The following is a 57,671-nucleotide window of genomic DNA, read 5'->3' on the forward strand; positions in this document are numbered from 1 at the left end:
GTGTCAGCGCTCCCATAGCCGCCAATAATTGGTGAACGGCAATGTAATGTGTGCGATTTGCTTGCACAAGTGCTAGCTGAGCATCCAGTAATTCTTGTTCTTGGTCCAACAAATCGAGTGTTGTTCTGAGCCCAACAGCCAATTCTTGTTCTGCTCCATCAAATGCAATCTGTGCAGCTTCCACTTGTTGTTGAGATGCTTCAATTGTGCGCTGGGATGCTAAAGCTGAATGCCAAGCCCGAGTAACCTGCACCAAAACAGATCTTTCAGCAGCACGATGCTGTAAACGCAATTGATCGCGCTCCAAAGCCGACGCCCGGATTTGTGATGAAATACGGCCACCTGTATATAACGGCAGCGTCAACTGAGCCACAACAGACGCGTTCTCATTGTTAAACGTATCGTCTTGATAAGTCTGACTTAGGCCAGCGGCGCCCACAATAGAAATGTCAGGACGGTTTTGCCCTTTAGCTGAACGCAACCTTTGCTCGGAAGCCTTTACGCTTGCCTTTGAAGCCACTAAATCAGGATTATATTCCATCGCAGCATTTATTGCGTCATCTAGGCCCTCTGGATAATCAGGTGTGAAATTCACCGCTTCTAACTGAGTCGGCCACCGCCCAACCAATTCTTGGAACACTGCGCGATTAGCAACAAGATTAGCTTGCGCAGTAGAAAGTTGGGCTTTCGCACCAGAATAACGCGCCTGCGCTTGAGCCACATCAGTACGTGTCACTTCACCAACTTCAAATCTATCAGAAGCCGCTTCCACTTGGCGCACCAATACACTCACATTGTTTTTACGGATATCTACTTCAGCTTCACTAGCAAGGACATCCATATAGTTTGTAACGACGTTTAAGATCATATCTTGCTCAAACGCGAACAATTGACTTTCTGCCTGCGTGACGCCGGCCGCTGCCTCGCCTATTGCAGCATCATTACGGCCACCATTCCAAAGACTTTGACGAACCTCCAAACCAAAAGTGGTTTGAGGTGCCTCAAAATCAGCAAACGCAGTTCTACCATTGCGTGAAATTGCGTATCCAGCAGAAGAACTCACACTCACTTGAGGCCGTTTAAGCGCGTGCGCCTGAGACAATCTCTCATCAGCAATCATACGAATTTTGCGCTGCGCAAGTATAGAAGGATTACGCTGGTAAGCAGCGCTTATTGAATCAGCAAGCGACTCAACTGTTAAATCAGGATCACTATCAGAAGAATTTAACTGCGCGTTGTCAGCATCAACTGACGAGACCACATATTCTCCCTCTGCCCCTAACAAAATATCATCAGGAGAGGTCGCTGCATTGTCCTGAGCAAAAGAAATTCCACTGCTCAAGACAGCTGATGTAATTAAAACTGAAATCAATGTATTACGCACAACAATCCTCAACTATATAAATCCACAGCTGCTTTGAACAAACTCAAAACACAACCAAGAGTATATCGGGACAATATTAATCCACCCTAACGAAAATACATGAAGAGTGCGCCAATAAATTCATCCAAAGTAAATAGTACTAAAAAACGAAGGATTCAGCCTTCTCAAAGCCAGGTAATGCAGGCGGCGCAGCATCGAACACGCTCCGGCAAGCAAAAGAATCACCCGAACGAGTATATATTCTTGCTTGGCTTAATTTGCCTTCGCGTACGATCACAGCAAGACGACCATTTTGCTTGAGCTGATCTTTCCATTCTTGTGGAATGACTTCAACTGATCCATTCACAAAGATAACATCAAACGGGCCTTGAGATGCCAAACCTTTTGAAATGTCACCGGCAACAACGTCTGCATTGTCTATATCGAGGCTATCCAAACGTGCAGATGCAGCTTCAGCCAATGCTTCGTCTGTTTCAACACCCACAACAGCTGCTGCAAGTTTCGCAAGTATCGCTGCTGAATACCCACTACCAGAGGCAACATCCAAAACTTCATCATCTGCTTGAATTTTAGCGGCTTCAACTAATTTAGCAAAATCACGTGCGCGCCACATATAACGTCCCTGTGACGTTTCATGCTCAAATTCTGCATAGGCTAGAGAGTGGCGTGACTTTGGCAAGAAAACCTCGCGCGGCACATTTTGAAGTGCGGCGTGGATACGGCGGTCCGTAACATCGTTAGGGCGAACCTGAGTGTCGATCATGGTTTCGCGTGCGACAGCATCGTTCATTGCAGCTTCCCTGTATATCTGTTTGAGCTGGCTTAAATCTATTGCGCAACATGTTTAACAACATGTGGATAGTCGGCTATTAGCATAGGATGACAACTTGGCAATGCGACGAATAGTTTTATTCGCTGTTAGCCGCCCTTCCAAACGCAAATTAGAACAATAAACTATCTTTATGCGTATGAAGTAAGCGATCAAATTCGAAAGAATTTCTGGAACAAGCGCGGCAACATATTTTGAAACTTTAAAGGCGCATCCGTCACAGCCAGACACACACATGCACTATCCTGCATTGCAATAGGTTGGTGGGGCGCATCATGCCCAACAGTCTGCATATCCCCTAAATTAAACGCCTGATCACCGTCATAATATCCACCGGCAACAACTTGCGTAAGTTCTACGCCATTATGCCCATGTGAAGCAGCAGCAACGCCAGCTGGTATATAAAGAAGGCGGGCTATCAAACCATCTTGTTCATGCAGAATTTTCTGTTTAACCCCGCCGCCCATAGTGGACCATTTAATATCCTTCAAATCACCCGCGAGCGAGCGCAAGGGTTCAGGAAAGACAGGAGTTTCATTTTCAAGCGTTACGAAATGAGTCGGTTTAACGTCCGAATCCGAAATTTCAGCTTCATCCATATTATCCAAAAGATCCATCGCACTGAGAGACACGGTCTCAGTTGAATTTTCTTCCATGGATACGGCCAACACATCTTCAAAGAACGCAACACGCTGACGGCAATGGCTACACATCGCTAAATGAGTCGCGACAGCAAGACTCCAACTATAATCGAGATCTCCAGCAGCGTAGAGATACAAAAAATCGTCATTTACATGGTGAGAAATTTTCATATCGATCCCTCTCCTAAATCTTCATCTATCAAGGCGCGTAATTTGGATAGCGCTAATCTCATGCGTGATTTCACAGTTCCCAAAGGCGTCTTCAAACTTTCAGCAATTTCAATGTGAGTTTCGTCAGAAAAGTAAGACCGTTGCAGCACTTCTTTTTGGCTTTGAGGCAATTTATCCATCGCGCGCTGTACAGCTAATGCGCGCTGCTTACCCGTAAGTACATCATCTCCAGTCAATATCGGATCGGGATGAAACGCAGGATCATTGACATCGGGTTCTGGTCGGTTCTGCCGCCGCAATAAATCTATGCGCTTATTTCTTGCTATCGTAAAAATCCAAGTCGATACAGCAGCTTTATCCTCACTATATTGAGAGGCTTTGCGCCAAACAAGAACAAAAGTCTCCTGAACTATCTCTTCTGCCATCTCATTAGACGCGCCATATTTTAGCATTTGAGATTTCACACGCGGCGCAAAATGGTCAAATAATCTAGAAAAAGCGTCTCTATCTTTAGATTGTCCGACAAGCAGAAGGTCTTGAGACCAATTAACGGATAATTCGCGCTCTACCAAGATTTGCCTCTCTTGCTCCAAAACCAATTGGCTCTCACCTACTTCACGCACAACTTGCATTCGACCAGAGCGACGCGCAATGGCAGAATTGGCTGGTTTGCGTCGAATATGCAAGCGCCGGTGATCAGTCTTTCGGATTGGATTAAGAGTATTCATAACAGCTAATACGAGGGAGAGGCTGGGCCGGATCACTTCTTTTGTATTTGAATCCACAAAATTTCTCAGTGATCCAAACAACATTCCCTGTCGTATCAATTCCAGAAACAAACTTTAAAACCAGATTTTGGATGCGACATGGCTTACGACACAACAAAACCTCAAAAGCCGACAAGCTCAAAGAATATCGCAATTATTGGCGGCGGAATTTCTGGCTTGGGCGCTGCATGGAAACTTTCCCAAAATCACAATGTCACCCTGTTTGAAAGTGAAGCTGAATTGGGTGGCCACGCCCGCACCCGCATGGCCGGTCCAAATAGAGATATCCCGGTTGATACCGGATTTATGGTCTTTAATGACGCCACTTACCCAAATCTCATAGACCTATTTAAAACCCTCAACATTGCCAGCACGCAAACAAGCATGTCCTTTGCTGTTTCCTTGGATGATGGCGCTTTTGAATATGGTTTATCCAATCTTGGCCGTGTTTTTGCTGACCCTAAAAATGCAATAAGCCCTAAATTTATAGGCATGTTGCGCGACATTCTAAAGTTCAACAAACAGGCGACAACCCAAACTTTAGATCCCAATCTGACACTGAAAGAATTGCTTGATAATGTTGGTGTAGGTGAATATTTCCGCCAGCGTTATCTCTATCCTTTAGCTGGAGCCATATGGAGCACCGCTCGACAGGACATGGAAGCCTTTCCGGCCCAGAGTTTTGTACGTTTCTTTGAAAACCATGGTTTATTATCGGCCCATAACGGACCCAAATGGCGCACAGTCATCGGCGGCAGCAAAACCTATGTTGATAAACTTCATGCCGCCTTAGAAGCTAATCAAGTTATTATAAAAACGCACACGCCTATCGCTGCGACAGGCCGTTCCCCTCAACCTTGGATCAAAACAGAATCTGGTGAAACCGAACGCTTTGATGAAATCGTGTTCGCTTGCCATTCCGATCAGGCACTTAAAATAGCGTCTGACTCCTCTCATGAAGAGCTAAACACCCTATCTGCCCTGAGATACCACCCCAACAAAGTCTATCTCCATGGTGACACATCCCAAATGCCCAACCGCAAATCGGCTTGGTCTTGCTGGGTTTATCGCGGCGACACAAATGCTGATGAAACAAATGGATCTTTCACTTATTGGATGAACCAATTGCAGCACATCCCCGACGAAACACCCGTATTTGTGACGCTCAACCCCAAACAACCTATAAACGAAGACCTTATCTATGATGAAACAGAGCTGTGGCACCCGCAATTTGATGTGAAAGCTCTCAATGCTCAAAACCAATTAGATTCAATTCAAGGCAAGAATAATTATTGGTTTTGCGGAGCCTATACGCGCTATGGTTTCCATGAGGATGGATTGATCAGCGGTTTGAATGTCGCTCAATCAATTCAGGCAGCTAGCGCCATTGAGGTGACATAGCTGTGCAATTAGCCCCCAACATATCAGAAAGATCAGCAAAGCTTTTAAAGGCCAATGTTTTCCATAGCCGAAATGGAAAAGTCAAAAATGCTTTTAATTATAAAGCTGATTATGTCTTGTTTCCCATTTCAAAAGCAGACCCCAATCTCCCCTATGGACTGACACGCAACAAATTTGGGATATGGGCCATTAATGATGTGGATGTCGCAAATGCAAAATCCACACTATATGATTATTCCCAATCACTCATCAAAACATGTTCCATTCCAGCAAAAGCTGCTGCAATCGTTGAACTTTTAACAATGCCCGCTTTTCTAGGGTATAGTTTTAATCCAATCAGTTTTTGGTTGTTTAAAGACAGCGAAAAAAACCTTCGCGCAATTGTTGTCGAAGTGACAAATGTCGGCCGCGACCGCCACTCCTATCTTTGCAAAATGCCGGATTTCGAACCCATAAGATCCACCGATAAAATCACAACTGACAAACGTCTTCATGTGTCTCCCTTCCAGACTTTAGACGGCAATTATCGTTTTCATTTTGACGTCACATCAGATTATTTCAGTGTTCGAATTCAGTATGAAACACCTAATGAAGATGGTCTCACCGCCACACTCCAGGGTGAGTTTCTTGCGTTGAAAACCCGCACAATTTTATCTTCCTGCCTCCGCCTACCTTTAGGCGCTTTGCGAGTCATGAGTCTGATCCATTGGCAGGCAATCAAACTAAAAATCAAAGGTGCGAAATTTCGCCGCCGCCCGTCTCCTCCAACACAGGAATTGTCTCAATGATTTTTTCTAAATCGAGTTCAGAGAAAAAGTTTTTCCAATTATTGGAGAACATCCATACCGGAACGCTAACAGTCGAAATGCCTGATGGTAAAACGCATATTTTCGGGCAAGGCCTTCCTGCCGTATATTGGCAGATAAAACATTGGGATGTGCTGCCTGCTTTAGCTTTGCGCGGTGATGTTGGCCTTGGTGAAACATATGCGCAAGGTATGTGGGACACACCAGATCTTGAAGCGCTATCCACTTTGGCATTGCTCAATCATGATGTAATCAAAACACCTTTTGGCGGAGCCACATTCCAACGCCTTTTATTTATTGCAACTGACAGATTTGCACGCGCAAACTCCAAAGCTGGCTCTCGGCGTAATATTTCCGCGCATTATGACATATCAAACGATTTTTATAGCCGTTGGTTAGATCCTAGCATGACTTATTCCGCCGCGCTTTATACTGACGAAAACCAATCGCTTGAATCAGCTCAAAATGCCAAATACGACCGCCTCATAAACGCGGTCGCAAATTCGGGTGAAAATACATTGGAAATTGGCTGTGGTTGGGGCGGCTTTGCACAGCGATCACTTGAGACCAGTGATAATAAGCTAACCGCTGTTACCATTTCAAAAGAACAACATCGCTTTGCAAACGACCGCATAGCCAAGCATGGGCTGGAAAAACGCGCCGATATCCGCTTAGAAGACTATCGCGACATTAAAGGCAAATTTGATTCAATCGTGTCTATCGAAATGGTAGAAGCTGTTGGGCAACGCTATTGGCCCACCTATTTTAAAACCATAAAAGATAAACTCGCTGACAATGGTCGCGCTGCCTTGCAAGCGATTATTGTCGAGGACGACACATTCGATATTTATCGCACCCGCACCGATTTTATTCGCCAATACACATTCCCAGGCGGCATGCTGATTTCACCCGGTGAGATTAATCGTCAGGCAGAGCGCGTCGGGCTTAAAACAGAAAATCTCTTCCGTTTTGGAAAAGATTATGCACGCACGCTCAGAGAATGGCGTTCAAAATTTGAAGATTGCATTCCTGAACTTCAGTCAGAAGGCTACAAGCCCGAATTCCTCAGAGGATGGAAATATTACCTAGACACATGTGCAGCCGCTTTTGAGCAAGGAAACCGGACAAATGTCGTTCATGTGGAGCTGACACATGCTTAGTCTTTTTCCAATTATTCTAGCTTTGCTCATATCTGATCCAGCAATATCAAAACCCACAACTTCAGACATGAAACTTGTCGGCACGGCCAAATATTATTTTGGGCCTTTCAAACTCTATGACGCCGCTCTTTTGTCTAAAGATGGTCGCTATTCCAAAGAAAACCGTTTTGATCTGACTTTGACATATGCACGTGACATCTCAGCGACCAAACTAGCCAATGCATCCATTATCGAAATGGCCCGCCTAACTGAAAAAACAGAAGAAGAGCTGGAACACTTACGTTCTCCGCTAGAATCTTGTTTTGGCGATGTGGAAAAAGGCGTCGTCATAACGGGTCAAAAACTCTCGGCAGATAAAACCAATTTTTTCAAAAATGGCGAACTGACCTGCCAAATGCAGGAGTCAGATTTTAGCGATGCCTTCTTTGCTATCTGGCTCGATCCCAATGGCCGTTACCCATCTAAAACTTCAAGCCTAATCGGCAAATAGTTTTCAATAATTCAAAGGCTGCTCCATGACCTATTTTTCGACAATTGTTTTCATTATTGTATCCTTGTTTCTACTCTCTGGCTGTGTCTGGGGGTTTTCTCACCAAAAGCCCGCTGATTACGCAGAAGCAACACCTGTCTTTGATCCCAAGACAACACTTAAAGGAGACTATCTCTCCGAAGGTTTGATCTATGATTACACAGGCAAGGTCGTCTCTCGTTTCAAAGCCCGCATGACAGGTAATTTTGACGAAAATGGCGGCACATTAGCTGAGCACTTCATTTATGCATCTGGCAGAGAAGACAGACGCGAATGGACACTAAAATTTAAAGAAGACGGCGGCTTTACCGCAACAGCTCCAGATTTGGTTGGCGAAGGCGTTGGCATTGCTTCAGGCAATAGTTTGCAAATGAAGTATAAGCTGAAACTAGCAGAAGATGCTGGTGGACATGTCCTCAGCGTCACTGATTGGATGTATCTCACAGATGAAGGCACTATCATCAACCGATCTCAAATGCGAAAATTTGGTATCAAAGTGGCTGAACTTGTCGCTGTTTTTAAACACAGAGACATCGCCGAAGATTCGGTTTTCTACAATAAAGGGGATAATAATCTGGAGGCTGCTGAATGACACAGTCAACCTCTTGGGAAGGCACACACTATTGGATAATTGGCGCAAGCGCAGGCCTTGGTGAAGCATTAGCAAAACTCTTATCAGCTGATGGCGCAATTCTCACCCTTTCCGCTCGCAATGAAGACGCCTTAGAAAAACTGGCGAATAAACTACCTTCACCAGCGAAAGCCGCACCATGTGATGTCACTGATAGTAAAAGCATTGCATCGGCATTTGAAACGGTGATCCAAAATGGAGACCTTGATGGCATTGTGTTTTGCGCAGGACAATATGCACCCATGACGGCGCAAACTTGGGATGTTGAAAATGCTGCATCAATCTGCGACGTCAATTTCACGGGGGCAATCCGCGTTCTAAGTCAATACCTGCCCTATATGAACAAACAGAACTCCGGCCATATTGTGATGATCGGTTCGCTTTCTGGCTTTAAGGGTATTCCAGCTAGCTCAGCCTATGGTGCCAGCAAAGCGGGCGTGATGCATTTGGCCCAAGGTTTAAGAGCTGACTTAGACCCAGATAAATTCAAAATACAGCTCATCAACCCCGGTTTTATCAAAACCCGATTGACTGACAAAAACGAATTCAAAATGCCATTTATAATGTCACCAGATGAGGCCGCCCAACGCACAAAATCTGCGATGGAAACGAATCGGTTTCAGACAAATTATCCCAAACGGTTTGCACTTATATTTCGTTTGCTAGGTCTGCTACCTAATTCACTGTATTTTCCGGTTGTTCAGAAATTTTTTAAAACCAAATAGAATTTGTGATTGCTCACACCCCTATCTGAAACACATCTGAACCAATTTACGTCACCGTATTGTACCAACAACACCGCCAAACACAGAAAATCAACACAACCCCCTCACAAATTCCACAATGGATAGAGACTGGTTCGACACAGATTTAGCAATTTTCAGTATAAAACTGGATAAAAAGCCTTCACTAATTAGTAAAAGCTGATAAGTAAGCTCCCTCACTATCGATAGCTTCTGTTGTCGAATCTTGATTGGCAACTAAGTTGCTGGTCAATATAATGATTTCAATGGTTAGGCCGCGTGGCGGAGTGGTTACGCAGCGGATTGCAAATCCGTGTACTCCGGTTCGAGTCCGGACGTGGCCTCCATTGTAAATCTTCTATGCGTCATTTGAAATTTTAACGCATTCCAATCCCGCTCAATCTAATTTTCCATTTATCAAGCTAATCTTGCAGCTCTTGTTTTGACATAAAACAAGAAACTCAAGCTTATTTGCATATTCAAAAAACTGCACAGGCTTCAAAGTTAACAAATAATTCTGAAAACTGATAAAATTAAAACGAAATTTTAGGGAAATTCAATAATTTAACCACTCATTAACCCAAATGGAGCATATTGCCTATGTCTTCTCTGAAGACACCCACCATCACCCAACGCCTTGACGGGAGCTTTTTCTAGCTCCCGTTTTTTTTGTGCCGTTTTTAGGTGAAAATCCAATTTTTTTTAAAAGAAATGCATTTTGAGGCAAATTAGGGATTGCACATATTTGGAACGCTAGATATACCGCGTCCTCTAACGTTGTTCCGCGATAGCTCAGTTGGTAGAGCAATCGACTGTTAATCGATTGGTCGCAGGTTCGAGTCCTGCTCGCGGAGCCATTCCCTTTCAGATTTTGAAAGGATGATTTATCTCTCCCTCAAAATCTATCTTTGCGGCTTTGGTTTAAAAACAAATAGCATTGTCATCGTAAAATTGAATACCAACCCAACCAAAGTGCCCGGAATAACAGCAAGTAACGGCCCCCACTCTACATATTGCTGTACATCAACAACTTCATCTAAGCCAGTTCCTAATGCCTGAATCCAGTCTTTAAATGGAGACAGATAGACGAATGCTAAATAGGTGAGATAATTCGCTGCGCCGCCTAATGCATTTGCAGAGAAGAATCGAACGAATCCATTGATCCAATTTATTTGCTTTGCCTCACTGGCGAAAACAAATTGACGGTTTAACGAATATGTCGCGCAAACAGCGACCAGAAATGAAATAATGCGAGCATATATTGGGTTAAGAAGGTTCAAAACAGCAGACAACACAGCAATGTCTACAAGCAATCCAACCAAACCAACCATGCAAAAGCCAAATAGTTTCCGCAGTGTTTGCCTAATCGCCTGTTTCATCAACAATACCCAATCTTTGAACTGCCTTAGAGGTATTAAATACTACGCGGCGAAGTCATTTGCTTTCCACTCACGACGCTAGTTTCTTCTATTTGAAAAATCTTGTGTCGTTTGCGTTCTGAACTCTTGAGATTACACTACACTGTCTTCAACGTGCCAGTAAGCGCTCGCTAATTCATGATCAAGGAACAGGTCGCATGCACCGGAAACATACCCGTAATACCAAACGCTATTCCAAATTATTGCTATCAGCCTGCACAACCCTATTTATGAGTGGATGCACTAGCGTAAACACTAATCTAGAAATGCAATCTCCGCAGACTGAAGCCAGAAAACTACATGATCAATTTGTCGTCATGGACACGCATTTAGATACGCCCGCTAATCTTGCAAAACCCGGCTTCGATATCACCCAACGTCACGACCCTATTTTAGATTATTCTCAAGTCGACCTCCCACGAATGGTTGAAGGCGGTTTGGATGGTGGTTTCTGGGTTATTTACACACAGCAAGGCCCGCTAAACGATCTTGGTTACCAAACAGCGAGAGATCATGCTCTCATGCGCGCCATCGCCATACAGCGCATGTTAGCCGCTTATCCTGAGCATTTTGAAATAGCGACGAAGTCCAGCGATGCTGCTCGCATAAAATCAGAAGGAAAACGCATTGTTTATCAAAGCATAGAGAACTCATACCCTCTGGGTGAAGATATTTCCTTGCTGCGTACATTCTATAATTTTGGTGTCCGTATGGTTGGTCCGGTCCACTTTGCTAACAACCAATTTGCAGACAGCGGTACTGATTTAACGGGACCAAAATGGAATGGTCTTTCTCCCTTAGGTGAAGAGCTTGTCAAAGAAGCAAACCGGCTTGGCATGATCCTCGATGCATCCCATGCGCATGACCTCACATTTGACGATATGGTAGAGCTGTCCGCAACGCCTATAATCCTCTCTCATTCCGGCACCAAATCCCTGTATGACCACCCGAGAAACCTTGATGATGAGCGGTTAAAAACACTAGCGGCATCGGGCGGAGTCATTCAAATGAATGCGCTAGGCGCATATCTAAAAGAACTGCAAGAGCAACCTTTCCGCAAAAAAGCTTATGCCGATCTACGTGAAGAATCAGCATTATACGGCTCAAACCCAACACCAGAGCAAAGCGCACTTTTACTAGAAAAACGGCGCAAGATTGATGCAGAATTTCCAGCTGATATGGCCGACTTTGAAGACTTTGCAGAGCAGCTTTTATATGTCCTAAAGCTTATCGGCCCTGATCATGTAGGTATTGGTGCAGACTGGGATGGTGGCGGAGGCGTGATAGGTATGCGCGATATCGCAGCCTTTCCCCTCATCACAGAACGATTATTAGCTGAGGGATATACTCAAGAAGATCTTGAAAAGATTTGGGGCGGCAATGTCTTGCGTTTAATGGAAGCTGCTGAAGATTATGCCGCGTCACTAAAAAACTAGCCATTTTAAAAGAGCCAAACAAAACAAAGCGTTTGGCTCTTTTTATTGTCTTTAATTTCAGCTTAGAAGGACACGCTCAACTCGCCTGTCAGTAGTTTAGCTGTCACATCACGAAGTATAACATCCATTGGTTGATCTTCCGTGATGAATGGCGCAAGAGCGCGCACCTTTTCAACTTGGGCAAGGACACGCGGACCAACCATCAGCTCTGTTAACTCACCAGATTTTAAGCGCAATTCAATCGCTTGAGTGGCTGCCATCATATGCGCAGCGGCAACTTGCGCTGTCAGCTCGTTCACGCGCAATGCATCACGCGCTGCAATCGTGCCCATGCTAACCTTATCTTGGTTATGGCACTCAGTAGAGCGAGAGAAAACAGACGCCGGCATAGTAAGTTTACACGCTTCAGCAGTCCACGCAGACACACCAATCTGAACTGCTTTAAAGCCATGATTTATAGGAGCACGTTCTCCAGTTGCACCCGACAAATTAGACGGCAAACCATTGGAATACCGCGTATCTACTAACGTAGCGAGTTGACGGTCCATAAGATCAGCAAGATTGGCGACTTGTGTTTTTAGCGTATCTGCCACCATACACACATGCCCACCATAAAAATGGCCGCCATGAAGAACATCACCCGTCTCGGGGTCAAATAGTGGGTTATCATTTGATGAGTTGATCTCAGTATTGAGAACTGATTCCAGCATTGGCATCGCATCTTGCAACACACCAATCACATGCGGTGCACAGCGTGTTGAATAACGATCCTGCATGCGGACCGCTTCATGGTTTTCCTGCATGGGGGCAAGATCTTCACGAATGCGCTGGGCCACTAACATCTGACCTTGATGCGGCTTGGCATTAAACAAGCGCGCATCAAAGTGGCGCGTATTTCCTAGGATACTCAGGGAACACATAGATGTTAGCCGCGTCGCCGCTGCCATTAATCGTTTGGATTGTTCTAGCGCGATACCAGCAAGCGCTGACATCACAGCCGTACCATTCATGATCGCAAGTGCTTCTTTAGGCTGAAGAATGATTTCCTGTAGCCCTTCTTGCGCAAACGCTTCACGCGATAATTTAATCTCACCTTTGTGCAAAACATCGCGCTCACCCGCCAATGCACCCGCAATATAAGAAAGCGGCGTTAGATCACCTGAAGCTCCCACTGATCCTTCAGAAGGAATACACGGCAAAATATCAAGTCGCAGCATATTGGCCAGCAACTCAACCAAGTCCATAGACACACCAGACCAACCGCGCACCAATGTCACCAAACGCACAGCCAGCGTTGCACGTGTTTCTTCTGGCGTTAGAAAACGCCCCATGCCGCAGCCATGAAAGCGCGACAAATGCAATGGCAGCTCAGCGACTAATTCAGGCGGGACAGCGCGAACAACGCTATCGCCATAGCCCGTCGTTACACCGTAAATTTTACCATCATTCTTGAGCAGATCAGTGACGTGTTTGGCTGAAGTATTGATCACAGCCAACACATCAGGATTCGTTGAAAGGCGTGGTTGAACCCGCTGCGACGCTAAATCATCCAGAATTGCCGTGTCCAATTGCGCTTCACCAAAAGTGAAACTTGGAAAATCACCAGTATCAGCAGCCATCGTCTTATTCCATTCCCTACCCAAAACACCCTAAATCTGAATGTGATGGGGTATTCTTGCTCTACAAATCAGCACACCCAACACAACGAGGCTTCCCATCTCTGTGCGATGTACGAAAGTTCAGCGCTCTTCATACGCCTGAGAAAGAAAAAAGAACACCCCATCAAATTGATATGGGTTTGGATTTTCCAACTAAGTTAAATTTTGACAGAACACATTCAAAATCAATGAAATTTGCCTTGTTCTTGCCCTGCTCTCCAGCCAAAATAAACAATTAAGATTTTAAAAATCGGGATGTAACCATGAAGCCCCATCGATCCAAACGATTCATTCTTGCAGCAATAACTAGTGTTATCGCCAGCTTAACATCCATGACCGCCACGGCTGAAACAGAGCTTATTTCTGTTGAAGATGCTTATGAAAAGTCCATCAATGGTGAAGTTATTCTCGTCGACATACGCACACCACAAGAATGGACACGGACTGGCACCCCATTATCGGCCCGTCTTGTAACGCTGCAAAGCGAGAGATTTTTATCAACAATCAATGCTCTACAAGCGGAAAGGCCCGATGCTTCAGTTGCACTTATCTGTCGCTCTGGCACCAGATCGACACGCGCAGCCCAAATTCTGGAAGAAGCTGGCATAAAGCATATTTACAACGTCAAAGAAGGTGTTGAAGGCAGCCCAAATGGAACAAGCTGGATATCCAAAGGTCTGCCACTTGATCGCTTCCCACTTGAATAATGTTGGCTAACCTATCGTTCCAGATGAAAGTTTATCTTCACCGCGCTTGAATGCGAAATTTAGTTTTTCAGTCTCAGGCTTAAAACCCAGTGTTAGAATTATATCATCATGTGGTTGGATAACCTGTTGAAATTTCATGCGATTGACGTTGAAACTAGCCGGTGAGGCTGCCCAAATTTCTTCAGCAAGACGCGCTGCAATGTGTGTTTGGGCAACTCCCGGCAATATAGGATTTTCTTTAAAATGTCCCTCAAACCAAGGCAGATGTGGTTTAGCAGTGAAGCGAATTTCTGCGTCAAACCCATCAACTTGAAGAGTTGTGGGAGCCAACACTTCCAGCAACCGCACGCTTTCAAATACGCTTTGCATTTCCGCGACAACCCGTTTGGATTGACTGTTTGTTGGAATATGGCTGACAAAACGCATACGTTTTGGCCATTCGGCAGGCTCTAAATTATCACTCAATAATTTGCGCAGATAACGCGACATTTTGAATGAGCCTAGCTTTCCTAACTCAAGCTGGCCTTCTTGAGTAAGGCAGACTAGAGAACTCAAGCGATCTCGGCCATTTTGAGAAGTCATTATGACGGCGCAATCACTCACCATCGGGTGAGACAACAATACCTCCTCGACACGTGGAAGAGATACGCGCTTGCCCTCAACTTTCACAATCCGATCAATACGTCCCAAAAGAACAAACCGACCGTCTTCGCTAATCTCGACGCGATCTCCCATTTTCACGGGCTCAGCATCAGGAATAAAGGGGGATGTCACCATCAGCTCGCCTTGATCGCCCAAACTTAGTTTTACTCCGGCGACAGGCGTCCACGGTTCATTTTCAACGTCACGCTGACGCCAAGCAACACCGCCCGTCTCAGTGCTGCCAAGAATTTCCAGCGGTTGCACACCAAATAAATTCGCCGCCGCAAACGAATCATCAGCTTTAAGCGGACCGCCAGAAGAAAGAATATAGGCAGGTTGCGTTTGCGATATCGCACTTTTCTCCGGCAGACGCGATAAATGCGCCGGGCTAGAAACGATGAGGGTTTTAGGCGATACGACATCCATCAATGCTTCCCAAGAGAGAGCCATATCATCTTGGGCTGTGATGTTACCCAATACAGGCAATGCCAATCTAAATATCAAACCATAAATATGCTGATGTGAAACACTGCCGACTATATGGTCAATGTCATTGGCAAACCAATCAACCCAAACTTTAGCTTCAGCTTCTACTACGCTTATCGGTTTCACAATTTGCTTTGGTGCACCTGAAGAACCTGACGTAAAAAATGTAAGTAGCGGGTCATTTTCATTTGAGGGCGCAAACTCTGCATTATTGCTCAGATCGGCCCAATCAAACATTAGCGCGCCATCAACAGCATCACTCATCAGTTGATCGCCTGTTGCGCCGATTTGAGCAAGATAATCTGAACCTGCTTGAGGTAAAACAATGAGGTCATTTCCAGCCAGCACCGCTGCAATAAACGCCGCGCAAAACACTGACGCCGAACGCGTATAAACATATGTTTTATCGCTGGTCGCTTTTTGCTGTTTTGCAAGCAAACTCGCCATTGATCTTATCTGGCCATAGGTGATGTCACCATGAGAAACAGACCGAAAAACAACTTGCCCCGCATCCCTAGCAAGAAGTGCATCAATAATTTTCGTCAAAACCTACGACCTCATGCTTTATTCGGCTTTTCGAATAAACTTGCGATAAACTAATTCACTCAAGAATAAAATGCCCATCAACGCATAGGCAATTGCACCATTATAGATCGCCCACACCTCGGTGCTGGCATACAAAACTGTCCATAAAGCGACGACTAAATTCAATGCGATAAACACACACCACAATATGGTGACTTTGTAGGTGTATCTGACAGCATGAGGCGGCAAATCAGGTTCTGCTAAACGCGCAAACCGTTCAATCATAGATGGCGGTCTTATCAGTGAAACTAAAAACGCCACCAAAATCGCACCCCCCATAAAGACTGGATAGAGTCGAATGGATAATTCCTGATCATAAACTGCTGTGACACTGATACCGATAATTGCTGCTATGCTTGCGACAATCATAGATAATGGCGCAGATTTACCACCTAACCACAATCTAAATGTCAGCGCGAACACCAACGCTAAGATGAGCCAAATCGGAGAAAAATGCTTTAACAGCACAACTGCAATCAATGGATAAATTATCATAAGCCCAGCTATAATGACACTGGCAAAGCGTTTCATAAATTTCCACTTTCAATCTTCAACATAAAAGCCGGAAACCTATTCCAACACTGATCCTTTATCCCTAGCGGATATGCAAATAATCAATCAAAAAACTATTTGTCTGTAAGTTCGATGACAAGACCAACAAGATCATCAACAGTAACAACATTTTCAAACTGCTCAGGTGAAACTTTCTGACCCGTCGTTTCTTGAAGTTGAACCATCATATCAACTGCATCAATACTATCCAAACCAAGGTCATCCATAAGCTTAGCTTCAGGTTTGATTTCAGCTTCAGAAATTTCAAAAATCTCAATCAGGTTTTTGCTAATTTCAGCGTAGGCTTCATCTTTAGTCATACGTCTCAAACTCCTATCGGCGCATTTCAATTAATTCGGCCAATAGGCGAATATTTTGAAAGTATTTTTGAAGCTTTTCGTCTTTGGGCTCAAGCTTTACACCATATTTCTTTTGAACCGCGACGCCCAATTCTAATGCATCAATCGAGTCCAAAGCGATGCCGTCATCGGAAAATAGATCATCCTCTACACCAATTTCATCTTCTGTAAGATCTTCCAAGTTCAGCACTTCAATAATCAATGCTCTTAATTCGATTTCAAGCTCTGTCATACTTGAAGTTCCTTCTCGATCTTATTTTGAACGTCTAAAGCTAAACGCCTAGCACCAATAACAGCACGGTCATTACCATAATCGACGGCAGTATCAATGACGTCATGGACGCGAATTATCCAGTGCGACTTTTTGGCGGGAATTGAATACCAAGGCTCACCTTTTCTCAGGCTTGGCGGAGTGACTTCTATCGTGACAACCAGTACTGGCGCTTTACTCTTCAATGCCACATAGGAAAAACCGCGTTGGTATTTAACTTTCTGACCAATGGGCGTACGAGAACCTTCTGGAAAAACACACAGATTCGCTCCTTCACTCAAGGCATCTGAACACGCTTGGATAAGCGCCTCAGGATCACCTGTATTGGGAATGTAATTAGAGGATCTGATAACGCCTCCCATAAAAGGATTAGTCGCCACACTATTTTTCACCACAGCGCGTGTCCGCCGCATGAAAGCCATCATAAACACCACATCTAATAAAGACGGATGATTCGCTACGACAACTGTCCCACGACAGTTTTTTAGCTTTTCAGCACCATGTATTTCATATGATACTGTACCCATTAATTGCATAAATTCGATAAACAAACGAAACGCCCAATGGACAGAAGCTTGGGAAATTTTAGCTCGTTTATCGCTATCCCACACAAATAATCGCATGAGCGGAAAATAGACCAAGGCTAGAATTAAGCCACCAATACCAAAAAACAGAAATGACAGACCAGTCGTTACCAACCGGATTGACCGCCCTATTGTCCATGGCGCTTTCGTTCTTGGTCCAATATCTAAATTTTCCATTGGATCTCACTCAGCCCATCATTTATCGCCTCAAGACATGAAAGTGCGCCAGCACTACCACCTTCAATTTGATGAGATGGTCCACTTTCACCAATGGTGACTTCTTCCAGCAATAACGCAAACTGAACATCTTTATCTGTATCGCCAAATTCAGCATATTCCTGCGTCAGATGGCAATCAGAATACATAAATACGATGGAGTTAGCGCCACCTTTGATGCGCGCGTAACATTCTGTCAGTCCTTCCAAAAGAGATCTCTCACCAGCGGCAATTGCTGTGTGACCACCATGATTTTTCGTCAACTGACTGGCAACGCCGACAGCAGCATTATGCACTGACAATGAGAATGATGTTGGAGAAAGTGCTTCATCTTGGTTGATGAATTTAAGCAGCTCAAGTGTGTTCGTCATAGCCCCATAGCGCGATGCTAAAACAATCGCACTATCGCCCAAGCCATTTTCTTGACTTTCATCCAGCCCCATAAGGCATGCTGCCACGCCGCGCTCAAGGTCAGATAATCGCCTAACTGCTCTTTTCGGCAATTGTGTAAATGGCTTTAAACTTCCAAAAGGTTTCAAAACTTCTTGTTCTCTAACAAGACCGCTAAAACCCTTCACTGCCAAGTGTACATTCATTCTCATCCGCCCGGTTTACAAGCGAAACGCTTGCCAAGACACGTTGTACCCCACATCATGTCTTTCGTGTCTATGGGAATAGCTTGTCCCCATCAACTCAATCCCCTATTGCTATAGAGACGTGCGCTTGCTTGCAAGAAGATGAGTCAAATCTGATGAAAGTATATGTTGGGTTATGCCTCTCAAACCAGCTAACAACACGCCATGGCGTTAAGCTACAGCGCCGCTGGACAGATATTGCACAAAATGCAGCAACGTCTTGCTTGTCCAAACCGGAAAGAAACAATGTGAGTCGATCTCATTGCCGCGGCATTTGTGGTGCAGCTGTGATTGGGGCTGATCAACTCATAGGTTTTGATATTGAATATACGGATCCGCGCAGAAATTGGCCCGCCATACTATCGCGTTTTTGTGATGATAAAGATCTGACATCCTCATCAGCCCAAGCATTGTGCAAAGGTTGGACGTATCTAGAAGCCTATTTCAAAGCATTTGGTACATACCCAGAGCCAAAAGAATTGTTGGAAGTCATCAATGCGCCGAATGGCGAAACAGAAGGTTTGACTTCCACACACTTTGGTTGGCGGTATCACATGCCAATCGCAGATGCGTTTTTCCTTACAGTGCTAGGCCAAGGACATATTAACGGCATTGAAATTCTGCCAATTATTACTGCACCTGATTTGGCTTAGGATATTTATTGCTCATCAAACGACGCATCATCCGTACCGGCACGCGAATAGGGGCTTGTATGGCTAGTCTTGTATGCATGGCAGTGATACGCACATTATCCCATAGCATGCGGAAATTAGACACATTTTTTTCTGGATAAATCACTTTGGTCGGATGCTCGACAACTCTTAATCCACGCCAGTTTAATTGGACCAGCATTTCAGTATCAAAATCCATGCGAGCCCCAATAAATTCATGACGAACCACATGCACAGCATCACTCACAGGATAGACACGAAACCCACACATTGAATCGTTAATTTCAAGAGAAAGTGTTTCTATGCGTACCCAAAAATGTGTAATTTCACGTCCAATTTTGCGTCCCTTAGGTATGGAATGATCATAAACTGGGACACCACAAATCACTGCTTCAGGATTTTGTTTGGCTAAAAGTATGAGGTGTGGCAATTGACTAATATCATGCTGACCATCTGCATCTATCTGAAGCGCATGGCTCCAGCCTGCTTTTTGAGCCGCAAGAAAACCTTGCTTAACTGCGCCTCCTTTCCCTCCATTTTCTTGTAGGCGAATAACGTCCACCCCGCGCATAGGCTCTCGTTGGGATTCAATGATTGCCGCTAGTTCAGGTGAATTGCCATCATCAATGATTATTACAGGACAATTTTGTGCGACCAATTGATCTACAATCGCAGGCAATGCTTTGACATGACGATAAGTTGGAACGATGGCTCCAATCTGAAATTCTGACATCATATCAAACAATACCGATAATTATGACTGAAATTTAAGGTTGCTTAGACAAGGAGATCGTCAATTTGCCCCCATCTTGTCAAGATTGAACTCTATATACACATATAAATCAGAAGTAATAACGGTAGACCCTATGAAAATTTCATTCAAAACTCTTGCTACAAGCATTTCTTCAATGTGCGTTGTCATGGCCGCAGCAGCCCCTGTTGCACACGCAAAATCTGACATTCAGCTTTATTCAATTGAAGAACTCCTTGCGAGTGAAGATTTTCAAACAAGACTTGGAGATTTTAAATTTACGTTCGGAAGTGAAGTCCTTGGAACTCCACTGGGCATTGCCAACGTTAAACACGCTACCAATGGCATCGGAAAAACAGATAAAAGCGCATGCCAATGGGCGATGATATCTGCTCTACTTGCTTTGAAAGAAGAAGCCCAAAAACTAGATGGAATTGCTGTTGAAGCAATAATGTCGACAGCAACAAGTGCAGATTATGTTTCAGCAACACACTATCAGTGTCTAACAGGGCACACAAATTCCCGTGTTCTGCTCAAAGGAACAATTGTTGGACTGAATGAATAAACTTAACAGCGCAAAGATTTGCCTTTAACATGCCGTTTTTCCAGCTTATAAGCTGGTTTAGCACAATTGAATATCTATCATTGTTAAATTTTGGGGAAATGACGTGTCCATAAAATCACTTGTATTAGCCACATCTGCAGTCGTTCTTTTTTCTGGAGTGCCAACTGCTCAAGCTGCCTCTAAACCTTATGTTTTCTCTGTTGCTGACTTCATGGCGAAGGAAGAAAACAAATCAGCGCTTGATGGTTTTCAATTTGTTTGGGGTAAATCAGCATCAGGGTCCCAGATTGGCGACGTATCAACTGGTGGACGCCCTGCAAACGGGTTTCACAAAGATATTCAAGCATCATGTGAACGCGCTTTGCTCAACTCCTTAATTGCAATGAAAGATCTTGCGATTTCAAAAGGGGCTAGCAAAGTAACAGGTATTCACTCATCTCAAGGTACTGATTTCAACCCAGCAACTGAGTATGTTTGTTACAAAAATAAATTCGTCGCAAAAACACCTCTAAACGGAACAGCTTCGAACTAAGTCATTCAAAAATAAATAAATTTAAGCCCCAGCATACATATTTGCTGGGGCTTTTTTATCAATTTGAACTACATATCATCATTGCGAGCGGCGCGTTTGCTTTTGAAAGCTTTCCAGACAAAAGAGACACTCGCTGCATGGGTGAAATCTTCTTGCAATAGAGGACTATCTTCATTGGCCGCACCGGAAAATGAACGGCCTTGATATGTCAGGAATATTTGAAAGTCATCGGTAAGTTCACGTGTCCAAGATGCTCGAAAACCGGTAGAGACATACCCTGCTTTCCCTTCATGATAACCTCGATCAGCCGTCACAAATTGCGGACCGACTCCATACCAGTAATCATTCAGGCCCTCATCACCAAAAGTCGCAAATAGTGTGGTTGACCAACCGGAACGCAAATCTCCACCATATTTGCGTTGATACACTAATTGTGGCTCTGCAATGTAACCAACATGTTCAATTCCTGTGAAGTCAGTGGCAGCCACGGCACGAATTGGTGTGCGCAATTTGAGGCTTTTGCGTCCATCTACTGTCCAACCAGTGTCGGCAAAATTCACAATCAGTTGCGGACCAATCTGCAAAAGATAATCAAGGTCCGGCATGCCTTCTCGCGCCCCACCTTCTGTGGAATTCGCCGAGTAAACAGCATCAAGAGATAGATCCAATTCAAAGCGCTGATTTTCAGCTGCGATTGCACGCGCAACACCATATTCGCCAAAGCGGATTTTTTCACCGCGATAAATAACTAAGGGCGCTACAACACCATTACCTGAATTATCAGATGCACCTGGATAATCTGGGCCATATAATCCCGTTCCGCCAATGCGCACTTCCCATAAGGGTTCGTCGGGGACATAATTATTTTTTTCTTCGACTGTTTGAGCAGATATACTTAAATTACCCGACACAAGCATGGCGGATGCGCAAAACAATGCGCCTGAAATAAAAACCTTCGATGTCTTCGCCATGTTTTCCCCTTGCAAACATTCGTTTTTTTATTCGTAATTGGCCACGACCAAAGACGTATTTATGCCGCCAAAAGCAAAATTACTTGATGAAAATGCATTCTTGGAAACCCTACGTGTTTCACCCTTCACATAATCAAGCTGCGCACATTTGGGGTCAACATTTGAGAGATTTGCAATCGGGGAAATCAGCCCCTCTTTGAGTTGCTCGATACCAAGCCATGTCTCAATTGCACCACAAGCACCGAGTGTGTGCCCAAAATTTCCTTTGAGTGTATGAAAAGGCACTTTGTCACCAAAGACAGCATGCGTCGCATGGCTTTCTTCTACATCTCCCGTCGCTGTTCCCGTTCCATGCCCTGAAACGAATGAAAGATCGTCCGCGCTCATGCCTGCTTGGGACATGGCTTGAAGCATCACAGTCTCCTGCGTTTTACGATTTGGTTGAGAAATGTGCTGTCCATCGCAATTGGTCGAGAAACCTACAATCTCGGCTACAGGTTTTGCACCGCGTGCAAGCGCGTGCTCTAGCTCTTCTAAGATAAGGACTCCAGCGGCCTCACCAATGACCAAGCCATCACGGCTTTCGTCAAAAGGACGCACAGCATGTTGTGGATCATCATTGCGTGTAGAAGTCGCATATAGGCGGTCAAATACCATCGTCATAGTCGGACAAAACTCATCCGATCCACCTGCCATCATCAAATCTTGCGCGCCAGATCGGATCGCTTCAAACGCATAGCCAATGCCTTGCGCGCCAGATGTACAAGCAGAAGATGTTGTATAGACACGCCCTTGCAAGCCAAAATACACACCCATATTCACGGGCGCTGTGTGGCTCATCATTCGAATATAGCTGGTTGCGTTTAAACCTCTTGCTTTTCCTTTTTCGAGGAACTCGACAAAATCAAGCGTGGCCGGCGTTGACCCATAAGACGAACCAGCGGCAACGCCCATGCGACCACTTTTAACCACCGGATCGTCGGTAAGACCGGCATCTGCAAGTGCATGTTCGCCTGTTTTGACCATCATCACAGCAAGGCGCCCCATGGAGCGGCGAGCTTGTCGCGGATAGGCTTTTTCATGCACAAAATGATCGGCAGGCCCACCAAGGCGCGTCGACATGTCAACGAGGTATTCCCACTCAGGCATATAGCGAATACCCGTTTGGGAAGCATTTAATTTGGGGCTTATCTGGGCAAAACTATCACCAAGTGACGTCATACCTGCCATACCTGTTACAACAACGCGGCGCATTAGATCAGCCCTCCATTCACCCCAATCACCTGTCGGGTAATATAGGCCGCTTCAGGTTGAAACAAGAAAGCAACTGTTGCAGCAACTTCATCGACAGACCCCGCGCGTTTCATCGGGATAGCGGCCATTACTTCAGGGCGAACATCTTCTGTCATGGACGTTTCAATAAGGCCCGGAGCAACTGCATTGACCGTAATTTTGCGGCTAGCTAGCTCCACTGCCAATGCTTTGGCTGCACCGATCAATCCAGCTTTTGCCGCTGAATAATTTACCTGTCCACGATTTCCCATAACACCAGAAACAGACGCCATCACAACAATGCGTCCACCTTTGCGCTTACGCACCATTGGCATGGTGAGGGGATGCACAACATTATAAAAACCATCCAACGTCGTGCGGATCACATCATCCCAATCATCGCCTTCTATGGCAGGAAATGCGTTATCTCGGGTGATACCGGCATTTGAAACAATTCCCCAAAATGGACCATGAGCTTCTAGTTCTGCTTCAAGGATAGATTTCGCGCCTGCACGGTCATTTACATCAAAGCCGATGATATTACCTTTACCGCCATTGGCTGTAATATGCGCGAGCGTTTCAACAGCACCGTCTTTATCGCGCCCATAATGAACCGTGACGTGAAACCCCATAGCGCCCAATCGTATCGCAACACCGCGCCCAATACCTTTGGAAGCACCAGTGACAAGCACCCGCTTTTCCAGATTTGAATTTTCTTGGGACATTACTCGCTCCCACTTTGTTGTATAAACGCTTCCGGATTTGCTGGGCTAAACACATTAATTATCCCATGTGCCAATTTTTGACCGTGAATATCTTGGATTAAACAGTCAAAAGATAGCATTTCCCCCTCGGATAACAGTGCTTTTGCTTTGACTGTCAACTCTTCACCTTCAAGAAACCAATCTCGTTCCACCGTGTATTTACGACACCCCAGTAAGAAACCAATTTTAGGACCGTCTCCATTTTGGTGCCGGCTATATCCGTCCTGCACAGCAATTGATTGCGCCATAATCTCAAAACCGACATATGCAGGCACACCATGTCCAGCCACATAGAATAGATTATTTTTATCAATCACATGCTTTGAGACAATTTCGCCTTCTTCCCAGCTAACAATTTCATCGACCAAAAGCATGGGAGGATCATGTGGAGCCAGTAATTCCGGCGATGGATAAATGACACTGTTATTCATACTCAGGCTTTCTCGATAATCAGCGCAATATTACTACCACCAAATGCATAGCTTGCACTCAAAGTGGCTGTTATAGGTTGATCTGGCTGGCTCTGAACAGAGGTTAAATTTATTGGCGCTAGATCATCATCCCACTGCCCATCATAGATATGCGGGGGATAAATTTGCTCATCTAGGGCGATTATATTGATTGCAGCTTGCAATGCACCAGCAGCGCCCAATGTGTGGCCTGTCATGCCTTTAGTGGACGCACAGGGCATATTGGGGCCAAACACACGGTTCACAAGTGTTGACTCCATTGCATCATTGAGTGGTGTTGATGTGCCGTGCATGTGCACAAAGTTTATATTTTCTGGTTTAAGGTTTGCGCGGGACATGGCCTCGTTCAATGCTAATTCTGCACCTGCACCAGAAGGCTCCGGGGATGACATATGATAGGCATCTGAGCTTTCGCCCCACCCAGATAATTTCCATGGACCAATATCTTTTGAGACAATAAATAATGCCCCGCCTTCACCTATATTAATGCCGCATCTGTTTTTGCTAAATGGCACGCACATTTGGGAAGACACACTATCAAGTGCACTAAAACCATTTGTTGTTAAACGCGACAACGAATCAACACCGCCGCAAATGACAGCATCTGCTAAACCTGCATTGATGAATCGTGCTGCCGCAGCCAAAGCTTTTGAACCTGACGTGCAGGCCGTTGAAACAGTGTGGCATGGACCGGTAAAACCAATGCTGTTTTTTAAAAATTGCGCTGTGTCGCCTAATTCCTGATTAGTGAAATCATAATCGTCATCCCATTCACCGTTTTTGATGCGATCGGCAAGCGGATTGATCGCTTCTTCCACGCCTGTTGTGCTGGTGCCGATTATACCGGCGACACGCTCAGAGCCATATTTTACGAGTGTTTGTGCGATCTCTTCCTGCATTTGTGAAATCAGATAGGCCGTGATCTGATTTGTTCGCGTTTCACCGCTTTGATCATTGGGTAAATCAGTTGCAAGCGCGGCGACTTTTGTCGTTGCACCACCAGCCAATTGTGCGTCCTTATCTGGACGCGGTGGCTGAGCGGACTTTAAGCTTTTAAAGGTTTCATCTCGGTTCATGCCGAGTCGAGAGCATGTTGAAAATGCGTTGATATAAATCGTACTCATTTGGCTGTCATTGTATCGCTATAAATTGTCAGAGAGTAACCAAGATCGAAATTGGTCAAAACATAATGATCACGTCCGCGCTCATCCTTGGTGTAATAGCGAATTTCTACTATTTGACGGGTATCATTGTATATTTGGCGTAGTCCCGCTTCCTGATTGACATAAACACCTTCGGGCAAAGCTGTTTGCACTGCCTTTTGAGGCCAAAACACCAGATAGATGTCAGCCAACATATTCAAACCAGACAGCGCTTCAGGTGCAAAGCTGGAACGCGTTTCCAGCATGTCTTGGGCTGTCCAATCAACTTCCATTATGCGAGGCCCATTGGCCAACATGGTAACAACATTAACGTGATCTTCGCGGGCAGTCAGCACAGCCTGTAAAGCTTGCACACGGTCCTGATGGCGCGCGATCAGTGTTTGCATCGCGCTCATCTCGCCTGGAAAATTGGGCGATGTTGGCAAGGTCAGCTCAATATCTTTACCGATAAATGCTTTAGCTGCTTCTGATACAATTCCGGTATCTTGCGCAATGGATTGCGTGGATTGACACCCAGTGCCCAAAATAGCGCAGGCAAGAATAACCCCAATAATTCCCCGATTGTGCATTAAGCGTCTTCTTTTGTCAGCGCATCCATCAACCGGAAAAACCGCTTAGGATCTTTCACAATTGGGTTTTTACGATCCCACGCATATCCGGCCAGAATTGCTGTGAAATGACGGGTAATATCTTCAGATCGGTTTTCCATGAAAATCATGCGCTGAAGCAAGCCATCATACCAAGCATTTACACATGATCTAAAGGCTTCGACACCGCGTTTTAGCTCAACTTCAAAATCTTCCTGCCAATCAACTTCTTCACCGCGCAATTGAGCATCAATGAGATCAGCTGCCAGTGTTGCAGATTTCATGGCAATCGTGACACCTGAAGAAAAGACTGGATCGAGAAATTCAGCTGCATTGCCTAGCAATACATATTTATCGCCATAGAGTTTTTTCACATTGGCTGAAAAGCCTACAATTTCATTTGTTGGACGCGCTTCGACAGCATTTTTAAGGAAGTCCGCCATCATTCCCGATGATTTTACAAAATAATCAAGGCGAGCTTCGGGCGTGTCTCCAGCTTTTTCGATTGTCTCGTTTACGCCCACCACACCAATTGAAGACAATCCGTTGGCAAGTGGAATTAGCCATAACCAGATTTGAGGGTCTTCTGGGTGCACAGAAATTAGGATCTTGTTCCGGTCAAAATCTGGATGTGTGATATTGTCGGTGACATGTTTAAAACAAGAGCGACGCTTGGTTTGATCAGACGGTGCTTCAAGATCAAGTAAACGCGGCAACACACGACCAAAGCCAGATGCATCTATAACAAATTTAGCACGCACAGCGCGGCTCTCGCCTGCTTCATTTTTGACAATCAGTTCAGCGTGATCAGCAGTTTCGCTTGTCGGTTCAAATGAGGTTACAGTATCGCCAAAAGATACATGCGTGCCTTTTGATGCTGCCCCATCGATAAGGATTTTATCAAATTTCTCTCGCTGCACCTGATAAACAGTGCCGGGTCCAGGGGAAGATTTATCTGGGAAATATATGTCTTCATACTTGCCATCCATCGTAAAAGCAGCACCATCTTTGAATTGAAACCCTTCAGCTTCAACGGCTTCAAGCAATCCAGCCTGCTCGATAAATTCTACACAATGCGGCAGCAAGCTTTCACCTATGGAAAAGCGTGGAAAATGTTGGCGTTCAAACACTTTAACATTCCAGCCCTTTTGAACCAGAATGGAAGCAGCTACTGCCCCTGAAGGACCTGCACCAATAATGGCAACGTCACAGACTTCATTTTGCATTCAATGCTTCCTTCTGAGCCAAATAATACGGCAATGTTGAAAAGATTAGAGCGCAAATCACACCGACTGCAACAGTAATCCCAAAACTTCGTACAGGTAATGTGTCACTTAGCGCTAAAAGCCCCATCGACAATAATGTGGTGACGGTGCCAACCAGAACAGAAGCTTTGGTCCACGCCTCTTTGCTACGCCCTGCTTCCCACATGAATGCTGAATAATCCACACCAACACCAAACAACACCATTGCCCCCGCCATTGAAAAGAAAGTTATTGGCATTCCAAATAATGCTGGAAGATAAATACCACACAACATCGCGCAAGCCGGTGCGATCACAACACTTAAAGCGCCTGATTTTCGATACACAATAAAGACGAAAACCAAAGCCACACATACAGCTATCATGAGCGAACGCGCGGCAAGTTTTCTATACGATGCAAACGCATGAGAATACGCATTTGCAGTATCAACGACGATCGCATTTTCAGAAGATGGATAATCAATACCGCCGCTTAGGCGCGCGATAAGATAAACTTTGTCGTTTGCTTCCACATATAGATCAGACAACCATGATGGTTTATCCGCAGTTACATCTTCTATTGCTTGGGTTGCCTTCAATCCTAATTGTGCACGCTGAAGTTTGCCAAGGGGCTTCTCTAAGAATTCATCCAATTTTTGTCGATTGACTTCTCGCCTTTGATTTGAAGGATCAAAGCGCGTCAATGCTAGATTTGATGCTGGTTCTGGGCTTTTTTCTTTTAGTTGAGCAGACAGATTATCTAGATAGGCTTCTTCATTTTGTTTCGCTTCTTCTAAATCATCTCCCTGCGAAACAAGAAATACCTGAGATGATACAGACCCGACCACCTCATTTAGTTGTTTCTCTTGCTTCATCAGCTCCTCATTGCGTGGCTGATATTGCCGTACATCATCCAAAGGTTTGGCAAAAATGAACCCGATGCTGCTTAAAAGAATAATGATACTTGCAAGCAATGCCGCATTTTTTGAAACAGGTAATAGTTTCATTGATAATGCCAGTGCACGCATCCAGCGCAGACGCAATGCATCTTCATTTTTGTGAGGCGGTTTATCAAAGGGAAGAAAGATAAAAAGAACGAGTGCCCACGCGGTAAAAACACCCGTCACGGCAAAGACCGCCAATTGACGAAACATTGGCACACCTAAAAACATCAGGCCGGTAAAACCAGCTGCAGTTGTTAGCATGGATACAGTCATTGGCCGCCAAAGGTGTGCTTTTCGCTGTTGCATGTCGGGCCATCCATTCCCAACGCCACTCGCCATCGCATGCACAGCATAATCTGCGACAACCCCCACAAGCATAGCTGCAAAAACAAGCACCAACATATGAATTTGTGAAAAAACGAGCAAAGTCGCAGCCAAACCGGATGCACATGATAATATGATGAGACTGGCCACAATAAACACATTGGACATGCGACCAAATACAAAGCCAAACAAAGCGACAACCCCCAATAAACCCAAGCCGCCTATAAAGCTCATTTCTGCTTTGGCTGAATTAGCCCCATGATTTGCATGAAACACCGCCCCCGTTCGGGCCAATGTTAGGTTTTGCTTCAACCATTCATCTTCCCATTCAGAAACAATTGACTGGAGCTTTTCCTGAGTATCCATTCGATAGGCGGATTGGTTCAGTTTGCCTGTCATCAAAGTTTGATGAGCATCTACTTTTGCGGCTCCTTGAGAGAGACAATCTGCCAGTCGCAAGGTCAGTAAAAATGGATCAGATTGTAGCAATCCTCCGGTTATGGGTGAGCCAACACCATATACCCTTGCTAATGCCTGATTCCGAATTGATTGTGCTGTTTCCTCGCCAAATTCATCAGCATGTTCACACAAAATTTCATTGCGATTAGCAAATATCCAGCGTCCTAATTCTTCATGGTCTGCATCATCGCTAATAAATAGGTCAGCAGATAAAAGACGTTGCTTTAAATCATCAGCCGCAGCCGCATTTTTACCTGTTTCACCAACATCGGAAATCAGGAAAACAACTCTGTTTGCGGCAACTTCACCAGATTGCGTCATCGCTGCTTTTACAGCGGGGGCCAGAGAGTTATTCGGTAATATAGATTGTATGTTTGTATCAATGGGAGCGCCGCTAGAAAAACGAACCGCTATGAAGATCAGGCTAGCCACCAGCCATATGGCGCACAATACCGCACCAATCCTAATCTTACCCCCCAACAACACGTTTATTCCTCAGCAAATTTGACAAGAATCTGATCGCCATTAGCTTGCACTACATTGATTGAATCAATCTTCATGCAGCCAGTCACATCAATCTTTGTAACATGTTTAGCCATATCTTCCGCTTTGGGTGCAAGAGATACCCCCCAACCGTCATTAATTTCAAAGTCAGTAACAGTGTAATTGGCATCAGCACCCGTCAAATCGCCCTTTAAGAGCTGGATCAAACCACTTTGCGACAAAATAGGGTTTGAAGCCCCAACAGCTCCAACCTCTTGCGCTGGACCACCTTCTATAGACTGCGTCATACCATTTGGAGAAATAATCGTCGTAATCTCGATTGGGTCCAATACAGTCCATTCAATCGCATCAGCGGAGACATTGACTATACCTTGGGATACTAGGCTTTGCTCAATCCCCTCCAAGCGGCGTTCTTGCGTAAATTTACGACTGCCAATTTCCTGAGCAACACTTTGCGGCGCAAGACATTGATTGTCTGCTGCTGCAGGCTCTGATTGTGCTGCCAAAAGAAACGCAAAACCAATAATCAAAGATGTCATTTAAGAAACGGCTCCAGTTTTTTACGAAACACGTCTGGCGTTTCCCATAACATGTTGTTCGTTTTGATATCGACAGCGACATGCGTCGTATAGGCTTTACACAATCGCTTGTTTGTTTCTTTGTTTCTGATTTCAAAGTCAATTTTAAGGCGGTTTTCCCATTCTGTCAGTCCCGCAACAATGATAATCTTCTCACGCAAGACAATGGGATGCGCATAGCGAATATTCATTTCAATCACCGGCCAAGCAAAACCAGATGCCTTCATCTCTTCATAGCCATATGCGATTTCGTCTAACAGTTTGACGCGGCCTAATTCAAAAAAACGTGGATAATTTCCATGCCAGACAATATTCATCGGGTCGATGTCGTGAAATTGCGCTTCACTTTGCGTTTCAACTTTGACAATTGCCCGTCTCATAAAATGACTATTCCCAACTATTTTTCTTAATTCAAGACAGAATCAGAGTCCGCCGCGGTAGAGTGAGAGCTATCAGAGCTTGTCTCTTTGGTCTGCCCAGAAAAATCACCCCAGAAATCGTAAAAATTGAACCATTGCTTAGGTGCCATGGCCAAAGCTTCTTTCAATAATTCTGCATATTGCTGCGCATAAGCTTGCAACGCTTGTGATCTATCTTTTCTCGGTAAAAATACTGGATCAGCAAAATGACGAAACATGATAGAAAATGGTGTCTGCTGATTGGTGCGAATGCAGGATAAAAAATAGACAGGACATTTGAGGGCAGCCCCTAAAATATATGGTCCGATCGGAAATGGCGCTTTGCTTCCAAGAAAATCCACGTCCACTGTGCTATTTTTTGCGGTGCCATGCGGTGGTGGCCGATCCGCTGCCATCACTATCCATTCACCTTCGTCTACGCGAGATGACAATTGCATCGCAACGGAAATATCTATGTCATCAACTTGCACAAGTCGAACGGTCGAATGTTTTGAAAACTGATTTATGACCGAATTAAACTGCTCTGCATTTTTTGTATGCATCAAAACAGTCACGGAAAAACGTTTATTCACAGTGGCGACAGCACGGATTAATTCAGGGTTTCCAAGATGGCCAGTCAGGACTAGAGCCCCTCTGCCTGTATTCTTGGCGGCATCAAATTCACCATCATCAACCCCTGCAACATGCGTATTGTTGATTTCCCCTGTCCAGCTGGCAAGTTTATCAAGCATGGAACCTGCAAATGCCATAAAATGTAAAAATCCAGTCAGAAAACTAGGTTTCTTGGCCATCAAGCCCTGCTCGTAGGCACGATTTAGATAGGCTCTTGAAGCACGTCTTTGCTGAACACCACTCAAATAAAAGAAAAAGACAACTGGAGACAGCAGGATCATAGAGACTCTTCTACCGAACAATCTGTAAATCTTGGCAGATATCAAAATACCTAGCCTTGTCCCTCTTTCAGACTGGGACGCCCAATTTTCAGATTTGTAATCACCCATTCTGAAAGTTAGATCCTCACTTAAACACTCTGATTTCAGATAGTTCTTAAATCACACAAGCAAAATTGTCGAAGAAAAAAGGTTGCAAATTTATGGTCATCAAAAGGTTACCAAAATAGGCAGAGACTTTCTTTTGTTAAACATCGGCTTCTTAACGTTAATAGTCTATACCTGTATTTGAAGACCAGACTGACTACGTTGCAGCCCACGCACAAAGAGAACCTTATTAAAAAGGTCCAGTGTGTGGGCGTAACGTTACTCTCAAATAATGGATAATCGTCCAACATCTAATGGACGGGAGGAATATTTGTCGTGCGTTACTTTGTTGATTGTGAATTCAATAGTTTTGGCGGAGAAATTATCTCAATCGCAATCGCCCCTGAGCACGGAACGCCTTTATATCTTGCATTACCCAAAGCCGAAATAAATACACTTGTTTCCAGCGATAAAATCGATCCATGGGTCGCAGATTATGTTTTACCTGTTATATCAGCGAACGGCCTATCTCCAACTCATATGGACCGCGCACAATGGGGAATGGAATTGCAGCGTCTTCTCCGAGGCGATAACAACATAATATTTGTTGCTGATTGGCCTGAAGATATTTCACACCTTATGAATATTATGATGATATCTCCCGGAAGCATGATTAATCTTCCTAGTTTTAATGTAGAAATGCGCCGTGTGGATGCATATTTCACAAATCTAGAAGGTGCCGTACGTCACAACGCGCTTTGGGATGCATTAAGCTTACGCAATTTCTATCTTCATGAATGTGGGAAAGAATCGGTGCAACAGATTAAACGTCGTGCCTGAAACATTTCTATGAAACATAAAAAAGCCTCCAAGACATGTGTCTAAGGAGGCTTTTTTTATAATCATCTACGCTTGAAGAATGGTACCGCCTCCGGGTCTCGAACCTGGGACCTCCTGGTCCACAACAATGCACTCATATAAACATCAAATAATACGCAACTTGTTGTTTTTATATCTAAATAACTCTATTATACGACACCTATAATTCTCACCCAACGACCTTTGGACCCAAATAGGTCCCACAGGAAAAAAGTTTGATAACTTTAGGAAGCGAATTCTTTCCTCTACGTACCGGCCATCCAGATTTGGATAATCTGTCAAAGCTACCTACTATATAAAAAAACTACCATCCTAGCACATGCTCCCACCCTCTATAAACCTTTCCAGATATCAGAGTGATCCCCGGAGTGATTTTCCATCCCCTCTTTTGTTAAACATCCTTTAGGAGCAGCGTAACTATCTATCCGGCGTTCAGGTTTCTCATTCCAATTAAGATTGAACGCCCAGTATTTTGGAAAGAAATACATCGTATTATACGGAAGATGATCATGCACCCACCACGCCAGTTTTTGCCAATCGACTTCATTGTTATGATTGTCCCAAAACTCCGGCAAGAATATACAAGCAGTTGCGCCTATATGTCCGTCTTTATCGCGGCGGTCCCATATATGATGCGCATAGTTAGCTTCGTTGGATGCACAATTGAGTTTATTCTTATTGCCAAAGTCATTCACTTCACAAGACCTATAGGCAGACCTGATTGAAACCCGGCCAAACTTCTTCTGTAATGACTCAAGCAATTGCGTACAAAGTTGAGTGCCGGCTTCTATTGCTAGGTTTGGATCATCCGGTAAGTTTCTAAAGCCATTCATTATGGCGATATCTGAATATAAAAACTCACGCATAAAGAAATTATCAGATAAGCGCACTCTCCCAAACTCATCTACTGATTTCATGCTGTTGAGTGATTTGAATTTCTTACTCATTCTTACTTACCCAATCCCGTCATCAAACGTCTTCACTAGAGAAACGAGCCTTTCTACGACATTGTTGATAATTGTTTCACGTCGCAAGATTTTTGGTTGCTGTGAGAGAGCATTACAGACGGTTTCATCCAGTGGTTCTTTTCCGCTAAAGTGGTAATCATCTATCATTTTTGACACCGCCGCTGGATCAAGTCCTTCGTCTTTACACATTAGTTCTAATGCTATCAGACTACTATTCGCCAAAAGAAGACAGATCACGCTTTTTAAGATAGTAAATTTAAGAAATAAATTATGGGGGGATTTATGACTGACACTTTAATCTTAAAACTGGAAAATTGTTACGGCATTGGAAAGTTAGACACTACTATAGAATTTAAGCATAAAGGGTTTGCTATTTACGCCCCAAATGGGGTTATGAAAACATCTTTTGCGAAAACGTTTATTGATTTATCAAATGATGAAACACCAAATGACAAGGTATTTCCCCATAGAGAAAGCTCATTCAACGTTACCTTAAATGGCAACGATATTCCTTCAGATGAAATCTTTGTAGTTAAATCATATGATGGTGACTATTTTTCGAATAAAGTTTCCACACTACTTGCGAATAGCAACTTACGAGCAAGATATGAGACTGTACATAAGGAAATAGCAGTCGCAAAAAAGGACTTAGATAATAGATTAAGGAATTTGTCTGGATATGGTGAAAAATCTAGAGAAAAAATAGAACCTATCATCGAAGAAGTGTTTGATGGGGAATATTATGAAGCACTTCTCAACATCCATAACGAAGTAAGCAACACATCTGAAACGACATTCTGTAATGCTAATTATAAAATCCTTTTTGATCCTAAAGTTGTAAAATTTTTAGAGGAAGAAACCATAAAGGAAGCCGTTAGTGACTTTACCCGAAAATATGAAGAACTAACCTCCCAATCTCCTATATTGAGAAAAGATTTTCAGTATCACAACGTTAATCAAGTTCAACAACTCCTAAAGACGAATAAATACTTCGAAGCAGGTCATCGCATTGTTTTAGTCGACGAAAAAGGGGAGTTGAAAAGTGAGCATGCGACTAACGAAGAATTTGTCAATGAAATTGAAGAAGAGAAAAAACGCGTTATCAATGACGACAAATTAAGAAGCAAGTTTGACAAGTTCAATTCTAAGTTAAAAAATAAAGAACTACAACTATTCCGAGACTACATTACTGAAAACCAAGAGATTCTTCCCGAGCTACAAGACCTAAATACATTCAAAAGGAAGTTATGGATTCAATATCTCTCACAAGCGCATCCTGAACTTGACCTGTTAGTATCAAAATACAAAAATGGTCAACGAGAGTTAAACACTATTATTTCAGAGGCGAACACCAGTATTGGTGAATGGGATTCAGTGATTGAAGATTTTAACCGACGTTTTCTGCATCTTCCATTTGAGCTAATTATCGAGAATAAGTCTGATGTTATTTTAAAGAGTAAAGCGCCATCTATTTCATTCAAATTTAGTGATAGCTCAGATCAAAGAACCTACCAAAATTCAGAGAAGAAAGACCTACTTCATGTTCTTAGTACAGGTGAAGCTAGAGCCTTATATATACTCAACATAATGTTTGAAATTCACATGCGGTGGAAAGATCGAAAGAAAACTCTTCTAATATTTGATGATATTTCAGACTCATTTGACTATAAGAATAAGTTCGCGATTATTGACTATTTAGAATACGTGATACGACGAGCTGAAGTAAACTTCCTTTCCATCATACTAACTCATAACTTTGACTTTTTAAGAACAATAGCAAGCAGACAAATTTGTCCTCCACATCAATGCTGTTTGGCTACCAAAAATAACGATGAGATTACTCTGCTAAAATTCGACCAATCTCACATTAGTAGTCCATTTCAAAAATGGCGTAGTCAATTAGATGATCCAATCATACAGATAGCTTTTGTGCCCTTTCTAAGAAATGTTGTAGAGTATACTCAAGGTAAGAAAAATTCTGATGATACTCCGAATGCAGACTATTTAAATCTGACCAATATGCTTCATTACAAACAAAACACCTCTACATTGACGTTTGCTGACTACAAATCTGTTTTTGAACGTACTTTTCCAAATAACACTTTTCCCTCAATTGACCTAACTACCAATATACTAGACCAAATATTCGCATCTGCTGAGCGATGTCTAACCGAAGGTGACGGCATAAACTTGCAGCATAAAATTGTTTTGGCTATCGCTGCCAGGCTATCGGCTGAGAGATACATAATAACTAAAATTAAGTTAGATGACCCTGATTTCGAGACCTCTAAAAAACAAACCGGAGAATTGGTCCAAGCATTTGAAGATCGCTACAATAATCTCACAGATCCGATTTCAATTTTGAGAAGAGTTGCATTAATAACACCCTCCAATATTCATATAAACGCCTTCATGTACGAACCCATATTAGATATGGGAATGAACGAGTTAAAGACGCTCTATACCGACGTTATTGGGCTTGTATAGCATATCTATTTTGAAGCAATATAATTGGCCTTGGTGCATGTTGGTTAATTTTATGCTGGCACCAGCTGCGTCAGTAGATCACCTAAATAAAACTTGTCACTCCTAGGCTGTAGATATTTTAAAACGACGCTTATTAGTTTACCTTACAACGGGAAGATTGATTGCCACGGACTATGCTGTTCATCAGTCAACTTAGGGCCAGTTCCCGCCGCGTAGACAATTTCTCAAACTACTGGAACGATTAGCAAGCGTTGTTTCACTCTAAGCCCTTACACACGTTAACTTACGAGGTTGTGATCAGACGTATTTTGTAGCCAATACAAAGCCTACGGGTCATCCAAACGGAATATAACCATGTATTTATCTATTCGCCAGAGATCCGAAATATACCCGAAGCAGGCGTTTATGTTGCAGCCATTTAGAGCGCGGACTCCTCCCACCCTGATATTTCAAATGTAAACATCGTGATTTGGCTTAATTTTGTATAAGGTTTCTATTTTCTAATTAGAACTTAGCCTCGTTTAAAAATTATCGTTTATCAATAAATGCAAAAACTTCCATTATACTTACGTTGCCTTATATAAGGCTTTGATTTGAATAAATTGGGAAAATACAAAAGCACCCTACTCAGATAAATAGTCGATATTCTAAGACTTCGGTAAACTATCCCAATACTTCTGTTTTAAACGCATTGAGAGACTCACTGAGAGCTATTAGCTTACGCAAATGACACATTCCAACAAATCGCCGCAAACAGCTCTGTATGAGCTTCTAATCCTTACGGCATTCCCCCAACAAACCCACTTGTCCTGTGGTTAGATATCAAAACAAGTCGCACTCCTACGCTTCTACATCCCTGACAGGGACAAGCTAGATTTGAAGCGACCTCATCAAGCTTTACGTCTCTATGTACAACTTTTAGCAAAAGTTGCGTTGGCGTCTGCTTCCAAACATACAAACACTTGAGACAAGTAGCTTCTAGTAGTTGATCTTCATCAAGATCACGCAAACTTATTTCATGTAACCAGCTCAATAAAAATCCTCGGCATCTGGTATTCGAGTGAAAGCTATTTTACCGCCAGCAAATTGTCCCGATGGAGACCAAGGCCCCAGAGAGACAACGCGCTTTCCAAATTTTTGGTTGAGATTATCGATAGTGAAAGTCAGCTTCTCCCATCGCTGACATTCAGCGTCATCATTTTTAAGCAAATCGAGCTGCCTTGTATTTGCTGACGTTAAATCCCCAAGTGCGACATGAACTTGCAATATGTAACTTCTGGGTCTGAGCTGAGATTTAGCTTGCTGCCACAACAAGCGAAGAGCGCCGGTTATCGAATGATCATCATTGACGCTTCCTAAAGTTATAGAAGACGACCAGCCACGACTTTTTCCTAAATGAAGCCACAATGACAAATACCGCGCATAAAAACCTTCTCGCCGCATACGTCTAGCTGCTTTTATCAGCAGCATACGAGAGCACTCCGCAGCCTTGGCTAGTGTTCGACTATCCGGAGGCAAAATACGACCATGACCAAACATATTGCGTTCAGTTGGCATTGCATGAATATCATAGCCATGAAGCGCATACCACATTCGTTCTCCCGCAACACTTTTCCAAAGCGCACGTAAATGCTTAGGCTGTGTAGCAATAAGCGTTTGCATATCCCCTATTCCAGCTTTCCACAGGCGTTTTTGCATTTGCCTTCCAATACCGGGGACATCATCAAAATCTAAATCAATAATTGGTGCCGGCATATCTCGGGGATGCCAAATTGTTGTTCCGTTCGGCTTATCCATTTTGCAAGCCATTTTCGCCAGCATTCGATTTCCTGCAAAACCAATTGAGCACGTAATGTAAGGTCCAATGTTATTAGCTATTCTTGTTTTTATCCGGTGAGATAAATCATGAGGATTTGATATATCCGCCGCCCCTAATCGACATGCGATCTCATCTATGGATTTGATAACATCAATAGGTATTTCACATGCAATTTCGTTTAAAAGTGCATTGTGAGCGCGGCGGTACAGGTCTGGTCTTTGTGGCACAAGTATAATTTGAGGACATATCTTAAGCACATCACTTACGCGCATGACGTTTTTAACGCCGCAGCGTTTGGCCTCTTTGGAACAAGCAATAACCGTAGTAGAATGAGCTTTATCTGTTTCAAATGGAATAATACCTATTGGTTTATCCCTGAGCTTTGGATCAACCTGCTGCATAACAGAGGCAAAAAAGCCGTCAAAATCTAAATATAGATGCTCAATAGTTGAAGGTTTTCGCATTTGAAGGCTCACATAAATAGCGAGACCCAATGAGAACAAATCAAGAACTTTGTCAATCTAAAAGTGTTTAGTTTCCTGTGAGTTTGCGTGCCAAACTTACACTTTCCCACTTTTTATAACCACAAATTTATGCTCAATCTTATTGTTTAGTGGCAATAGTCACTAGGCTTGAAAAATGGCTGGGGAAAATGCACGCGCAATTAATAGATATAGAATGGCTACTATCACGACACTATTTTAGACCAGCAAAAGTGCAACGCCAATATATTTGGAACGTCTCGCAATGTGAAACTTTTCACAATGATCTAGTCGACGCCTTTGAACGAGACAGAGAAAACCAATACTATCTTGGTCCCATCATACTCACCAAGGAAGAAGGTAAAGACCTCGCAATAGTTTACGATGGCCAGCAGCGTTTAACAACTCTTACGATTTATATGGCTGTTCTCTCTAGGCTTACTTCAGGAGACTCTAAAACCAAGACAAAAGAATTGTCCAGTGTAAGAATCAATGAAGATAATAGAGCCCGTATTGATATTCGATCACGCGGTGGTGCACTCACGCGAGTGGTTAACGACACCCAAACATACGGCCATTCTTTTAATATGCCTGTTGATTGGCGAATTTATAGTATTGAAAAGATGTTTATTTCACGCCTTGAACAACTTCTAAATCGTGATGCCTTTGCTACATGGGTATTACGCAATGTTGTCCTTAACACTCTGTGGGCTGAAAATGATAAAGGCTTGACCCTATTTGATCGCGCCAACAACCGAGGTGTCAAACTGGAGTGGTATGAGTTAGTCAAAAGTGTATTGTCTGAAGCTCTTGGAGAGAATTTTAAGGCACAGGAAACAAAGTCTTTAGGTGAATTTTGGTATGAAACAGAGCGGGCAACAGGAGTAGAATTTTCCGACCTTATTTCATGCGCCTCATTTATTCGATATGGAAAAATGGACTCTGCTTCAGCGCTTGGAGAATTTGAAGAAGAGTTTGATAGTAGCAAAAAAACATTCTCTACACTTGAGCAGTCCGGCACATCACTATTTGAATCTCTTGCCTCGTACAAAGAGACTAGTGAACGCCTATCCAATTTATGCAAATGGGACCCGAATAAAAAGGTCAAAATTCGAGACGAATCCGAATTAATTGAATTCCAACTACTCGCCCTAGAATACCCTCACTGGAAATCACTTCTAATGTTTGCGGAAAACAAAGTGACGACACCAGACAAAAAACTCAAATTTCTTAAAGATGTGCGGTATCTAGCTTACACTGCACACCTACTTGGGTGGCCTAATTGGTCGGGTCGCTTGGACAATATCTACCAGAAAGCGCTAACCAAACTTGAGCACAATTTCCAACTTAATGGAGAAGTCGGGTTTGAAAGACTTCTCTTTAATCCAGAGCAATTAGCGCAGGCAAAAGGAACCCTTTCAAGCTCAATGACTGAGGCAATCACTTACCGTCCTCTCGTTAAACTTTGGGAAGCGGAGCAAGCCTTCAAAAATAATTGTCTTATTGGGAATGCACATTTTTTGGCACAAGTTGAACATATCCTACCACAAGCCCCAAGAAATGATTGGATTAAGGCTTTTCCAGATGAAAATGAACGTGCAGAACTAAGAAACAAATTAGGTAACTTTTGTCTTTTGTCTAAAGAAGATAATTATAAATTAGGTAATGATGATTGGGCAACGAAGCGCAAGCTTTATATGAAAGCACCAAAATGGTTCATTGGCGCCAACTCTACAGCGAAACAATCTATTTGGTCACCAGATTCGATTAAAAGCCGAACTCATGAATTGGCTCAGGGAATTGTTGAGATACTAGGACTTTGATTAAGCTAAAGTAGCTGCGAACTCATACTGAAACAGAAGAGATACGCGATACTTTTTGAAAGTTAAAAATGCAGAGCTCAAAGTAAAGCTAATACATTCGCCGACAATGGACAGAGTCTCGTACGACGTCAGTATTCTCCTTCGTTCCAATGGAATTAAGCAGAAACGGCTGCCACCCGAACAGATGACAGCCGCCTATTTGCATTTTGTGAACTTTTCGTTCTTGTTAACGGAAAGCTCGCCTTTTCCAGAGTGCTAAATGCCTCGCTAGAATACTACTTTATATTGCAAAATCAAGAAAATTAATCCTATCTAGTAATTTTTATAGTTAAATTGGTGGGAAACAGCATGAAGTGGCGGTTGGGGATCGATCTTGGAACAAACTCACTTGGATGGGCTGCAATAAATCTAAGTCTTGAAGATGGATATTACAGTCCATCTGGAATCTTAGGTGCTGGCGTACGTATTTTTTCAGATGGTAGAAACCCCAAAGACAAACAATCAAATGCAGCGCAAAGACGAGAGCCACGTAGCGCTAGAAAAAACAGAGACAGATACCTCCGTAGACGTACAAAACTTCTTCGCGAGCTTAAAGACTTCGATCTGCTTCCTCTGGATGCAGCCTCCAACAATGAACACATTCAAAAAGACCCATGGATTCTAAGATACCAAGCTTTGCATGAAAGACTTGAACTTCATGAAATTGGGAGAGCAATTTTTCATTTACATCAGAGACGTGGTTTTAAATCCAATCGTAAAACCGACCGTACGGACAATGAAAAGGGCAAAGTTCACGAAGCAACGAAACGCACTCTCATAAAATTAGAACAAGAGAACGCACAAACACTCGGTGAATTGTTTGGGAAGCGACGCTTTGACACCGCGCAAACAAATTCTAACACAATAGAAGGAAAACGCTCCCCACAACCCTCAGCGAGAGTCAGAAAACTTGGTGAGGGAAGTAAGTGGCAATACGATTACTATCCAACAAGAGACCTTATTCTTGATGAATTCGACAAAATTTGGAATGTTCAAAGTAGGTTTCACCCCACTACACTCACCGATAATGCTCGCACAATAATTCGCGACACAATAGAATGGCAGCACCGTTTAGTGCCTCCTTCGGTAGGACGCTGCACGCTTTTACCGGATCAGGAACGTGCAGCAAAAGCTTTGCCGTCCTCTCAACTCGCCAGAATACTTCAAGAGGTTAATGCTCTTAGGTACAGCTATCCTGGCGAGAAGTTACATACACTGACCATTGAACAAAGAGACTCACTTGTTAAACGCCTCAATACACCGAGCAACCAAACAGCAAAACTAACATTTAAGCAGATCCGTAAACTACTCGACCTGTCGGACAGAATTACTTTCAACGTTGAGTCTGAGAAACGCGATCACCTTGTAGGAAACCAGACCGCCGCTTCGTTGTCTCAGGCAGGAAGATGGGGAACTACATGGTTCAAACTCCCTCTAGCCTCTCAAGACCAAATTATTGATACACTCTTAGAAGAAGAACAAGAGACTAAACTTTTTACTTATTTAAAGCACAACTTCAAACTATCGGATGAAACAATTCGAAACGTTGCTGATGCTCCATTACAATCTGGATATGGAAACCTAAGTAAATCAGCGCTCGATAGTATCATTCCTGAGTTAGAGAAAGATAATATTGTATACTCTGAAGCTGTTCGACGAGCCGGATTAGGTAGCCATTCAAATTTCGAAACTGGAGAAGTATTTGACACCCACCTTCCCTACTACGGAAAAATTCTTCAACGTCACGTAGGTTTTGGTTCAGGCAATATCACAGATATTGACGAGAAACGGTATGGAAAAGTTGCCAACCCAACTGTACACGTCGCCTTAAACCAAATCAGAGCCGTATTGAACGACCTATTGAAACGTTTCGGTCCACCTGAAGAGATTACTGTCGAACTCGCTCGTGATTTGGCACTTTCAGCTCAAGGAAAGAAAGACCTAGAAAAGCAACAAAAAGAAAACCAAGAGGCCAACGATAAACGTCGAGCTAAACTTTTGGAACTAGGTATACCAGACCATTATAACAATCGGATGAGGCTTCGCCTTTTTGAAGATCTCAATGCTCTTGGAAAAAGATGTGTTTTTAGTGGAAACCAAATATCGTTAGATATGTTATTCACCGAAGAGGTAGAAATAGAACATATACTGCCTTTCTCGAAGACATTTGACGATAGCTACGCAAACAAAACGCTAGCAACCCGCCAAGCCAATCGGGACAAAGGCAACTGCTCACCGTTTCAAGCATTCGGACACTCTCCCAGCCCTTATAAATGGGATGAAATAGCAAAACGTGCCGCTGAGTTGCCTGTAAATAAAAGATGGCGATTTCGACCCGATGCTATGGAAAAATTTAGCACTAACGGGGGGTTCTTGGCTCGGCAACTCACTGACACTCAATATATATCGCGCCTAGCAAGAGATTATCTCACTCATATCTATCCGGGTGATAACAGCAAAAACGTTAGAGTAATTCCCGGTCGTCTGACTGCAGACCTGAGATGGCAATGGGGATTAGACAGCGTATTGCATGGCCACAATATCGAGCCGTCGGAAGCTAAGATTAAAAATAGACATGATCATCGTCACCATGCGATTGATGCAGTAGTTGTCGCTTGTACAGACACTCGCCTTCTTCAGCTTGCCTCAAAACACGCAAAACAGAATGAAGACCAATTCAATTTCAAACTAATGACTGGCACACCAGCTCCTTGGGAGGGCTTTAGAGAAGATGTAGCCGAATCAATACGATCAATAATTGTTAGCCATAAACCAGATCATGGTGTTCAAGGAGCTTTGCACAATGATACAGCCTACGGGTTACCTAAAGGCGAAGCAGGACAACCAGATAAAAAAGGCCGCCGGACAGTTGTAACGCGCAAACCTATTTCAACATTTGAGAAAACTGCAGATTTAGAGAAAATAAGAGACCCATTTTTGAAGTCTATATTTCTATCTGCAACGCGAGGTCTGACAGGCAGCGACTTTAAATTAGCTCTTGCAGAGGTTGGAAAGTCACTAACACCTCCTGTTTATAAAGTGAGAATAGAAGAAAAATTAACCGTAATCCCTATCAAGGATAAAGCTGGACAAAATTACAAAGCTTATAAAGGCGATGGAAATTATTGCTACGACATCTGGGTTGATGAAAGTGGAAAGTGGACGGGTGAAATTATTTCGACGTTCGACGCCAACCAACGCTCGAGAACAAACCCACATTGGTGGAAGAAGCCAACAAGAGAAAATGGCAATCCGATCCTTATGCGATTACGCAAAAGCGATGCGGTGAAAATGAATTATGCCGGAAAAACAGCCATATTCAATGTCTGCAAATTTACTCATGGCAGGATATATTTTGCAGAGCACTTCGAAGCCAACGTTGACGCTAGAGTGAGGCAGAAAGAACTGAAAGAAATAGTTCTCGCTCCTAGTTCTTTACAAAAATCAAATGCTACCCTCGTAAAAGTAAGCCCTTGTGGCTTAGATTAGCCACAACCAAAAGTGGTTTATTTCTTGCATTACCTGATTGCATTTTCTATCGGGGAAAGAGCATGCAGAATAGAATCGTTGAAATATCAACCGAAAGGGTTCACCTAAGCTCGTATCGTGGTTTTTTAATAGTCTCCCAAAACTCCAGCAAAATCGGTCAAGTTGCTATTGATGATATGGCCGCACTTATCATTCGCGGCTACGGCGCTACTTTTTCCGTGAATATATGCAGCAAACTTTCAGAAGCAAACATTCCCGTAGTCATTTGTGGAATAGATCAATCTCCTGCATCTGTGATATGGCCCATCAATGGTCACCATAGCCAAGGCCTTAGAATGCAGGCTCAAGCAATAGCCAAAAAGCCATTAAACAAGCGCCTTTGGTCTCAAATCATTTCTGCTAAAATAACAGCGCAAGCTGATGTTCTAGAGCTATCATCTTTAAATTGTAAAGATTTAAGAGCAATGGGCTCCAGAGTAAAATCAGGAGACCCTGATAATTTAGAAGCTCAAGCAGCGCGCCGGTATTGGCAAAGGCTCTTGGGCAAAGATTTTCGTCGCAACAGACATGCAGAAAACATCAATACAGCACTGAATTATGGCTATAGTGTTTTAAGAGCAGCAACGTCGCGCTCTATACTAGCAGCTGGTCTGCACCCTTCTCTCTCCATAAAACATCAGAGTCGCGGCGATGCATTACGGCTAGCTGATGATCTAATGGAACCTTTTCGCCCTTGGGTTGATTTCCTAATCAAAGGTCTAGCTTCCGATATCACCCCAGACGCCCCAATAGAATTAAACCCCAATCTCAAACAAAAAATCGTTAGCGTTTTATCGCTCGATTTATCCACGAAAGTTGGAAACAGCCCCCTACAGCTATGTATAGATACCGCCGCTAAATCGCTTGCCAATGTCTATATAAAAAAAAGCGGATCATTAACTCTCCCAGGTCCGCCTTCTTCATCCAAAATGGCTAGGTAATTTAAATGGCTAATATCTCTCATTTTGGAAAGTACAAATTCATGTGGATAATGGTATTGTTTGACCTTCCGACAAACTCAAAATCGGACCGCCGAAATTACACTCAATTTAGAGATTATCTTTTAGACCATAGCTTTGAAATGGCACAGTATTCTGTTTACATTCGCCATTCGAACGGCAAGGATGCTGCTTCAGCTATTATCAAACAAATTGAACGTGCTATTCCTCCCGAAGGAAAAGTAGATGTTCTACAATTCACAGACAAGCAATATGAAAATATAATCTGTTTTAGAGGGAAACGAAAAACTGATTCGCCAAAAAATCCAGAACAATTGGTTATGTTTTAATATGAATACTCGTGATTTAAATATTCCAAAACACAAAAATCACGAGTTAATTCAAGGAACTACAACACACAAGGGCTTAGCACTCTGGAAAAGGTAAGCCAACCGCAACTCTTTGTCCTGTGTCTGTGTTCTTAGGGGGGGCTTAGCACTCTGGAAAAGGTAAGCCAACCGCAACACAAGACCGTCAGGACTAACACCAGCCATTGGCTTAGCACTCTGGAAAAGGTAAGCCAACCGCAACTAATGGCGTCATGTATCTTTGCGCTGCTCAGGCTTAGCACTCTGGAAAAGGTAAGCCAACCGCAACCAAGTGCTGGGTGAAGAGTCAAGCGAAGCTGGCTTAGCACTCTGGAAAAGGTAAGCCAACCGCAACAGATAGTTTGGCGCTTCAAGGTCTTTTTGCGGCTTAGCACTCTGGAAAAGGTAAGCCAACCGCAACATTCCTCACATCCGGTCACGTCGAAAAATCGGCTTAGCACTCTGGAAAAGGTAAGCCAACCACAACATCCCGCACCACACATTCCCCATAATGAAGGGCTTAGCACTCTGGAAAAGGTAAGCCAACCGCAACATAAAAGCATTCAAAAAGTATGCTTTAGCAGCTTAGCACTCTGGAAAAGGTAAGCCAACCGCAACCCAAAAAGCTTGCACTGAGCGGCTTCGTGAGGCTTAGCACTCTGGAAAAGGTAAGCCAACCGCAACGTGCTTGTGGTGATAAACTGACGGGAGAAGAGCTTAGCACTCTGGAAAAGGTACACCAATTCCAGTTTCTAGACGATATATACACTGGCGGCATACAAGCTAGCCAGAAAGCAACCATCGCAACTATTGTGGAGATATTTGATTATGCTCCGTCAAGACCAAAATCCAAAATAAGTTTTTTCTCATATCAACAAGTTAGCATTACGGTTTCAATACGGGTCATCAAGCTCGCTTTTGTAGCCAAATTTTCAAACTCAAGAGGAATAAAATCTATATTTAGCCAATAAGTTTAATTCCTTACATACAAAGCTTGATTGGCATTTCACCCCAAAACCATTGAAATCACGCAGTTTCAAACCGGAAAGTACATAATTTTCCTGCTGTTTAACACCGGCAATACACAACGGATTATTATTGTTTAACGATAAATTTAAAACTTAGATACAACTTTTAGTAATTTGCAAAAATTTTTAGATCTTGATATTTCTCTAAGAAAAGCACCTAAGAAACGAGATACGGGTAATTCAGGCAATTTTCTCTAAAAAAAGCCTAGGGACCACCGTCAAAGCATCCGATATGCCCCTAAGACTTCCTGAATTTAAATTTCGACACTCCGCACCCCATACACATACCCAATAAACGCACCCAGATCGCTGCATGGCGGGATACGAGTGTATTCACCTAGTAGGGTAGCTAAATTTATCAAACGGCTCCACAGCATCGTTATTTTCGATTTTTTGCCTTCAACCACTATCCCCCCTTTGATCTTCAGCATTTAAATCCAAAACCGGCTGAACAAGTGCGTATTCACTCGCAGTTAACATCCTTTCAGCTGTCTTCTTTAGGAAAACATCGGCTGAATCATCCATCCTTTGACTAAGCCACAAAAATAAAAGCTGTCCGAGATCGACGTTAAAATAATCGGCAAGAGCTACCAAATGATCCAGATCAACCCGATGCTCTCGTACAACCCAATTCTTTACCTGAATATGATTTGTGTATCCAAGGTAAGCTGATAATTTTCTACAATTCTCATCAAGCTCTCCGTCACAATCCAACCTATCTGATAGGAAATAGTTTAACCGCAACTGAGGCGGCGCATAAATGTAATCCGCGTATTTCATCATAAATCTCCATAATGCTAGAATATAGAGACAAACTATCAGCTGAAAACGCGAATTAGTGCGGGAAACGTTATTAAGCGGAATGGGAAACTTACATTCAAAATACAAAAAAGCGGCGAGCAAAAACTCAACCGCTTTATATGTAATATCAATTAAATTGCTTACTCAATGGATAGCACTATAACCACCTAGAGCAGGTAGTTTAGTCGGCCCCCTGTAATGATTGAATGACATTTTTTCACTCAACAAAAAGAAACCGCTATCATTTGCAATCTTTCTGTCCGATAGCTCTTTAGCTGTATATCCAGTCACTTGCTTTAAATCTTGCTCAGTATTTTCAATACTTGCAACGTGAAATTCCCCGCCTGGAAATACAGATTTAACAGCACCTTTTCGGCGGCGTGTAATTTTACCGGTTATCTGGTGATGTAAATATTCCCACTCCGCAACTTTGGGATATGATTTATATTGTTGATCTCTCACATAAAGTTTCGCTTCATCACCTGTTTTTAAAAATTCAGAAACAAGGAAATGCATTCTTCTATCAATTTCAATTCTTCTTTCTGCCTCAGAAATAAAGCTTACACTATCTGGAAAGAAAAGGAGAATATGAACATGAGGATTGGTTTCTAATTTTTCGACAAAACCTATACCGTGAAAGCGGTCATGATATCCCACTTGACGAGTAACTTTATGAGTATTCCAATACATCTCTTCAAAAACCATCATCAAGCGTGAAACATCGTTATTCAGGAATCTAGCTTTAATTTCATGACTAAGAGTTTGCGCATATTTTCCATAGTTATTAGTATTTATAGTAAGTATGGCATACGGAGACAAATCTCTAAGGAAGTATAGATAATCAATCTTGCTAGGCTGTTTTATAGATTGATTGTCTATACTGATGTGTAAGTTTGCACTCATCGTATTAACTCAAACTTTGAAGCAGGTATCTCAACATTTGAGCAGTGATTTTTATTCATAAAATTTAAAACATCCTGGTAATCATACCTAACAGCACCACCTATCTTCACATATGGGATATGAAGTCTTTTTGATCTCCAATTTTTAAGAGTGTTAATGTTAACGTTAAGCATTTCCGCTACGGTCTGCGACCGTAGTAAGAGGGGGGCCTTTCTCTGCGCGACACCTGAGGTGCCACTTGAACAGCCCCCCTCTTCTAATTTAATTTTATTCTTCATATTAAAATCTTTCTTATAAAATTTATCTTCTATAGATACAATTATCCTAACACATATTTCAACTCAACAATGAGTTACAAATACAGAGCCTACGAAATCAGCAATAGTTAAAACTTGTTGTATATAATATGTTATCCGACCGCCACATAATTGTCAACAATGATTTACAATTACGTTTTATTCCTACCTCCTAAAGAACCGTAGTCTTCTTCTGGATTATAATTAGATTCATAGAAAGCCTCCCTTTCAGAATTAGATTCTTTTGTTTTCACCTTACGAAAACAACTAGCAAGCAAATCTTTCTTGTCTTCGACTAATTCATATTCATGATTATCTGCAATCTCTCTCAAATATTCTATAATCTTCGCTTCTTTGGCTGTTACCATTCTCGATAGTGAAGCTTGTATCTCTAGGTAGCCATCCGCACTAGAATATTGCTCCAAATAGAGTGGCAATAAAATCATCAAGTCTACATTTAGTAATTTTGAAAGAAGGTGTATTTTATCCAATGGAATTTTAGTTCGCGCTGTCTTCCACATGGATATAATATTAGGCTTGCTGTAACCTAATTTAATTGCCAACTCCTCATTTGTCAGATCAGTGAGGTCTGCTAAATTAGTATTCAACCAATTAGCTAAAGCATAGCCTGACCCACTTTTCAGTCGCTTCTCATTTTGAGGTCGTCCTACTGCATTTTTAGTCATAAATTGCTCCCAACTAAATTCAAGTCATCTTTAACTGATAATCTAAATAGACTTAAGCCCCCATTCGCATAAATTGTCATCCCACATTTGTAAAATTTCTCTTTTTTCAGGTAAATAATCATGATGATCATAATGATGTAAAGCAGTCGATTTGTCTGGAGCGTGATTTATTACCCTCCCTTTTAATTCGTCAAGGACTTTAAATTTAGCAGCCAAATGAGTAACGAGTGAATGACGTAATACGTGCGAGCGAACAGGTGCATCAAAAAAATCGCAGGTTTTTTTATTCCTCGTTGAAACCCTGAATAAAAATTGAGAAGCAGCATTCCCACCTACTTCAAAAATTTTTCCTGACTTTTTTATCCCTTTAGATTTAAGTAGTTTGAGAACTGTTGTAGTAAGAGGAATATGATAATCGCGTGAAGATTTGTTTCTTGATTTTGGTATAATCCACACCTTAGAAGAAAAATCAAACTCAGACCAATCCGCTTCTTGCACTTCTTGCATTCGACAACCAGTTAAGCAAAGCAGAAGCACCACGAATATCGTATCCTTATCCGCTTTTAAATCAAATTCACCTGATAATATCTTAAATAAGTATCTGTATTCTTTCTCTGATAAATATCGACTTTTAGGTTCTGCACGCCTTATAGTTTCGAGGCTCTCAGTAGGGTCTAATGAAATGTGCCCTGCTTTCTTCGCGTATTTAAAAACATCAATTAAAAGCGCTCTTAACTGCAAAGCAGTAGGCTTTTTGCCAACATCTATAACTTCAAGCAGTAAGTCATCCAATTCTACCCATTGTATTTCAGACAGAAGCATATTTCCAATTCTTGCTTTAATTATCTGCCCGTCTTCATTTTCACCTTTTAAATACACACGATATAATGAATCCCGCCGCTCCAATGTAGCCTCGGCCTTCCCACCCCGAGTTCGTCGACAATAATCCACCCAAAACGTATCAAATGTGGGAGTTTGAGTAATTTCAAAACTCTTACCTTTAGTAAGACGTGCCTCCCTTGCCTTCTCTCTAGCCTGATCAAGACTGAGTATAGTCACATTCTCAAGGACCCTGTCCTTCCACTTTCCTGCATTATCTTTGTATCTGACATAATAGCTAGCTTTATCTGGTCCGCGAACCCTTAGATATAGCCCTCGTACATCTGCGTCATATAATTTCTGTTCTTCACCAATTCTAGTAAGTTGCTTAACTCTAGAAACAGTTAGTTTCGATGATTTTCCCAATTTATACTCCATCTTCTGTAAAGCTTGGTCCCAAATAGGACCCAAACAAGCACAACCAAGTAAGTACATTTAGTGATCATTAATGACTTACAATACAAATAGTACATCTAAACTTTCGCTTTTAATATGTCAACCAAAAACGCAAAAAGACTGAAAATACAGGATATTAACTTTAAAAATAACTAACCACCACAAAAAATACAACTTGTGGTGGTGGTACCGCCTCCTGGTCTCGAACCAGGGACCTCCTGGTCCACAACCAGGCGCTCTAACCTACTGAGCTAAGACGGCACATTTCTTCAACTGCGAAAGTTGAGGTGCGGGTAATAAATCGAATGCGCGAACTCTGCAAGCCCGAATTTGCGCAAATTTCAATTTACATGACTGCATAGCCTTTAGAATTGATATAGTTTGTCAATTCACGCACCCGTGTACTCGCGCTTGGGTGTGTCGACATCCATTCTGGTGGTGCACCTTCACTGCCTTGACCCATTTTTTCCCAGAGACGCACAGATTCTTTAACGTCGTATCCAGCCTTATACATAGAATCAACGCCAAGAAGGTCAGCTTCCAACTCGTGTTTACGTGAGTAAGGAAGAATGATTCCCAATGAAAGTCCGGCTCCAGCAGCAGCCATCACCATTTGTTGTTCCGTGCTGCTCATATCAGATGTTCCAACCGCAACAGTTGTTCCAACAAGAGCAACTTGTCCAAGCGTTTGCTGGCTCATACGTTCATTGGAGTGACGCCCTTCGACATGTCCGACTTCGTGTCCAAGAACAGCAGCGATTTGATCATCATTATCTGAATAATCCATCAGACCTTTATAAAACCCAACTTTACCACCCGGCATTACAAAAGCATTTTTTTGATCGGAATCAAAAACAACAAATTCCCAATCTGCTTGTGCAAGTGAAGGTGTACGTTCTGAAGCAACTGTGCGAATTCTTTCGCCGATACGCAATAAGCGCGCATTCGCTGCACGATCACTTGAAATCGGTGTTTCTTGTTTGGTTTGCGCCCAAGCGCTGGCTGACATCTCAACTAATTGAGAATCAGACATGAAAGTTAATTGAGATCGACCCGTAGCTGGGTTTGTTGAACATCCGGACACACTTGCTCCAGAAAAAGCAACAATAGTACCGGCCCAAAGGCCTCTTACAACGTCTCGACGATGCAATTGTATTGGCCCATTCGCGCTTTGCACGATTTGGTGATTGTCACACATTTCCCAATCCCTCCTAAAACTAGATATGTTAGGTTTACCATAAAGTTCATTTTGGAAAACCCATTTATACTCGCTACTTACAACAAAACTATCAAGTGATGCATGAATAGAGGATGAGCGTAGGACTATAGTCTATGTCGCAAGAAACTAATTAATGCCGTTTAATTGATCAATATCAATGAAGGTGACTGAGATCATCATTAGAAAATGGGGAGCATATTTTGTCACAACCTCTGGGAAAACAACTTTTAGGATTTAGAATCCTGACCAAGAAACGTGCTTATCTTGCATTGGGGCTCGTAATGTTGCCTTGGTATGCTTTGAGTAGTTTTCGTGAACTCACTCACGGTCCGCTAGGCGTTGCAGATGCTTATGCAGTCATTGGACTGCTCATTGCCATAGCTGTGCTATTCGTAGGTTGGAAAATGCCATCCGATTCCTGATTTTATCTTATAAGTTTCGTACAAATTTTCTGGTATAACTCAACGCCAATCTAAAACCTTTTTGATACTCTGATCTAAATCATTGAGGAATTAGAGATATGGCCAAAGCGTCGTTTCATAAAAATCAAAAAGTATTTGTGAAGCCAGTCGGCACATGGGCGGTCGTTGAAAAAGTGATTCCTCAGTGGGTCAAGGGCCTAGATGAGCCTTTGAAAATCCATTATGATGTCGGTTTAGGTCGGGAATTTGCAGCTACAGAATTGACCGCTGACAAAACAAATGGACCAACAGACTCAATCGGTGACCTCGAAAGTTGGCGCGTGATTCGTGAGAAAAACCGGTGGAAAGAATCTGAGCAGGCAACAGATCATCCTCACCCTGGCACTTTCCCAAAGGTTGTTACAGACGAAAAAGACTGGGGTGGTTGGCGCGTGCCAAGTGCTGAATATGATCGCGATCCTTTGAAAATCGAATTTCAAGCTCGGATAATCTGCGCAGCACCGCAACTTATGAAACTGGCTAAAGTTCTGTCACGTTGTGTGGCTCAAGATCCTGATGATCTTCCCAATGATATTGTTCAACTTGCTAAACAAGGAACGTCATTGCTCAGAACAATATACGACACCCCCAATTCAGCCGCTGAAAAACCTCAGGCTGCTGAGTAAGCCTAGCCTGTTCCAATATTAACCTTAATCAGTTTCAAAAAGCGTCAAAAAATTACTAGTTTCAATGTAATTTACACCTAAATTACATTCTAATTATTAGCCAAATCGCTCTATTTAGAACATTTTTTTTGCATTTAAGTGATTTGCTCCCTGATTTACCATACAATTATTCTGGAGCGGGTTTAAATTTCATAGAAAAACAGATATCTGCGTTAATGAGTATGCTCTTAAAAATTTGATCGAAGAGCATCCATTACGGAGTTAAGACATCATGCGTACTGACACGCCCCCACCGGTCCGTCTCACAGACTACCGCCCATATCCTTTTGTCATAAAGCATGTCCACTTAGACTTCTTTCTGGAGCCGACAAAAACACGCGTTCGCAACAAGATGACCGGTAAAAGATCATTTGGCGAACATGCTTTGATGAATTTAGACGGTGAAAACCTTAAACTCATTTCTATAGCAATAAACGGTCTTGCTGTTCCTGAGGAGGAATATGAAATAACTCCTGAAGGCATTAGCATTCACATGCCTGCTGGCGAATTTTGTCTAGAAATCGAAACTGAAATATCACCAGAAACAAATACACAGCTTTCAGGGCTATACATGTCGGGTGGTCGTTTTTGCACTCAGTGTGAGGCTGAAGGGTTTCGCCGCATAACATATTACCCTGATCGTCCTGATGTCCTTGCTCCGTTTGATGTTCGCATGGAAGCAGATAAAGACGCCTACCCTTATTTGCTCTCCAACGGTAACCCAGTTCGAAGTGGAAATATCGGAACAGATCGCCATTTTGCAATATGGTCAGACCCACACCCAAAGCCTTCTTATCTTTTTGCATTAGTCGCGGGTGATTTTGATGTCTACACTGACAGCTTCACCACAATGTCAGGAAAAGAAACACCATTAGCGATCTATGTTGATAAGGGCGACAGCGATCGCTCTGCATATGCTATGGATGCATTGAAACGCTCCATGTCGTGGGATGAAGATGTATTTGGCCGTGAATATGATCTGGATGTTTTCAATATTGTAGCCGTACGTGATTTCAACTTTGGAGCCATGGAAAACAAAGGGTTGAACATATTCAACGCAGCCTATGTTTTAGCAGATGGCCAAACGGCAACTGATGCAGATTTTGAAGCAATAGAAAGCATTGTTGCACACGAATATTTTCACAATTGGACCGGAAACCGCATTACTTGTCGTGACTGGTTTCAACTTTGCTTGAAAGAAGGTTTGACCGTCTATCGTGATCAAGAATTTTCTGCGGATATGCGTTCGCGCTCAGTGACGCGCATCAAGGACGTCATTAGACTTCGCTCTCGCCAGTTTGCAGAAGACGCTGGTCCACTAGCCCATGCTGTACGGCCAGATGAATATGCTCGCATAGATAATTTATATACTGCAACAGTATATGAAAAAGGTGCTGAGCTCATTCGTATGTTGCGTGTTTTAATTGGTGACACTGCATTCTTTGCAGGTCTGAACCGCTATTTCGATAGCTACGACGGGAAAGCTGCTACAATTGAAGATTTTTTAAATGCAATGCAGCTATCGACGTCTGAAGACTTACGCAATTTTGCAAGATGGTATTCACAATCAGGGACACCCACTGTCACAGCCAAAGGTGTACACGACACAATTGCTCGCACCTACACTCTGACCTTAAAACAGCACACATCTGCAACTCCTGGACAGCCAGATAAAATCGCACTCCCAATACCTCTGAAAACAGCTTTATTTTCAGGAAAGGGACGGCGTCTTTCAACAAAGCTCAACGGCCAAGCCAATGATGAACACTTGTTGATTTTACGTGATTTTGAACAGGACTTCGTCTTCACCGATGTCAGTTCTGCACCGATTCATTCACTCAATCGCGGTTTTTCAGCTCCTGTAAGACTTGTGGATGGCCTCAATGATGCAAATCGCTCTGCACTCGCAGCAGCTGACAATGACCCCTTTGCGCAATGGGAAGGTTTACAAACCTTAGCGCGCAACCTCTTGCTGGAAATGTCAAAAGACGAAGACGGCGATCACAAAGATAGTTTAAGTGCATTCATCGATGCAATTGATGAAGCCTATACAGCAACAATTGATGATCCTGCTTTTGCAGCCTTAATCCTGCGCATGCCAACCGTTGGAGAACTTATTCTTGATCAAAAAGACGCTGATCCTTCAAAATTGCATGCAACAAGATTGAAATTGAAGCGCGCTATTGCGCGGCACATGCAAGGATCACTCGTCGCAACAGTGCAACAGTCAGATACAGGTGTGTTTGATCCATCAGCTGCTGCTGCCGGACGACGTGCCTTGAAAGCTGCAGCGATTGATCTGCTTTCAGGATTACAGGACGAGCATGCAGATCGTATTTATGAAAGTTTCTTATCTGCCCCAACAATGACTGAAAAACTTTCTGCATTAAATGCTTTGGCAAATGTTGAAAATGGCGGCCCTAGCGGAGAATATTTCGACAAAGCTCTACTGGCATTTGAGGAAGAGTGGAAAGACACCCCTATCGTCATGGACAAATGGTTCTCAGTGCAGGCTATGTCTATCAGGGCTGATTTGCGTGCGCGATTACATCGCCTATGCAGTCACCCAGATTTTGATTTTAAGAATCCAAACCGCGTGCGCGCTGTCGCTGCCGCTTTTGCAATGAATAATCCGGTTGGATTTCATGCACCTGATGGATGGGGATATGAGTTCCTGACAGACATAATATTGAAAGTGGATGGTCTAAACCCCGCCCTTTCTGCACGTCTTACAACATCTTTTGAAAGCTGGAGACGCTTTTCACCTGATCGCCAAGCGCACGCAGAAAAACAATTGCGCAGACTGGATGACGCTAATCTTTCCAAAAATGCTCAAGACATTATCACGCGAGCACTTGCTCTTAGTAGTAATTAAAAACAAGACTGCATGTGGTGTAAACTCCATGCAGTTTGCAAACCTGAACAGGTATTAACCTTGGCGCGCGAGCGTGTAATTTTAACAGTGATGAATCGTCAAAATTCGTATCAATTTGGAACATTAAACCACTGATTTTATATATATTAATTTATCGAGCAGATATCGTAAGATAATAAAGTCAGTAAACCAAAAATTTCACCCTTTACCTTTAACCATCTTCAACGTCGATATTGTAGAGACTTACATAATAAAAAATGTGAGACACACAATGCAATCGACTATCAAGACCACAAACAGAAAAGACATCATCGCAAACTCAGCGAATGACCTTTTTCTAGAAGCTGACGCAAACGGGACCATTATTTTTGCAGAAGGTGACGGCCACCTTCTCAATACGGTGGATGTGCGAATGCTGGTGCTCTCAAATTTATTTCAACTTATAAACGTCCCGGATTTATCCCAACTGCAAGCCTGCTTCGCTACGCTTTCTCCCGGAGATAGAGCAACTTTTGATGACATGAGTTTTGCACCAAGTGGTCGACGAATTACTGTTCAACGTTGCCAAAACAATCAGGCAATTTATCGCCTAGCCTTTGCCGACCTTACATGTCACACGATCATGAAAGATCAGCAAATCGATGAACATTTGGTTCGCGCCTTCAGAAGTGCAATTGCCTCTCCCGAATTAAAAGCCGCCCGACAACCCATTGTCTGCACGCAAACAGGACAATTGAGACACTATGAAATTCTTGCACGGTTCCCATTTGAGGGTTCGCCCTACCCAATGATCGTTGCGGCTGAACGGCGTGGGATTATTTCAGAACTAGATTGTATTATGTTGGATGCAGCTTGCCAACGCATGTCTCACCCGACTGGTCACAACCTAAAACTAGCTGTCAACATTTCAGGTCAATCCATCCAAAAAACGGATATTGCTGCCGAACTCAATCGCATCGTTCAAGCTTACGAATTTGATAAAAGACAACTTATTCTCGAAATAACCGAATCATCTGAAATGCACGATATAGATACAGCAGCAAATGCAGTCGAACTCCTTAAACGAAGCAATGTTAAAATCGTGCTGGATGACTTTGGTGCAGGCGCAGCGTCATTTGGTTACTTGCGAGCATTAAACGTCGATGGTGTGAAATTTGATGGTTGTTTTTTGAATGGACAAGTGTCCAACGAACGAAATACTGCACTGATGCGCGCTATTTCCAGCATGTGTAGGGAGTTAGGCATGTCTGTTGTTGGTGAGCGCGTTGAAAATGAATTTGATCGGCAAACCCTTCTCAATGCAGGTGTCATGCTCGCACAAGGCTTCTACTTTGGCCGCCCTGAGATAGACCCTACATTTTTTGCAAACCGAAAGCACAAACAACAAGCCGCCTAACGCCAAGAGACGTCTCAATGTCGAAAAGAAACCTAGATAAAATACGCGTCCTTATTGTGGATGATAATCATCACATGATAAATATCATCAAAACGCTCTTGCGTGGGTTTGGTATAAAGAACTTCGACTCAGCAAGTGATGCGGTGGAAGCCTTTGAAATTGTAAACAGTAAACCAATTGATTTTATCATCGTCGATTATCACATGGATATACTTGATGGTGCCGATTTTGTAAGATTGGTTCGCAACGCGCCCGACAGCAATAATCCTTTTATTCCCATAATCATGCTTACAGCTTATTCAGAGCGCTCCAAAGTAGAAGGTGCCCGTGATGCTGGCGTATCGGAGTTTCTTGCCAAACCAGTTACCTCTTCTGACCTTTACGCCAAAGTTGCATCAATCATAAATTCACCTCGTCCATTCGTGCGAACAAACAGCTATTTTGGTCCAGATAGAAGACGGCATGACAACATAGATTTCAGAGGCGAAGACAAACGCCAAAAACCAGATCAGGATAATGATCTAAACTTAGATTTTTGAGCTGCCACTAAATATTTCATTATACAAATTAGTGAGATTTTAACTCACAAATTAATACACTATTAAGGCTTTCGGAGTGTTTCGAATCTTGTGCATTATCAATTCGCACAATGGAGACAAATGTCTTGGCCAAGACAAGAAAAAATAAATCAGACATCCACAAACCTGCTAAGGTCTCGAAAGCTGTGCCAGTTCCCGGTCGCGTGCTTTTAATGCTGTTTGCTGCTTTTGCCGGAACGCTAGGGCTAAAAGCGTGGCAGGAACGCCTTGGACAAAATGACGATCTAATGGCGCTACAGGCACGTGAGGCTATGGCCATAGGTGGATATGTCAGATCTGAGCTTGTCGCCTCTCAAACAAAGATGGAATTGATTTTAAAACGCGGTGGGAC

General features: G+C 43.0%; 55 protein-coding genes, 3 tRNA genes and 1 CRISPR repeat array (1 of these 59 running past the window's edge). Of the genes, 25 read left to right on the forward strand and 33 right to left on the reverse strand.

Annotated features, from left to right (window positions below; all coding sequences use genetic code 11):
* From AC5EF3_RS08750 to AC5EF3_RS08765, 4 genes are all read right to left on the reverse strand, one after another.
* Positions 1-1,384 (reverse strand): TolC family outer membrane protein (locus AC5EF3_RS08750; RefSeq protein ID WP_493547765.1); only part of this gene is annotated, 1,384 nt, incomplete at its 3' end.
* 139 nt (positions 1,385-1,523) lie between these two features.
* Positions 1,524-2,174 carry a protein-L-isoaspartate O-methyltransferase family protein gene (locus AC5EF3_RS08755; protein WP_015827168.1) on the reverse strand — a complete coding sequence of 217 codons (651 nt, stop codon included), beginning with the start codon at positions 2,172-2,174 and terminating at the stop codon, positions 1,524-1,526.
* Between the two features lie 191 nt (positions 2,175-2,365).
* Complete coding sequence (locus AC5EF3_RS08760) at positions 2,366-3,025, reverse strand: ChrR family anti-sigma-E factor (RefSeq protein ID WP_493547766.1); 660 nt, start codon at positions 3,023-3,025, stop codon at positions 2,366-2,368.
* On the reverse strand, positions 3,022-3,810 hold the full coding sequence (locus AC5EF3_RS08765; RefSeq protein ID WP_493547767.1) for a sigma-70 family RNA polymerase sigma factor: 789 nt from the start codon (positions 3,808-3,810) through the stop codon (positions 3,022-3,024). The genes AC5EF3_RS08760 and AC5EF3_RS08765 overlap by 4 nt, the downstream gene beginning before the upstream one ends.
* Positions 3,811-3,891: 81 nt before the next feature.
* Here AC5EF3_RS08765 and AC5EF3_RS08770 point away from each other — a divergent pair, with 81 nt between their 5' ends.
* The 8 genes from AC5EF3_RS08770 (at position 3,892) to AC5EF3_RS08805 (ending at position 9,919) form a co-directional block, all read left to right on the forward strand.
* Positions 3,892-5,193: an NAD(P)/FAD-dependent oxidoreductase gene (locus tag AC5EF3_RS08770; protein ID WP_493547768.1), complete on the forward strand. Its 1,302-nt coding sequence runs from the start codon at positions 3,892-3,894 to the stop codon at positions 5,191-5,193.
* A gap of 2 nt (positions 5,194-5,195) precedes the next feature.
* A complete protein-coding gene (locus AC5EF3_RS08775) occupies positions 5,196-5,981 on the forward strand; it encodes a DUF1365 domain-containing protein (RefSeq protein WP_493547769.1) in 786 nt (261 codons plus the stop codon).
* Positions 5,978-7,159, forward strand: a complete 1,182-nt coding sequence (locus tag AC5EF3_RS08780; protein WP_493547770.1) for a class I SAM-dependent methyltransferase — start codon at positions 5,978-5,980, stop codon at positions 7,157-7,159. Before AC5EF3_RS08775 ends, AC5EF3_RS08780 begins: the two co-directional genes overlap by 4 nt.
* Complete coding sequence (locus tag AC5EF3_RS08785) at positions 7,152-7,649, forward strand: chalcone isomerase family protein (protein ID WP_493547771.1); 498 nt, start codon at positions 7,152-7,154, stop codon at positions 7,647-7,649. The genes AC5EF3_RS08780 and AC5EF3_RS08785 overlap by 8 nt, the downstream gene beginning before the upstream one ends.
* A gap of 25 nt (positions 7,650-7,674) precedes the next feature.
* Positions 7,675-8,280 (forward strand): DUF3833 domain-containing protein, encoded by a 606-nt coding sequence (locus AC5EF3_RS08790; RefSeq protein WP_493547772.1) that lies wholly within the window; start codon positions 7,675-7,677, stop codon positions 8,278-8,280.
* Positions 8,277-9,044, forward strand: coding sequence for an SDR family NAD(P)-dependent oxidoreductase (locus AC5EF3_RS08795; protein ID WP_493547773.1), 768 nt, complete (start codon positions 8,277-8,279; stop codon positions 9,042-9,044). Before AC5EF3_RS08790 ends, AC5EF3_RS08795 begins: the two co-directional genes overlap by 4 nt.
* Before the next feature lie 291 nt (positions 9,045-9,335).
* A tRNA-Cys gene (locus AC5EF3_RS08800) sits at positions 9,336-9,409 on the forward strand.
* 434 nt (positions 9,410-9,843) lie between these two features.
* A tRNA-Asn gene (locus AC5EF3_RS08805) sits at positions 9,844-9,919 on the forward strand.
* Positions 9,920-9,964: 45 nt separating this feature from the next.
* Here the strand turns inward: AC5EF3_RS08805 and AC5EF3_RS08810 are convergent.
* Positions 9,965-10,441 carry a GtrA family protein gene (locus AC5EF3_RS08810; RefSeq protein WP_493547774.1) on the reverse strand — a complete coding sequence of 159 codons (477 nt, stop codon included), beginning with the start codon at positions 10,439-10,441 and terminating at the stop codon, positions 9,965-9,967.
* Positions 10,442-10,638: 197 nt separating this feature from the next.
* On the opposite strand from AC5EF3_RS08810, the gene AC5EF3_RS08815 reads away from it, so the two are divergent.
* Positions 10,639-11,916: a dipeptidase gene (locus AC5EF3_RS08815; RefSeq protein ID WP_493547775.1), complete on the forward strand. Its 1,278-nt coding sequence runs from the start codon at positions 10,639-10,641 to the stop codon at positions 11,914-11,916.
* Positions 11,917-11,978: 62 nt separating this feature from the next.
* Here AC5EF3_RS08815 and AC5EF3_RS08820 read toward each other — a convergent pair whose 3' ends face one another.
* On the reverse strand, positions 11,979-13,535 hold the full coding sequence (locus tag AC5EF3_RS08820; protein ID WP_493547776.1) for an HAL/PAL/TAL family ammonia-lyase: 1,557 nt from the start codon (positions 13,533-13,535) through the stop codon (positions 11,979-11,981).
* Positions 13,536-13,837: 302 nt separating this feature from the next.
* Between AC5EF3_RS08820 and AC5EF3_RS08825 the strand changes: the two genes are divergently transcribed.
* Entirely contained in the window at positions 13,838-14,281 is a 444-nt protein-coding gene (locus AC5EF3_RS08825; RefSeq protein ID WP_493547777.1) for a rhodanese-like domain-containing protein, read from the forward strand.
* 6 nt (positions 14,282-14,287) lie between these two features.
* On the opposite strand, the gene AC5EF3_RS08830 is transcribed toward AC5EF3_RS08825, so the two are convergent.
* From AC5EF3_RS08830 to AC5EF3_RS08855, 6 genes are all read right to left on the reverse strand, one after another.
* Positions 14,288-15,955: an ApeI family dehydratase gene (locus tag AC5EF3_RS08830; RefSeq protein WP_493547778.1), complete on the reverse strand. Its 1,668-nt coding sequence runs from the start codon at positions 15,953-15,955 to the stop codon at positions 14,288-14,290.
* An 18-nt stretch (positions 15,956-15,973) separates the two neighbouring features.
* Positions 15,974-16,525 (reverse strand): COG4648 family protein, encoded by a 552-nt coding sequence (locus AC5EF3_RS08835; protein ID WP_015827154.1) that lies wholly within the window; start codon positions 16,523-16,525, stop codon positions 15,974-15,976.
* 95 nt (positions 16,526-16,620) lie between these two features.
* Positions 16,621-16,866 (reverse strand): acyl carrier protein, encoded by a 246-nt coding sequence (locus AC5EF3_RS08840; RefSeq protein WP_493547779.1) that lies wholly within the window; start codon positions 16,864-16,866, stop codon positions 16,621-16,623.
* Positions 16,867-16,879: 13 nt separating this feature from the next.
* Positions 16,880-17,137 carry a phosphopantetheine-binding protein gene (locus AC5EF3_RS08845; RefSeq protein ID WP_015827152.1) on the reverse strand — a complete coding sequence of 86 codons (258 nt, stop codon included), beginning with the start codon at positions 17,135-17,137 and terminating at the stop codon, positions 16,880-16,882.
* On the reverse strand, positions 17,134-17,937 hold the full coding sequence (locus tag AC5EF3_RS08850) for a lysophospholipid acyltransferase family protein (RefSeq protein ID WP_015827151.1): 804 nt from the start codon (positions 17,935-17,937) through the stop codon (positions 17,134-17,136). The genes AC5EF3_RS08845 and AC5EF3_RS08850 overlap by 4 nt, the downstream gene beginning before the upstream one ends.
* Entirely contained in the window at positions 17,925-18,572 is a 648-nt protein-coding gene (locus tag AC5EF3_RS08855) for a beta-ketoacyl synthase chain length factor (RefSeq protein WP_493547780.1), read from the reverse strand. Before AC5EF3_RS08855 ends, AC5EF3_RS08850 begins: the two co-directional genes overlap by 13 nt.
* A gap of 155 nt (positions 18,573-18,727) precedes the next feature.
* Here AC5EF3_RS08855 and AC5EF3_RS08860 point away from each other — a divergent pair, with 155 nt between their 5' ends.
* A complete protein-coding gene (locus AC5EF3_RS08860; RefSeq protein ID WP_493547781.1) occupies positions 18,728-19,264 on the forward strand; it encodes a 4'-phosphopantetheinyl transferase superfamily protein in 537 nt (178 codons plus the stop codon).
* Here the strand turns inward: AC5EF3_RS08860 and AC5EF3_RS08865 are convergent.
* Positions 19,242-20,018, reverse strand: a complete 777-nt coding sequence (locus tag AC5EF3_RS08865; RefSeq protein ID WP_493547782.1) for a glycosyltransferase family 2 protein — start codon at positions 20,016-20,018, stop codon at positions 19,242-19,244. The genes AC5EF3_RS08860 and AC5EF3_RS08865 overlap by 23 nt on opposite strands.
* 130 nt (positions 20,019-20,148) lie before the next feature.
* Here AC5EF3_RS08865 and AC5EF3_RS08870 point away from each other — a divergent pair, with 130 nt between their 5' ends.
* On the forward strand, positions 20,149-20,598 hold the full coding sequence (locus AC5EF3_RS08870; protein ID WP_015827147.1) for a hypothetical protein: 450 nt from the start codon (positions 20,149-20,151) through the stop codon (positions 20,596-20,598).
* Between the two features lie 103 nt (positions 20,599-20,701).
* Positions 20,702-21,130 (forward strand): hypothetical protein, encoded by a 429-nt coding sequence (locus tag AC5EF3_RS08875; RefSeq protein WP_015827146.1) that lies wholly within the window; start codon positions 20,702-20,704, stop codon positions 21,128-21,130.
* 68 nt (positions 21,131-21,198) lie between these two features.
* On the opposite strand, the gene AC5EF3_RS08880 is transcribed toward AC5EF3_RS08875, so the two are convergent.
* From AC5EF3_RS08880 to AC5EF3_RS08930, 11 genes are read right to left on the reverse strand one after another with little or no spacing between them, the layout of a single operon-like run.
* Positions 21,199-22,101 carry a MipA/OmpV family protein gene (locus AC5EF3_RS08880; RefSeq protein ID WP_493547783.1) on the reverse strand — a complete coding sequence of 301 codons (903 nt, stop codon included), beginning with the start codon at positions 22,099-22,101 and terminating at the stop codon, positions 21,199-21,201.
* Positions 22,102-22,128: 27 nt separating this feature from the next.
* A complete protein-coding gene (locus AC5EF3_RS08885) occupies positions 22,129-23,355 on the reverse strand; it encodes a beta-ketoacyl-ACP synthase (protein ID WP_493547784.1) in 1,227 nt (408 codons plus the stop codon).
* Positions 23,355-24,098, reverse strand: a complete 744-nt coding sequence (gene fabG / locus AC5EF3_RS08890; protein ID WP_493547785.1) for a 3-oxoacyl-ACP reductase FabG — start codon at positions 24,096-24,098, stop codon at positions 23,355-23,357. Before fabG ends, AC5EF3_RS08885 begins: the two co-directional genes overlap by 1 nt.
* Entirely contained in the window at positions 24,098-24,568 is a 471-nt protein-coding gene (locus tag AC5EF3_RS08895) for a hotdog family protein (protein ID WP_015827142.1), read from the reverse strand. The genes fabG and AC5EF3_RS08895 overlap by 1 nt, the downstream gene beginning before the upstream one ends.
* Positions 24,569-24,570: 2 nt before the next feature.
* Positions 24,571-25,731 carry a beta-ketoacyl-ACP synthase gene (locus AC5EF3_RS08900; protein ID WP_493547786.1) on the reverse strand — a complete coding sequence of 387 codons (1,161 nt, stop codon included), beginning with the start codon at positions 25,729-25,731 and terminating at the stop codon, positions 24,571-24,573.
* Complete coding sequence (locus AC5EF3_RS08905; RefSeq protein WP_493547787.1) at positions 25,728-26,339, reverse strand: DUF3261 domain-containing protein; 612 nt, start codon at positions 26,337-26,339, stop codon at positions 25,728-25,730. Before AC5EF3_RS08905 ends, AC5EF3_RS08900 begins: the two co-directional genes overlap by 4 nt.
* Entirely contained in the window at positions 26,339-27,583 is a 1,245-nt protein-coding gene (locus AC5EF3_RS08910; protein ID WP_493547788.1) for an NAD(P)/FAD-dependent oxidoreductase, read from the reverse strand. Before AC5EF3_RS08910 ends, AC5EF3_RS08905 begins: the two co-directional genes overlap by 1 nt.
* The gene (locus tag AC5EF3_RS08915) at positions 27,573-29,813 is read right to left on the reverse strand and encodes an MMPL family transporter (RefSeq protein WP_493547789.1); all 2,241 of its coding nucleotides are present in this window, start codon (positions 29,811-29,813) and stop codon (positions 27,573-27,575) included. The genes AC5EF3_RS08910 and AC5EF3_RS08915 overlap by 11 nt, the downstream gene beginning before the upstream one ends.
* A 2-nt stretch (positions 29,814-29,815) precedes the next feature.
* The gene (locus AC5EF3_RS08920) at positions 29,816-30,370 is read right to left on the reverse strand and encodes an outer membrane lipoprotein carrier protein LolA (protein WP_493547790.1); all 555 of its coding nucleotides are present in this window, start codon (positions 30,368-30,370) and stop codon (positions 29,816-29,818) included.
* Complete coding sequence (locus AC5EF3_RS08925; protein WP_015827136.1) at positions 30,367-30,789, reverse strand: acyl-CoA thioesterase; 423 nt, start codon at positions 30,787-30,789, stop codon at positions 30,367-30,369. The genes AC5EF3_RS08920 and AC5EF3_RS08925 overlap by 4 nt, the downstream gene beginning before the upstream one ends.
* 26 nt (positions 30,790-30,815) lie before the next feature.
* Complete coding sequence (locus AC5EF3_RS08930) at positions 30,816-31,721, reverse strand: lysophospholipid acyltransferase family protein (protein WP_493547791.1); 906 nt, start codon at positions 31,719-31,721, stop codon at positions 30,816-30,818.
* 420 nt (positions 31,722-32,141) lie between these two features.
* On the opposite strand from AC5EF3_RS08930, the gene AC5EF3_RS08935 reads away from it, so the two are divergent.
* Positions 32,142-32,645 carry a hypothetical protein gene (locus AC5EF3_RS08935; RefSeq protein WP_015827134.1) on the forward strand — a complete coding sequence of 168 codons (504 nt, stop codon included), beginning with the start codon at positions 32,142-32,144 and terminating at the stop codon, positions 32,643-32,645.
* A 371-nt stretch (positions 32,646-33,016) separates the two neighbouring features.
* Here the strand turns inward: AC5EF3_RS08935 and AC5EF3_RS08940 are convergent, their stop codons facing one another.
* Positions 33,017-33,631 carry a hypothetical protein gene (locus AC5EF3_RS08940; RefSeq protein WP_493547792.1) on the reverse strand — a complete coding sequence of 205 codons (615 nt, stop codon included), beginning with the start codon at positions 33,629-33,631 and terminating at the stop codon, positions 33,017-33,019.
* A gap of 303 nt (positions 33,632-33,934) precedes the next feature.
* On the opposite strand from AC5EF3_RS08940, the gene AC5EF3_RS08945 reads away from it, so the two are divergent.
* A complete protein-coding gene (locus AC5EF3_RS08945; protein WP_493547793.1) occupies positions 33,935-36,139 on the forward strand; it encodes a hypothetical protein in 2,205 nt (734 codons plus the stop codon).
* 1,029 nt (positions 36,140-37,168) lie between these two features.
* On the opposite strand, the gene AC5EF3_RS08950 is transcribed toward AC5EF3_RS08945, so the two are convergent.
* Entirely contained in the window at positions 37,169-38,422 is a 1,254-nt protein-coding gene (locus AC5EF3_RS08950; RefSeq protein ID WP_493547794.1) for a Y-family DNA polymerase, read from the reverse strand.
* Between the two features lie 188 nt (positions 38,423-38,610).
* Between AC5EF3_RS08950 and AC5EF3_RS08955 the strand changes: the two genes are divergently transcribed.
* The 4 genes from AC5EF3_RS08955 to cas2 all read left to right on the forward strand — a co-directional run bounded on the left by AC5EF3_RS08955 (position 38,611) and on the right by cas2 (position 45,118).
* On the forward strand, positions 38,611-40,263 hold the full coding sequence (locus AC5EF3_RS08955; protein ID WP_493547795.1) for a DUF262 domain-containing protein: 1,653 nt from the start codon (positions 38,611-38,613) through the stop codon (positions 40,261-40,263).
* A gap of 348 nt (positions 40,264-40,611) precedes the next feature.
* The gene (gene cas9, locus AC5EF3_RS08960) at positions 40,612-43,791 is read left to right on the forward strand and encodes a type II CRISPR RNA-guided endonuclease Cas9 (protein WP_493547796.1); all 3,180 of its coding nucleotides are present in this window, start codon (positions 40,612-40,614) and stop codon (positions 43,789-43,791) included.
* A gap of 62 nt (positions 43,792-43,853) precedes the next feature.
* Positions 43,854-44,771 (forward strand): type II CRISPR-associated endonuclease Cas1, encoded by a 918-nt coding sequence (gene cas1, locus AC5EF3_RS08965; protein WP_493547797.1) that lies wholly within the window; start codon positions 43,854-43,856, stop codon positions 44,769-44,771.
* 5 nt (positions 44,772-44,776) lie between these two features.
* Complete coding sequence (cas2, locus tag AC5EF3_RS08970; RefSeq protein ID WP_493547798.1) at positions 44,777-45,118, forward strand: CRISPR-associated endonuclease Cas2; 342 nt, start codon at positions 44,777-44,779, stop codon at positions 45,116-45,118.
* A 73-nt stretch (positions 45,119-45,191) separates the two neighbouring features.
* Positions 45,192-45,820: a CRISPR direct-repeat array (repeat unit 36 nt; unit sequence GGCTTAGCACTCTGGAAAAGGTAAGCCAACCGCAAC).
* A gap of 743 nt (positions 45,821-46,563) precedes the next feature.
* Here the strand turns inward: cas2 and AC5EF3_RS08975 are convergent.
* The 7 genes from AC5EF3_RS08975 to AC5EF3_RS09005 all read right to left on the reverse strand — a co-directional run bounded on the left by AC5EF3_RS08975 (position 46,564) and on the right by AC5EF3_RS09005 (position 51,323).
* Complete coding sequence (locus AC5EF3_RS08975) at positions 46,564-46,947, reverse strand: hypothetical protein (RefSeq protein ID WP_493547799.1); 384 nt, start codon at positions 46,945-46,947, stop codon at positions 46,564-46,566.
* 162 nt (positions 46,948-47,109) lie between these two features.
* Positions 47,110-47,868, reverse strand: coding sequence for a hypothetical protein (locus tag AC5EF3_RS08980; protein ID WP_493547800.1), 759 nt, complete (start codon positions 47,866-47,868; stop codon positions 47,110-47,112).
* Entirely contained in the window at positions 47,865-48,146 is a 282-nt protein-coding gene (locus AC5EF3_RS08985; RefSeq protein WP_493547801.1) for a helix-turn-helix domain-containing protein, read from the reverse strand. Before AC5EF3_RS08985 ends, AC5EF3_RS08980 begins: the two co-directional genes overlap by 4 nt.
* A gap of 170 nt (positions 48,147-48,316) precedes the next feature.
* Positions 48,317-48,850 (reverse strand): helix-turn-helix domain-containing protein, encoded by a 534-nt coding sequence (locus AC5EF3_RS08990; RefSeq protein ID WP_493547802.1) that lies wholly within the window; start codon positions 48,848-48,850, stop codon positions 48,317-48,319.
* 42 nt (positions 48,851-48,892) lie between these two features.
* Positions 48,893-50,095: a tyrosine-type recombinase/integrase gene (locus tag AC5EF3_RS08995; RefSeq protein ID WP_493547803.1), complete on the reverse strand. Its 1,203-nt coding sequence runs from the start codon at positions 50,093-50,095 to the stop codon at positions 48,893-48,895.
* Between the two features lie 214 nt (positions 50,096-50,309).
* Positions 50,310-50,386 (reverse strand) — tRNA-His (locus AC5EF3_RS09000).
* An 85-nt stretch (positions 50,387-50,471) separates the two neighbouring features.
* Complete coding sequence (locus AC5EF3_RS09005) at positions 50,472-51,323, reverse strand: M48 family metallopeptidase (protein WP_049763129.1); 852 nt, start codon at positions 51,321-51,323, stop codon at positions 50,472-50,474.
* Between the two features lie 221 nt (positions 51,324-51,544).
* On the opposite strand from AC5EF3_RS09005, the gene AC5EF3_RS09010 reads away from it, so the two are divergent.
* The 6 genes from AC5EF3_RS09010 to AC5EF3_RS09035 all read left to right on the forward strand — a co-directional run.
* Complete coding sequence (locus AC5EF3_RS09010; protein ID WP_015827132.1) at positions 51,545-51,766, forward strand: hypothetical protein; 222 nt, start codon at positions 51,545-51,547, stop codon at positions 51,764-51,766.
* A 98-nt stretch (positions 51,767-51,864) separates the two neighbouring features.
* Positions 51,865-52,431, forward strand: coding sequence for a hypothetical protein (locus AC5EF3_RS09015; protein WP_015827131.1), 567 nt, complete (start codon positions 51,865-51,867; stop codon positions 52,429-52,431).
* Between the two features lie 271 nt (positions 52,432-52,702).
* Positions 52,703-55,345, forward strand: a complete 2,643-nt coding sequence (gene pepN, locus AC5EF3_RS09020; RefSeq protein ID WP_493547804.1) for an aminopeptidase N — start codon at positions 52,703-52,705, stop codon at positions 55,343-55,345.
* A gap of 271 nt (positions 55,346-55,616) precedes the next feature.
* Positions 55,617-56,741, forward strand: coding sequence for an EAL domain-containing protein (locus tag AC5EF3_RS09025; RefSeq protein WP_493547805.1), 1,125 nt, complete (start codon positions 55,617-55,619; stop codon positions 56,739-56,741).
* A gap of 17 nt (positions 56,742-56,758) precedes the next feature.
* Positions 56,759-57,280 carry a response regulator gene (locus AC5EF3_RS09030; protein ID WP_493547806.1) on the forward strand — a complete coding sequence of 174 codons (522 nt, stop codon included), beginning with the start codon at positions 56,759-56,761 and terminating at the stop codon, positions 57,278-57,280.
* Between the two features lie 125 nt (positions 57,281-57,405).
* On the forward strand, positions 57,406-57,671 hold the 5' end (the start) of the coding sequence (locus AC5EF3_RS09035) for a PAS domain-containing sensor histidine kinase (protein WP_493547807.1). The gene runs 1,993 nt beyond the window's last position; the window shows 266 of its 2,259 coding nt (coding positions 1-266); the start codon lies at positions 57,406-57,408; its stop codon lies off the right edge, out of view.

The sequence above is a fragment of the Hirschia sp. genome, assembly GCF_058892565.1.

Bases quoted from the DNA above. Each gene is read 5' to 3' on its own strand.
- AC5EF3_RS08755 (WP_015827168.1), bottom strand. From the start codon at position 2,174: ATGAACGATGCTGTCGCACGCGAAACCATGATCGACACTCAGGTTCGC.
- AC5EF3_RS08760 (WP_493547766.1), bottom strand. From the start codon at position 3,025: ATGAAAATTTCTCACCATGTAAATGACGATTTTTTGTATCTCTACGCT.
- AC5EF3_RS08770 (WP_493547768.1), top strand. From the start codon at position 3,892: ATGGCTTACGACACAACAAAACCTCAAAAGCCGACAAGCTCAAAGAAT.
- AC5EF3_RS08780 (WP_493547770.1), top strand. From the start codon at position 5,978: ATGATTTTTTCTAAATCGAGTTCAGAGAAAAAGTTTTTCCAATTATTG.
- AC5EF3_RS08785 (WP_493547771.1), top strand. From the start codon at position 7,152: ATGCTTAGTCTTTTTCCAATTATTCTAGCTTTGCTCATATCTGATCCA.
- AC5EF3_RS08790 (WP_493547772.1), top strand. From the start codon at position 7,675: ATGACCTATTTTTCGACAATTGTTTTCATTATTGTATCCTTGTTTCTA.
- AC5EF3_RS08795 (WP_493547773.1), top strand. From the start codon at position 8,277: ATGACACAGTCAACCTCTTGGGAAGGCACACACTATTGGATAATTGGC.
- AC5EF3_RS08810 (WP_493547774.1), bottom strand. From the start codon at position 10,441: ATGAAACAGGCGATTAGGCAAACACTGCGGAAACTATTTGGCTTTTGC.
- AC5EF3_RS08815 (WP_493547775.1), top strand. From the start codon at position 10,639: ATGCACCGGAAACATACCCGTAATACCAAACGCTATTCCAAATTATTG.
- AC5EF3_RS08820 (WP_493547776.1), bottom strand. From the start codon at position 13,535: ATGGCTGCTGATACTGGTGATTTTCCAAGTTTCACTTTTGGTGAAGCG.
- AC5EF3_RS08825 (WP_493547777.1), top strand. From the start codon at position 13,838: ATGAAGCCCCATCGATCCAAACGATTCATTCTTGCAGCAATAACTAGT.
- AC5EF3_RS08835 (WP_015827154.1), bottom strand. From the start codon at position 16,525: ATGAAACGCTTTGCCAGTGTCATTATAGCTGGGCTTATGATAATTTAT.
- AC5EF3_RS08840 (WP_493547779.1), bottom strand. From the start codon at position 16,866: ATGACTAAAGATGAAGCCTACGCTGAAATTAGCAAAAACCTGATTGAG.
- AC5EF3_RS08845 (WP_015827152.1), bottom strand. From the start codon at position 17,137: ATGACAGAGCTTGAAATCGAATTAAGAGCATTGATTATTGAAGTGCTG.
- AC5EF3_RS08850 (WP_015827151.1), bottom strand. From the start codon at position 17,937: ATGGAAAATTTAGATATTGGACCAAGAACGAAAGCGCCATGGACAATA.
- AC5EF3_RS08855 (WP_493547780.1), bottom strand. From the start codon at position 18,572: ATGAATGTACACTTGGCAGTGAAGGGTTTTAGCGGTCTTGTTAGAGAA.
- AC5EF3_RS08860 (WP_493547781.1), top strand. From the start codon at position 18,728: ATGAAAGTATATGTTGGGTTATGCCTCTCAAACCAGCTAACAACACGC.
- AC5EF3_RS08865 (WP_493547782.1), bottom strand. From the start codon at position 20,018: ATGATGTCAGAATTTCAGATTGGAGCCATCGTTCCAACTTATCGTCAT.
- AC5EF3_RS08870 (WP_015827147.1), top strand. From the start codon at position 20,149: ATGAAAATTTCATTCAAAACTCTTGCTACAAGCATTTCTTCAATGTGC.
- AC5EF3_RS08880 (WP_493547783.1), bottom strand. From the start codon at position 22,101: ATGGCGAAGACATCGAAGGTTTTTATTTCAGGCGCATTGTTTTGCGCA.
- AC5EF3_RS08885 (WP_493547784.1), bottom strand. From the start codon at position 23,355: ATGCGCCGCGTTGTTGTAACAGGTATGGCAGGTATGACGTCACTTGGT.
- fabG (WP_493547785.1), bottom strand. From the start codon at position 24,098: ATGTCCCAAGAAAATTCAAATCTGGAAAAGCGGGTGCTTGTCACTGGT.
- AC5EF3_RS08895 (WP_015827142.1), bottom strand. From the start codon at position 24,568: ATGAATAACAGTGTCATTTATCCATCGCCGGAATTACTGGCTCCACAT.
- AC5EF3_RS08900 (WP_493547786.1), bottom strand. From the start codon at position 25,731: ATGAGTACGATTTATATCAACGCATTTTCAACATGCTCTCGACTCGGC.
- AC5EF3_RS08905 (WP_493547787.1), bottom strand. From the start codon at position 26,339: ATGCACAATCGGGGAATTATTGGGGTTATTCTTGCCTGCGCTATTTTG.
- AC5EF3_RS08910 (WP_493547788.1), bottom strand. From the start codon at position 27,583: ATGCAAAATGAAGTCTGTGACGTTGCCATTATTGGTGCAGGTCCTTCA.
- AC5EF3_RS08920 (WP_493547790.1), bottom strand. From the start codon at position 30,370: ATGACATCTTTGATTATTGGTTTTGCGTTTCTTTTGGCAGCACAATCA.
- AC5EF3_RS08925 (WP_015827136.1), bottom strand. From the start codon at position 30,789: ATGAGACGGGCAATTGTCAAAGTTGAAACGCAAAGTGAAGCGCAATTT.
- AC5EF3_RS08930 (WP_493547791.1), bottom strand. From the start codon at position 31,721: ATGATCCTGCTGTCTCCAGTTGTCTTTTTCTTTTATTTGAGTGGTGTT.
- AC5EF3_RS08940 (WP_493547792.1), bottom strand. From the start codon at position 33,631: ATGAGTAAGAAATTCAAATCACTCAACAGCATGAAATCAGTAGATGAG.
- AC5EF3_RS08945 (WP_493547793.1), top strand. From the start codon at position 33,935: ATGACTGACACTTTAATCTTAAAACTGGAAAATTGTTACGGCATTGGA.
- AC5EF3_RS08950 (WP_493547794.1), bottom strand. From the start codon at position 38,422: ATGCGAAAACCTTCAACTATTGAGCATCTATATTTAGATTTTGACGGC.
- AC5EF3_RS08955 (WP_493547795.1), top strand. From the start codon at position 38,611: ATGCACGCGCAATTAATAGATATAGAATGGCTACTATCACGACACTAT.
- cas9 (WP_493547796.1), top strand. From the start codon at position 40,612: ATGAAGTGGCGGTTGGGGATCGATCTTGGAACAAACTCACTTGGATGG.
- cas1 (WP_493547797.1), top strand. From the start codon at position 43,854: ATGCAGAATAGAATCGTTGAAATATCAACCGAAAGGGTTCACCTAAGC.
- cas2 (WP_493547798.1), top strand. From the start codon at position 44,777: ATGGCTAATATCTCTCATTTTGGAAAGTACAAATTCATGTGGATAATG.
- AC5EF3_RS08975 (WP_493547799.1), bottom strand. From the start codon at position 46,947: ATGATGAAATACGCGGATTACATTTATGCGCCGCCTCAGTTGCGGTTA.
- AC5EF3_RS08980 (WP_493547800.1), bottom strand. From the start codon at position 47,868: ATGAGTGCAAACTTACACATCAGTATAGACAATCAATCTATAAAACAG.
- AC5EF3_RS08985 (WP_493547801.1), bottom strand. From the start codon at position 48,146: ATGAAGAATAAAATTAAATTAGAAGAGGGGGGCTGTTCAAGTGGCACC.
- AC5EF3_RS08990 (WP_493547802.1), bottom strand. From the start codon at position 48,850: ATGACTAAAAATGCAGTAGGACGACCTCAAAATGAGAAGCGACTGAAA.
- AC5EF3_RS09005 (WP_049763129.1), bottom strand. From the start codon at position 51,323: ATGTGTGACAATCACCAAATCGTGCAAAGCGCGAATGGGCCAATACAA.
- AC5EF3_RS09015 (WP_015827131.1), top strand. From the start codon at position 51,865: ATGGCCAAAGCGTCGTTTCATAAAAATCAAAAAGTATTTGTGAAGCCA.
- pepN (WP_493547804.1), top strand. From the start codon at position 52,703: ATGCGTACTGACACGCCCCCACCGGTCCGTCTCACAGACTACCGCCCA.
- AC5EF3_RS09025 (WP_493547805.1), top strand. From the start codon at position 55,617: ATGCAATCGACTATCAAGACCACAAACAGAAAAGACATCATCGCAAAC.
- AC5EF3_RS09030 (WP_493547806.1), top strand. From the start codon at position 56,759: ATGTCGAAAAGAAACCTAGATAAAATACGCGTCCTTATTGTGGATGAT.